The sequence below is a fragment of the Caulobacter sp. FWC2 genome, from assembly GCF_002742625.1.
Taxonomy (GTDB): Bacteria; Pseudomonadota; Alphaproteobacteria; order Caulobacterales; family Caulobacteraceae; genus Caulobacter.
Map to the genome: position 1 here is coordinate 4158723 of NZ_PEBF01000001.1, position 54116 is coordinate 4212838.

Genomic DNA, 54116 nt, shown 5'->3' on the forward strand with positions numbered 1-54116 from the left:
CTGGGATGTCCAGCGATCATAGTCTCCCGATGTCCCCGCAACGCGTCCGCGTCATCGACCTCGAGACCGCCGGTTCCGGCCCGCACGATGTCTGCGAGATCGGCTGGCAGGATGTCGTGCAGGATCCGGGCGGCCTCTGGCGGATCGACGACGAGGGACGCGGCGCGGCCTTGGTGAATCCCGGTCGGCCGATCACGCCCGAGACCATGGCCGTTCACCACATCATCGACGCCGACGTGGCGGGCGCGCCGTTCTGGAAGGACATCGCGCCTCAGGTCCTGCGCCCCGAAGGCGGCGTCCAGGCCCTGGCGGCGCATCGCGCGGCGTTCGAGCAGCGCTTTTGCACGCCGAAGTTCACCGGCGACGCGCTCTGGATCTGCACCTGGAAATGCGCCCTGCGCCTGTGGCCGCATCTGCAGGGCTTCTCCAACCAGATGCTGCGCTATCAGCGGAATCCCGAGGGCCTGGTCCGCGACCTGGGCCTGCCGGCCCACCGCGCCCTGCCCGACGCCTATGTCACCGCCCACCATCTGCGCGACATGCTGAACGCGGCCTCGCTGGAGCAGTTGCTGGCCTGGAGCGCCGAGCCGGGGCTGCTGGTCCGCGTGCCGGCCGGTCCCGATCGCGGTCGTCCCTGGGACAAGCTCAGTGGCGAGAGCCTGCGGACCCTGGCCCAGGACCGCGACGTCAATATCCGCTTCAGCGCCGAGACCGAGCTGCGGCGGCGGGGCGATATCGACGCGGCGCCCGAGACCGCCCTGCCCGCTCAGCCCAAGCTGCTCTAGGTCCCCATACGAAAAACCCCCGCCGGCGAACCGACGGGGGTGTTTTGCGTCAAGCTGACGAAGCGAGGCTTACGCGCCGCCCGGGAAGCGGAAGGGGACCTTCACCGAACCGGTCTTGGCGCCCATCGGCAGCTTCTCGGCGATGCACATGGCGGCCTTGTCGAAACCCTTGCCGGCGGCGCTGTTGTCGACGACCTTGCAGTCCGACAGCTTGCCGGCGTCGGCGGTGCATTCCAGCATCACCTGGGCGGCGTCGCGGGTGTTCGCGAACTGCTGGAGGCAACGGCCCATCTGGTCTTCGAAGCCGCCGGCGGCCGAAGCGGCCTGAGCGACGAAGAAGCTGCCGGCGATACCCGCGGCGATCGCGATCGAGAATTTCATGGTTTGCTGCCCCTTGCGGCGTTCAAATCTGATGTGACTGTTTTCGCAGGCAGACGCCAAAGAATGGCTAAGGTTCGCGGTTAATCATTTCCAAAAATGGTGAATGACCGCGGGCGGATGAAATTGGGGGAGGACCACACCGTGACGACCAAGCATCGCCTCTACGGAATGGCCTTCGCCAGCGTGTATCCAGCCTACGTCGCCAAGGCCGAGAGAAAGGGCCGCACGCGCGCCGAGGTCGACCAGATCATCCTCTGGCTCACCGGCTTCACGCCCGAGGCGTTCGAGGCCCAGATCGCCAGCAAGACGGATTTCGAGACCTTCTTCGCGCAGGCGCCCCGGCTGAACCCGGCGCGCGCCGAGATCAAGGGCACGGTGTGCGGCGTCCGCGTCGAGGACGTTGCCGAGCCGCTGATGCGCGAAATCCGCTACCTGGACAAGCTGGTCGACGAACTGGCCAAGGGCAAGGCGATGGAGAAGATCCTGCGCGGCTGAGGGACTATTCCGCCGCGATCTTGGAAGCCTCGAGCGCCTCGCCGACCGTCAGCAGCGAATCTTCCTGCATCGTCCGCTCAAGGTCACGGAGTTGCACGACATCGCCGCAGGCCTCGCAGGCCAGGACAGGATGGAAGGCGCAGCCACACGTCTTGTGGCGGAACATGTTCGGCGACTTGTCGCGGCCGTAGATGTGACGATCGCCCCACTCGGCCATGGTCAGCAGCACGGGCGACAGGGCCAGGCCCTTGTGGGTCAGCCAGTATTCGTGGCGCGGCGGACGCTCGGAATAGCGGCGGGTTTCCATGACGCCGTGGGCGACCAGGGTCTTCAGCCGCGCCGCCAGGACGTTACGGGCCACGCCCAGCCGTTCCTGCCACTGCTCGAAGCGTTTCACCCCGGCGAAGGCGTCGCGCAGGATCAGCAAAGTCCACGGGTCGCCCACCACTTCCAGCGTGGCGGCGACCGAGCATCGTTCGTTCGTATAGTCAGCAGTGCGGCCCATTTCGTGAAGTTGAGACGTTCCGCGAGGGAAAGCAAGAGAGCGTTGCGTTTGAATATGAACCATAGTAGGTTTTTTATCGCAATTGACTATCTCGGTTATTGCACGACTGGCGAGGCGCGGCGGTCTCGGTCGACAGCGCCTCGCCCCTTTCCCATCGCATCCTCGCAACCCACTTGCGCATGATGAGGCGATGAAGGCCTATCTCGCCTCAAATACGTCTTCAGGGAGCTAAACCATGTCCGCGTCCGATCCCGTCGTCATCGTCGCCTATGCCCGGACGCCCATGGGCGGCTTCCAGGGCGCCCTGGGCGGGGTGAAAGCCACCGAACTGGGCGCGACGGCGGTCAAGGCCGCGATTGAGCGGGCTGGCGTCGCGGGCGACAAGGTCGAGCAGATCTTCATGGGCTGCGTGCTGCCCGCCGGCCTTGGCCAAGCGCCCGCCCGCCAGGCGGCGCTGGGCGCGGGGCTTCCCCTTTCCGTGGAGGCGACCACCGTCAACAAGATGTGCGGCAGCGGCATGCAGGCCGCGATCATGGCCCACGACGCCCTCAAGGCCGGCTCGGTCGACGTCGTGGTGGCCGGCGGCATGGAGAGCATGACCGGCGCGCCCTACCTGATGTCCAAGCACCGCGGCGGGGCCCGCATCGGCCACGATCAGCTGTGGGACAGCATGTACCTGGACGGGCTGGAGGACGCCTACACCCCCGGCAAGCTGATGGGCGCCTTCGCCGAGGATACCGCCGCCCAGTACCAGTTCACCCGCGAGGCCATGGACGACTACGCGACCAAGGGCCTGATGAAGGCCAAGGCCGCCGTCGAGAGCGGGGCCTTCAAGGCCGAGATCACCCCGGTCACCGTCGTCACCCGCAAGGGGACCGAGGTGGTCGACACCGACGAGCAGCCGGTCAAGGCCGATCCGGCCAAGATCCCGACCCTGCGCCCGGCCTTCAGCCGCGACGGCGGCGTCACGGCGGCCAACAGCTCGTCGATCAGCGACGGCGCCGCCGCCCTGGTCATGACTCGCGAGAGCGTCGCCAAGGCGCTCGGCCTGCCGATCCTGGCCCGCGTGGTCAGCCACGCCGCCCACGCCCACGAGCCGTCCCTGTTCGCCACCGCCCCGGTCCCGGCCATGCGCAAGGCGCTGAAGAAGGCCGGCTGGAGCGTCGAGGATGTCGACCTGTTCGAGATCAACGAGGCCTTCGCCGTCGTGCCGATGGTCGCCCAGCAGGAGCTCGGCTTCGATCCGGACAAGCTGAACGTCAACGGCGGCGCCTGCGCCCTTGGCCACCCGATCGGCGCCTCGGGCGCGCGGATCCTGTGCACCCTGATCTCGGCGCTGCAGGCGCGCGGCAAGACCAAGGGCCTGGCGTCCTTGTGCATCGGCGGCGGCGAAGCCACGGCGATGGCGATCGAGCTGGTCTGAGTTCGGCAACGCCTCCCCCGCAACGCGGGAGAGGATCACGCGTTGGAAATGGCATGACCGACACCTTCCGCCATAACCCCGAACTCAGCCGCTACGAGCTGGAGGTCGACGGCCTGCTGGCCGTGGCCGACTATCAGCGCTCCGGCCACCGGCTGGTGATCCCGCACGTCGAGGCCGATCCGGCCCTGCGTGGAACCGGAGCCGCCGGACGGCTGATGACCAAGGTCGCCGAAACGGCGCGCGCCGAGGGCATGCGGATCACCCCGCTGTGCTCCTACGCGGCCGCCTGGCTGAAGCGGAACGATCCGGACCTGATCGCCTAGGGCTTGGGTGCAGGCGGCGGACTCTCGAAGCTGCCCGCCGGGCCTGGGAACACGACCGGGCTTTCCCAGCCGTCGGCGCTGACCGACGAGACCCCGAAGAAGAAGTCGTCGATCACCAGGTCCTTCAACGTTGTGGTCGTCGCCGCGTCCGGAACCCAGCGGCTGAAGCGCCAGGTCGGATCGGTCGTGCCGCGCCACCACACCCGGTGCCCGGCCGCGCTCGGCGTCGCAGCCCACGAGACCTTGGTGTCCGGGCTGACCGCGCCTGCGATCTTGACGTCCGTCGGCGGCGTCGGGGCCGAGGCCAGGCTGGCCATGGCGATCGTGTTCAGCCGCGTGACCTGAGCCAGATAGTTGAAGTCGACGCCCTCGATCACGTCGCCATAGGGCTTGCCGTTCTCGGTGCGCAGGTTCTGGTGCTGACGGTCGTAGTTCTCGACCGCCTCGGTGACGCGCACGGCCGGATAGCCGGCCTCCAGCACGGGCACCTGGTCCCCGCCCCGGCCGTAGCGGTCGGTGCGATAGACCATCATCACGTCGAAGTTCGTGAGATAGCGGTCGGCCAGGCCGTCCAGGAACCGGGCGAGGTTACGCGACGGGCTGTCGACCTCGCCCCCGTTGTAGCGGCGGCCATTGGCCTGCTCCGGCGTCTCGACGGCCTTGGTGCCTTCGGAGAAGACCCGGACGTGGGTGTTATCCATCAGCCCGCTCTGGCCACGGCTGTTGCCGACGATGTCGTTGTTGAGGTCGGCCTCGACCTTCCAGCCCTGAGCGCGCGCGTAGTCGGCCAGCACCTTACCGCCGTAGAGCCCCTGCTCCTCGCCCGACAGGACCGCGAAAACCAGGGTCGCCGGGAACCTGTGCTTGCTGAGCACCCGCGCCGCCTCGATCACCGCCGCTGTGCCCGAGCCGTCGTCATTGGCCCCCGGCGCGTCGCTGGTGAAATCCATGACGTCCGTGACGCGGCTGTCGATGTGGCCGGCGATGATGATCACCCGGTTCGGATCGCTGGTCCCCTTCTGGATGGCCAGGACGTCCTCCACCACGACGCCGTTGGGCGCGCGCTTGCCGGTGAAGGTCTGCGAGGGCGTCTCGATCGTCAGGCAGCCGCCGCAGTCCTTGGAGATCGCCTCGAAGCGGGCCTTGGTCCAGCGGCGAGCCGCCCCGATGCCGCGCTTGTCCGACTTGGTGTCCGACAGGGTGTGGCGGGTGCCGAAACCGACCAGCGCGCGGATCGTGCTCTCCAGCGCCTTGGGATCGACGTCGGCGGCGATGGTCCGCAGCAGGGGCTGGTCTGTGGTCGGCGCCGGCGTTTCCGCATGGGCGACGCCCGCGGCCATCAGGCTAGCGGCGAGGACGAGAGACAGGCGCATCGTAGCTCCGGAGGCAGCGCGAATTCGAGGCGCGCACGTTTCCGGCCAAGTTCGTCCGGCGCAAGCCCTTTTCAGCCCTTGGCCCGCCGCTCCGCCATGAAGGCCACGCGGTCCAGCACCTCGGGTCCGGCGGCGGGACCCGGCGTGTAGGCGAAGTTGGCCTCCGTGATCGGCTTGCCGCTGATCCGGTCGACCATGATCGGCTCGGCGGCCAGGCCCGTCTCGCGGTCGACCAACTGGCCGGCCACGCCCTCGACGGCGAAGTGGCGATTGCCGAAGGCCAGCATGGCCGTCAGCACCGACCCGAAGTCGCGGCCCAGGTCCGTCAGCCGATATTCGTAGCGCGGCGGCCGCTCACTGTAGGCGCGCTTCTCAAGAAGTTTGTTTTCGACAAGCCCGGCCAGCCGTTTCGTCAGAATGTTCGGCGCGACACCCAGGCTCTTCTCGAACTGGTCGAAGCGGGTCAGCCCCTGGGCCGCGTCGCGCAGGATTAGAAGGGTCCAATGGTCGCCCACCCGCTCCAGCGTGCGGCCGACCGGACATTGGGTGGCGGGGCGCTCAGATTTGCTCATGACAAAAGATTTGGGCGGTCACTTGCGAAAAGCAAGTTACCCCATAGCTAGAGGACAAGCCGGACCGCTGGGGCCTCGGCCAACGATTTGAGGAACCACACCATGAGCGACAACACCAGCAAAGGCTCGGCCCTGATCACCGGCGCCTCGACCGGCATCGGCGCGACCTATGCCGACCGCCTGGCCAAGCGTGGCTACGACCTGATCCTGGTCGCCCGCGACGAGGCTCGCCTGAACGCGGTGGCCGAGCGCCTGCGCAGCCAGACCGGCGTCAAGGTCGAGGTCATCAAGGCCGACCTGACCGAAAAGGCCGACCTGCTGAAGCTCGAGCAGCGCTTGGCCAGCGACACGTCGATCACGGCCCTGATCAACAACGCGGGCGTCGCGGGCGCCAACGACTTCGTGGCGACCGACCCCGACGCGTTCGAGAAGATGATCCAGCTGAACGTCACGGCCGTGACCCGCCTGGCGGCGGCGGCGGCCCGCAACTTCGTGCCGCGCAATACGGGCACGATCGTCAACCTGGCCTCGGTGGTGGGGCTGATCCCGGAACTGGGCATGCCGGTCTACGGCGCGACCAAGGCCTTCGTGACCTATCTGACGCAGGGCCTGCGCGTCCAGTTCGCCAACTCGGCCGTGCGCCTACAGGCGGTGCTGCCGGGCGCCACGCGCACCGAGATCTGGGAGCGCTCGGGCTCGGACATCGACGCGATGGATCCGGACACGATCATGGACGTCGACGACATGGTCGACGCCGCGCTGGCGGGCTTCGACCAGGGCGAGCTGGTGACGATCCCCTCGCTGCCCGACGCCGCCGACTGGAACGGCGCGCTGGCCGCCAAGGCCAAGCTCTATCCGAACCTGTCGCGTCGCGAGCCGGCGGCTCGCCTCAAGACGGCTTAAGATCGGAAAACTCGCCGGCGCGGCGCTCACTCCCGCGCCGGCGAGTCCGCCCTGAGGTCTTCCACTGGGTTGATGCCGCCCAGTGAGAGGCCTCCGGAACTCGAAAAACTAGCTGAGCACCATCACCACGACGCGGCGGTTCTGGGCCCGGCCCTCACGCGTTTCGTTGGGGGCGACCGGGGCGTCCTGGCCGTACGAGATCGTCGCCATGCGGTTCAGGGCGACGCCGTGCTGGCTGAGGAACTTGCGCACGGTTTCCGCGCGCTTCTCGCCGAGCTCGTCGTTGTATTCCTTGGATCCAGAATTGTCGGTGTGGCCCTGGATTTCCAGGTAGACGTTCTTGTTGTCGGCCTTCAGCTTCTCGGTGAATTCCGACAGGCGCTGCTCCGCTTCTGGCGAGAGGTTCGCGGCGTTGACCGGGAACTTGACGGAGTCGTCGCTGAGCACCAGGGCGTACTGGAACTTGCCCTCGGCCAGCTTGCCGGCGGCGATGGCGCGGTCCAGGGCGTCCTTGGAGGTCTTGTCCAGTTCGCCGATCTGGGTGTCGTGAGCGCTGACCCGCGTCTCGACCTGGCCGACCTGCTGGTTGACGAACTTCTTGGTCGCGCAGCCGCTGACCGACAGGCCGCCCATCACCAGGGCGGCGGCGACCATCATTGTCTTGGTGCTTGCTATCATTGTTTGGGTCTCGTCCGTAGAATGGGGCTGCGAGGCGTCCTGCAACGCTCGCAGCCTCAAATCGGACAGCAGAACTTGACCAAAGATGGGCGCGATTCCGGCGCTCCTAGGTCAAGCCAGCCCCTTGATACTCAAGCTTATTTCGCGGACTTCTATAACGCGCGCAAGCGCCGTGTCCGGAGTTTGGTTCCGCAGTTTTTTAGTTTTCAGAAAGACCACAAATCCACGCCTCGAAGGCTCGCAAGGCCGGAGTCGGCGCCTTGGATTTCAGCCAGGTCAGCCAATAGCGGCCCGCGCCCACCTGAGTCTCGAACGGCCGGATCAGCCGTCCTTCCTGCAGGTGACGCTCGAACATCATCGGCGGCGCCAGGGCCACGCCGGCGCCTTGCAAGGCCGCCTCGACCATGACCCAGGAGCTGTCGAACACCGGCCCTCGGATCGGCGGCGGCGACAGGCCCGCGGCGGCGAACCAGTCCGGCCAGTCGGCGGCGCGGTAGCTGCGCAGCAGGGTCTCGCCGAACAGATCGGTGGGGTCCGAAAGCCGCTCCGCCAGGGCGGGTGAACACAGCGGGCTCATCGGCGCTTCGAACAGCGGCGCGGCCTCGGTGCCGTGCCAGGCCCCGTCGCCGAAGCGCACCGCGCAGTCCAGCCCTTCGCCCGCCAAGTCGGTGCGGTTGTTGTTGGTGAAGATCCGCAGATCCACGAACGGATGCGCCTCGCGGAAGGCCGGCAGGCGCGGCAGCAGCCAGCCGACCGCGAACGTGCCCACGACCCCGACGCTGAGCACCTCCAGCACCCGGCCGCCCTCGAACCGCGCCAGCACGTCGCCCAGCTTGTCAAATGAGTCCCGCACGCTGGGCAGCAGGGCCAGGCCCTCGTCGGTCAGGGCCAGGCCGCGCGGCAGGCGGCGGAACAGCGCCGCGCCCAGCCGGGCCTCCAGGCCCTTAACCTGATGGCTGACGGCGGCCTGAGTCACGCACAGCTCGATCGCGGCGCGGGTGAACGACAGGTGGCGGGCCGAGGCCTCGAAGGCGCGCAGGGCGTTCAACGGCAGTTGGGCGCGGCTCATTCAGGATGACCCTAGCTGAACTAATGGCTCCGCCAAGGTATCGTCGTTTGCGGGCAACACCAGCCTTGGGCAGGTTTGGCGGGCAAGGAGACCCCCACAATGGTTAATCGCCGCGATTTTCTAACGGCCCTGGCGGCCGCGCCCGTTGTCATGCCCGCGTTTTCCCCAGGCCGCTCGAACGCTGCGGTCTTCGCCAGCCCGCCGCCTTCCGCCCTTAACTCACGTATTAACGAATTGGAGCAACGCAGCGGCGGCCGCCTGGGCGTGGCGGTGCTGGACACCCACGATGGCCGCCGGTTCGCCTGGCGCGGCGACGAACGCTTCCGCATGTGCAGCACCTTCAAGATGCCGCTGGCCGCCGCGATCCTGCGCCGCGTCGACCAGGGCCGCGAGCGCCTCGACCGCCGGGTGACCTATGGCCGCGAGGTCCTGATGGGCAATTCGCCGGTGGTCGAGAAGCACCTCGACCGGGGCATGACCATCGGCGAACTCTGCGCGGCGACCATCACCTACAGCGATAACGCCGCCGCCAACCTGCTGCTGGACGCGCTGGGCGCGCCCACGGATCTCACCCGCTTCCTGCGGGCGCTGGGCGACCAGACCACCCGCTGCGACCGCCGCGAGCCCGAGCTCAACACCGGCGCGCCCGACGATCCGCGCGACACCACCACCCCGACGGCCATCGCCGAGACCTGGAAGACCCTGCTGACCACCGACACCCTTTCGGCGGCCTCCCGCAAACAACTGACCGCCTGGGTCGTGGCCAATCGCACCGGCGGCAAGCGCCTGCGGGCCGGCCTGCCGCGCAGCTGGACCGTCGGCGACAAGACCGGCAACAACGGCCAGGATCAGACCAACGACATCGCGGTGATCTGGCCGCCGAAGCGCAAGCCGCTGTTCGTCGCGGCGTTTCATGACCAGGGCTCGGCGGATGACGACGTCCGTAGCGCGGTGCTGGCGGATGTGGCGCGGGCCGTCGTGAGCGCGGGGTTCGGCGTCTAGAACGTCTCGCCGACCAGTTTCTCGCTCAGCGCCCACAAGGCCTGGGCCCTGGCGGGGTCGAGGGCGTAGCCGCGAACGCCATTGCGAAGCTCCGAGGCGTCCTCGACCGGCTGGGCCAGGTGGCAATCCTCGCAGTACAGGCCGCCGACCGCGTCGATCGGGGCCACGACGCCGGCCCAGACGCTGGTCGCCGCGCCTTGAGGGATGGTCTTCAATTCGAAGGCGGCGAGGCCCTTGGCCTGGGCCTCGGCGTTCAGCTGATCGACCATGCCCTGGATAAAGGCCGGGTCCAGGTGGCGGGACAGCTCGGTGTGGATGCCGCCCGGATGCACGGCCACGGCGCGCACGCCGCGCGCCGTGTGGCGACGGTCGAACTCGACGGCGAACAGGATGTTGGCGGTCTTGGAGCGGCCATAGGCTCCGAATGGCGTGTACTCGGTCGTCTCGAAGTTCGGATCCTCGAGATTGACGTCCGAGAAGCGGTGCCCCGCCGAGGCCAGCGACACCACCCGCGACCCGGCCTTAAGCAGGCTGGCGATGCGGTTGATGAACGTGAAGTGGCCCAGATGGTTGGTCCCGAACTGGGTCTCGAAGCCGTCGGCGGTCTTGCCCTGCGGCGTGGCCATGACGCCGGCATTGGCGATGATCAGATCGAAGGCGCGACCCTCGGCCACCAGGGCGGCGGCGGCGGCGCGGACGCTAGCCAGGCTGGCCAGGTCCAGTTCGATCAATTGCAGCGAGCCGCCGCTCTGGGCTGCCGCTTCGCGGACGACGGCAGTCGCGCTCTCGGCCTTGGCCAGGTCGCGGGCCGCGCCGACCACATCGGCGCCGTGGGCCGCCAGGGCGCGGGCGGTCTCGACGCCCAGGCCGGCCGAGACGCCGGTGACCAGCACGCGCTTGCCCTTGAGGTCGACGCCGGAGAGGACGTCGTCGGTCGTGGATTTGGCGCCGAATGGGTTGCTCATGACTCTCTCGATCCCTTGCAGGGTTGTTGTCCGAGCCGATCCGGAGGATTAAATGGAGGAAGGCTCCGGATACATATTCGGAGGTAGCCTCCGTTTTTCAAGGTCGATGTCCGAAGATTCTGAAATCCCGGTGGCCAAGGCCGCCCGCAAGCCCCGCGCCGACAGCCTGCGCAACCGCGACCTGCTGCTCGCGGCGGCCAAGGCGGCCTTTGGTGAGACGGGGGCCGAGGCGCCTCTGGAGGATATCGCACGGCGAGCCGGCGTGGGCATCGGCACGCTCTACCGCCACTTCCCCACCCGCGAGGCGCTGGTGGCGGCGGTCTATTCCCGGGAGCTGGACCAACTGGCGAACGCGGCCGACGACCTGCTGGCGCGGCGGCCGGGAGGCGAGGCGCTGGAGGCATGGCTGGATCTGCTGATCGACTACATGGCCACCAAGCGCGTGGTGGCCCCGGCCCTGCGCGCCGATCCGGGCGAGGGCTCGCGGCTCTATGCCAGCGCCAGCGCGACCATCCTGCCGGCCCTGAAGCGCCTGACCGAAACCGCCCACGCCGCCGGCGACATCCGCGCGGACATCGGCTTCGAGGACATTCTGCGCATGATGAGCGGCCTCAGCCTCGGCTATGAGCAACCCGGCTGGGACATTGGCGCGCGACGCCTGCTCAGCGTGATGATGGCGGGACTGCGGGCGAGGTAAGTCTTCAAAGTCTCATCCCCCATTGCCGGTGTCGCAGCGGACGGATGCGGCGCTCCCTAAACTCAACCTTGGAACGTATTTTAAGATATATACTCTTTAAAATTGACCTGGGGTAAAACAGCCCTATAGGTTGCACCTCGCAATATGCGCTTTGCAGTTGCATTATTGGCAGCCGCCCGCTCAGGGCGAACAGGGGTGAAGAACATGTCTTCGAGCCAAGTCATCGAGAAAGCCGACGCCGTCACGCTGGACTCCCTGCAACAGAGCGCCCTGGCGCGCCACCAGGAGAAGATCCAGTCGATCAAGGCCTTCGCGGCCGCCAACCCGGAACATCCGTACACGCTGGCCAACAGAAGCGTGTTGGAACTGGCCGATACCGACAGCTCGTGGGACGCAGCCGGCATACTGAGCATGTCGGGCGCCCTGTGGTGGGCCCTAAACCTGACCCTCGACCTCGCGCCGCCGCACGTCGTCATCTTCAACGCGACGGGCGGCCCCGACTGGGACATCGCGCTCTTCACTTCCAGCGTGTTCGGCTATTTCCTGGTCGATCCCTCGACCCTGCACGGAACCTATGACTTCCGCATGCAGGCGGTCGCCGGCGTCGATGGCGAGGTCTCGATCGATCTCTATCAGACCAACGGCACGCAGATCGGCTCGTTCGCCGGCGTGGTGCTGGGCGTTTCTCTCAGCAAGCTCAGCGGCTCGGGCACGATCACCTATAAGTAGGCGTCGGCCGCGCTCCCGCGTTTCGGCGCGGGAGCGTTACGCCCCCTCCTCGTCCACATAGATCACCACCGGCTTGCCCCGCGATAGCGGCTCCCAGCCGGCCTCAATGGCCGAGGCGATGGCTTTCGCCACGGTGCGCTCAGGAACCTGAGACGGTTTCAGCGGCGGGGCGCTGAACTTGGGCTTGGGGCCGGGCGGGAACTCGATCAGCGCCTCGCGCTGGCCTTCCTTGTGACGGACGGCCAGCACCTTGCCGTGCCGCTCCGACGGGTCGTAGTTCCACTGCGGCAGGCGGTGCAGACGCCAGACATAGGGGTCTCCATCGACCTCGATGTCGAACTCGACGGTGAGCTTGGTGGTTTTGGCCATGCGGGGGAATACCCCGACACGCGCTCAAGAAAAAGGGCCGCCCTTTCGGAGCGGCCCTTCTTGGTCTTACTGCAGCGTCGCCTTGCCGAACGACAACTGCCCATCGGCGACCCCGACGGCGATGACGCCGCCGTCCTCGATCTCGCCGGCCAGCAGCTTGCGGGCGATCGGGTCGATCAGCTCCTTCTGGATCACGCGCTTCAAGGGTCGCGCGCCGTAGACCGGGTCGTAGCCCTTGTCGGCGATCCAGTTCAGGGCCTCGGCGTCGATGGCCAGGGCCATGCGACGGTCGGCCAGCAGCTTCTCCACCCGCTTCAGCTGGATCGTGACGATGTCGCCCATGTGCGCGCGCGACAGGCGCTTGAACAGGATGATCTCGTCGATCCGGTTGAGGAACTCGGGGCGGAAGTGGCCGCGCACCATGTTCATGACCATCGGCCGGACGGCTTCCACGTCTTCGCCCTCTTCCTGGTTGGCCAGGAATTCGGCGCCGAGGTTGCTGGTCATGATGATCAGCGTGTTGCGGAAGTCGACCGTGCGGCCCTGGCCGTCGGTCAGGCGACCATCGTCCAGCACCTGCAGCAGCACGTTGAAGACGTCCGGGTGGGCCTTCTCGATCTCGTCGAACAGCACCACCTGGTACGGACGCCGGCGGACCGCCTCCGTCAGCGCCCCGCCCTCGTCGTAGCCGACATAGCCGGGAGGCGCGCCGATCAGGCGGCTGACCGAGTGCTTTTCCATATATTCGGACATGTCCATCCGGGTGATGGCGTGCTCGTCGGCGAACAGGAACTCGGCCAGGCTCTTGGTCAGCTCGGTCTTGCCCACGCCCGTAGGGCCTAGGAACAGGAAGCTGCCGATCGGCTTGGTCGGGTCGTGCAGGCCGGCCCGCGCGCGGCGGACGGCGTCGGACACGGCGGCCAGCGCCTCGTCCTGGCCGACCACGCGACCGCGCAGCTCGTCCTCCATCTTCAGCAGCTTCTCGCGCTCGCCTTCCAGCATCTTCTCGACCGGGACGCCGGTCCAGCGGCTGACAACGGCGGCGATCTGCTCGGCGTCGACGACTTCCGGCGTCAGGGCCTGGGTGTCGCCCTGCTCGGCCTCGGCCAGGCGGCGCTCCAGGGCCGGGATCTCGCCATACTGGATCTGGCCGGCGCGGGCGAAGTCGCCGGCGCGCTGGGCGTTGGCGAGATCGGCGCGCAGACGGTCGAGGGCTTCACGCGCTTGCGCCGCGCCGCCGGCCTTGTCCTTCTCGGCCTTCCACTTGGCGGTCATCTCGTCGCTGCGGAACTGCAGGTCGTCGATCTCGACCTCAAGGTTCTCCAGGCGGTGCTTGGACGCGGCGTCGGTTTCCTTCGACAGGGCCTCGCGCTCGATCTTCAGCTGCACCAGGCGGCGGTCGATCTCGTCCAGCTCTTCCGGCTTGCTGTCGATCGCCATGCGCACGCGGCTGGAGGCCTCGTCCATCAGGTCGATCGCCTTGTCCGGCAGGAAGCGGTCGGCGATGTAGCGGTTGCTGAGCATGGCGGCGGCCACGATGGCGCTGTCGCTGATCCGCACCCCGTGGTGGACCTCGTACTTTTCCTTGAGGCCGCGCAGGATCGAGATGGTGTCCTCGACCGTGGGCTCGCCGACAAAGACCGGCTGGAAGCGACGGGCCAGGGCCGCGTCCTTCTCGACGTGCTTGCGGTACTCGTCCAGCGTGGTGGCGCCGACGCAGTGCAGTTCGCCGCGCGCCAGGGCGGGTTTCAGCAGGTTGGAGGCGTCCATCGCCCCGTCGCCCTTGCCGGCCCCGACCAGGGTGTGCATCTCGTCGATGAACAGGATGATCGAGCCTTCGGCCGCCGTGGTCTCGGCCAGCACGGCCTTCAGGCGCTCCTCGAACTCGCCGCGATATTTCGCGCCAGCGATCAGGCTGCCCATGTCCAGCGACAAGAGCTTCTTGTCCTTCAGGCTCTCGGGCACGTCGCCATTGACAATGCGCAGGGCCAGGCCCTCGACGATGGCGGTCTTGCCGACGCCGGGCTCGCCGATCAGAACGGGGTTGTTCTTGGTGCGGCGCGACAGGACCTGGATCGTGCGGCGGATTTCCTCGTCGCGGCCGATCACGGGGTCCAGCTTGCCGTCGCGGGCGGCCTGGGTCAGGTCGCGGGCGTAGCGCTTGAGGGCCTCATAGCCTTCCTCGGCGTTGGCGCTGTCGGCGGTGCGGCCCTTGCGAATGGCGTTGGCGGCGGTCTCCAGGGCCTGGGCCGAAACGCCGGCCTCCTTGAACAGCTTGGCCGCGTCCGCGCCTTCCTTGGCGATGGCGATCAGCAGGCGCTCGGTGGTGACGAAGGCGTCGCCGGCCGCCTTGGCGCCCTTCTCGGCCTCGGCGAAGACGCGGGCCGTGTCGGGCTTCATGTAGAGCTGGCCGCCGGCCCCGTCGACGCGCGGGGTCTTCGCCAGCAGGGTCTCGACGCCGCCGTCCAACTGGTCGGGGCGACCGCCGGCGCTCTGGATCAGGGCGCGGCTCAGGCCGTCCTTCTCCTCGAGCAGCACTTTCAGAATGTGTTCGGGCGCGAACTGCTGGTGGCCTCGCGCGAGGGCCAGGCTCTGGGCCGATTGGACGGCCTGCTTGGCGCGGTCCGAGTAGAGATCGATGTTCATGATGTCCCCTTCCTAGGCGGATCGGGGCGCGCTGCCTTGACTAAGCACAACGCGCTCCGATGGGGCATTTAGGTGTGGCCCATCAGCCACACAAGACCTACCACCCCTTGCTGGCGAGATAACGCTCCAGCTCGGCAATTCGTACGGCGTCCGACGGGTGGGTCGAGCTTAAATCGCCGCCAGACGCCTGGCCCGAGGCGGCGTCCTGGGCCTGCATGTTGCGCCACAGCACCACCGCCTCGCGCGGCTGGTAGCCGGCGCGCTGCATGAAATCGACGCCAAGGCGATCGGCCTCCAGCTCCTGCTTGCGCGAGAACGGCAGCAGCAGGCCGTACTTGGCCGCGTCGTTGCCGTGGTCCTTCAGCAGCTTGCCGAAGTCGGTGCCGCCGGCCGCCGCCCCGGCGAGGCCCAGCAGGATCTTCGAGGTGCGCTCCTGCGAGACCCGCTCGGCGGCGTGGTGGGCGACGACGTGGCCGGCCTCGTGGCCGATCACGGCGGCCAACTGGTCGTCGTTCTGGGCCATGGACAGCAGGCCGACCGTCACCCCGACATGGCCGCCCGGCAGAACGAAGGCGTTCGGGGCCTCATCCAGGAACACCGCATAGTCCCACGGACGGCCCGCCAGGCCGGCGGCGGCGATAACCCGCTGGCCCACGGCCTGGACGCGGGCGTTCTTGCGCGGCTCCTTGGAGATGTAGGTGGTGCGCAGCGTATCGGCCCAGGCCTTCTCGCCATCGGCGGCCAGGTTGTCGTCATTGACGATCAGCAGTTGGTCGCGGCCGAGATCGGCATTGTAGGCGCAGCCCGACACCGCGCAGGCGGCGGCCATCAGCAGCGGCAGGGTCAGGCGGCGAAGGGCGATCATGGGCGCGGCGAACCGTGTTTCGAACTCGACGCGAACCTTATCTCCGGCGAGCGGCAAGGGCGCAACCGGTCAAGCTTAGAACGACTTCGCGCAGCCCAGGCCAAGGGTGGCGTCGGTCGAGCCCATCAGGCCCGGCTTGATGCTTCCGACCGGCTTGCAGCCGTTCTCGGGCGGTCGCGTCAGATAGGGCCTGGCGTCGCGGGCGAAGCGGCCGGTCGGGTCCAGATTGGGCCGCGTCGCCCGCCCCTTGTCCATCGCTTGGGCCAACCGCTCCTGGCAGCGGGCCCGCTGGTCGGCGGAAAGCCGGTCCAGCGTCGCCAGCCGGCAGCCGCCCAGGCCCCGCAGGTCGGCCGCCGACGCCTCGGCGACAGCCGCGCCTTCAGAAGACGACGGCGAAGCGGGGCCGGCGGGAGCGGCGATCGGCGCGGCGGGCGCCGGCTCGGCCTTCACCGTCGCGCTCGGAGCCCTGGGCCCGCCTCGCGACGAGGGCCGGGGCCTCGCGGGCGGCGGGGCGCGGTCCAGGAAGACGGTCATGGCCGGCGGCTCCGGCGCGGCGACGGGCCCTCGCGCCAGGTCGAGCACGAACAGCGCAACCAGCAGCGCGTGAAACGCCACCGAGCCCAACACAACGCCCCACCGTCGTCGCCGCACGGCCGCCCCCTCTAAACCCCCGGTCGCGGGACTAGCGCGGTGGTCGATGGCGGAAGTCGGGCGGAAGCGTGGCCTTCAGCGGCTATCTCGGAGCTCGTTCAGCGCGCGCGGGGCGGCGGTCACGACGAAAAAGGGGCCGCTTTCGCGGCCCCTTTCGTCGGGATTCCGATGAACGGTAAGGCTTAGGCCTCTTCCGGCCCCGAGCTGGTCGGAGCGCCTTCGCCGGCTTCGAAGCTGCGCGGGGCGCGGCGGCGGCGGGGCTTCTTGACCTCTTCGCCGTCGGCGGCCGGAGCCTCGGCGGCCGGAGCGGCCGGTTCGGCGGCGGCGGTCGCGCGGGCCTTGCGGCCCAGGAAGGCCGGGGCCTCGCTGACGGCGCCGTCCTGGCCGCGCAGAACCGGCGAGCTTTCGCTGGCGGGCGCGCTGGAGGTCGGCAGCGGCGAGGCTTCCGGCTCGATCACGGCCAGCGGATCGCGGTCGCCGCGCGGCTGCCAGTCACGATCGCGGTTGCGGTCGCGGCCACGGCGGCGGCCTTCGCGGCTCTCGCCTTCCGCCTGCGGCTGGACGTCGCCCTCGGCGGCGACCGGACGGTCCTCGCGCGGACGGTCGTCCCGGGGACGGTCGTCACGGTCGCGGAAGCGGTCTTCCCGGGGACGGTCGTCACGAGGACGATCGTCGCGCGGGCGATCGTCACGGGGACGGTCATCGCGAGGGCGGTCGTCGCGGGGACGATCGTCACGAGGACGGTCATCGCGAGGACGGTCATCTCGGTTGCGGTCGCGATCGTCGCGGTCACGCCAGCGATCACGGCGGCCTTCGCCCTGGTTGTTGTCGCGCGGACGGTCGTCGCGGTTACGGTTGTTGTCGAAGTTGCGGTCGCGATCGCGGTTACGATCGCGGTTCTCGAAGCGGTCGCGGCGTTGTTCGCCGCCTTCACCGTTCTCGCCGCCTTCGCCCTGACCTTCCGGCTGAGCGGGGGTCTCGGCGACCTCCGGCTCTTCCGGCGGCTCGGCCTCGAAGTCGATCTCGTAGGCGGCGTACACGTCCTTGCCGACGATGTCGGACACCGGACGATTCGGCTGGATGGCGCGCAGGACGCGGAAATAGTGCTCGGCGTGCTGCAGATAGTTCTCGGCCAGCACCCGGTCGCCGGACGACGTCGCGTCGCGGGCCAGCTGCTGGTACTTTTCGTAGACGCTCTGGGCCGCGCCGCGAACCTTGACCCCTTCGGGCCCGTTCGAATCGAAAGCGCGGTTGGCGTTGTGCTGTTGAGGCTTGCCGCCGCTGCCACCGCGATTGTTGCGGCCGCGCTGGCGCTTCATGCCTTTGAAATCTCTCATGGTCTCTTCTGAACCTGTCCGGAGGTCAGTCTTGCGCTGGACGCGTCCGGCCTTGCTGGTCTCTGAGCGGGTTTAACCCTAGTGAGTTTCAGAGACACTGGTTTCCGTAGAGCCCCCGCCCTGCTCTTTGGGCGCGGCGACCGGCGGACCGGGCGCGCCTGCCAGGGGAGCCTCGCGGGCATCAAGGATGCCTGCTTTTCCCGTCACCTGGCGATCTGGAAGGAGACAAGACTCGTCTAACGGTTCACGCCCCGGTTTCCAAGGGATTTTTCACCCCGGTGACCACGCGGTCGTGCGTCGACAGGTCCTTGATCGTTCTGACCTCCTGGGCGCCGGCCGCGCGGAACAGCGCTTCGACGTCCTTGGCCTGGTCGTGGCCGATCTCGACGGCGAACATTCCGGCGGGCTTCAGCACCCGCAGGATCTCCGGCGCCAGCAGGCGATAGGCGTCCAGGCCGTCGGCCCCGCCGTCCAGGGCCAGGCGCGGCTCGTGGTCGCGAACCTCCGGCTCCAGGGTGTCGATCACCGCCGTCGGAATGTAGGGCGGGTTGGACACGACGAGGTCGAAACCCGCGTCGCCCAGGCCCGCCGTCCAGTCGCCGTGCATGAAAGCCGCGCGGGTGTTGAGGTCCAGGCTGGCGGCGTTGTCCTTGGCCACGGCCAGGGCGTCGGCGGAGGCGTCGATCCCCAGGCCCTTGGCCGCCGGCCGCTCGGCCAGCACCGCCAGCAGGATGGTGCCCGAGCCGACGCCCAGATCCAGCATCGAGAACGCCATGTTTTCCGGGAAGGCCTTCAGCACCTCGTCGACGATGACCTCGGTCTCGGGACGCGGGGTCAGGACGTTCTTGTTGACCTGCAGCAGGATCTTCCAGAAGCCCTTGCGGCCGATGATGTGGCTGACCGGCTCGCGGCGGGCGCGGCGGGACAGATACTCCTCCAGGGTCGCCTGCTGCTCGGGCGTCAGTTCCCGATAGGGATCGGTGACGATCTCGGTGCGGGAGACGCCCGCGGCCACCTCCAGCATCAGGCGCGCATCGATCGACGGCTGATCTATGCCTGCGTCCTTCAGACGATCCTTGGCGGCGGTCCAGGCTTTGACGAGAGTCAGGGTCATGAAGGGGATTTAGCGCTTTGGATGGGCGGAGGCGAGATTGAAAGCGGTACCAGTTTTTGGTATTTCTTACGGCGATCGGAGCTGACCATGACCAAGAACACGTCCATCGTGCTCAGTGAACATTTTCAGACCTTCATCGCCGATCAGGTGGAGGAAGGCCGGTACGGCTCCGCCAGCGAAGTTGTGAGGGCCGGCCTTCGGCTCCTTGAAAGCCATGAGGCCAAAATGGCCGCTCTACGAGCCGCTGTGAAGGCGGGCCTCAACAGCGGCAAGCCAGAGGCTTTCGATGTCGACAATTTCCTTGCCGAAGTGAACGCGGAATACGACGCCAAGTCGTGAAACGATATGAACTTACCCCACTCGCGCGCTTCGACATGCGTGAAATCTGGGCCTACACGGTCCAGCAATGGGGGCGACGCAGGGCCGACCGCTACATCCGCGATCTGACGGCCACGATCGATACAATTGCTCGCGATCCCTATCGCGGCGTCGCCACGGAATGGATCGAGGAGAACTGCCGCAAGCAGATCTTTCGGTCCCACGTCATCTTCTATGTGCCAACACATGAGGGCGTCGTCGTCGCCCGTATTCTCCATCAGCAAATGGATGCCTCAAGCCGTCTCGTCTAGCGCCACCTCATCCCCCTCGCCCACAGCGCCGCTCTGCGCGACGTTCACGTAGATCCCGCAGAACATGTGGCCGTAGTTGTCGAACAGGGCCTTCACCAGCTCGACATCCCGCTCGGCCGTCGTCGGATCCACGTGGGTGGCGGCGCAGCGGACGATGGGTTTCAGGACCTCGGCGGTGGCGCCGCCGACCGTCAGGGTCCGGCCGGTCCAGTCGTTCTCGGCCCAGGCCGGCCAGCCCTCGACATAGAGATTGGCCCGGAAGCGCAGCGGGTCCAAATCCCGGCCGATCCGTTGTCCGAGGTCGCGCACACTGGCCAGGTTGACGATCGAGACATAGCCCGAGCGGCTGTCCATGAACCGATGGGCGCCCGGCCCCTCGACCACCTTCAGCGGCCCCGTGATCTCGCCGGCCAGCAGGTTGCTCAGCCACGCTTCGAGCCCCGCGCGGCCCGCGTCGGTGCGCAGGTCGCCGGCGAAGTCGGGCTGTCCCTCGGCCTTGGCGGTAAAGACCCCGCTGGCCTCGTCATAGGCCGTGCGGGCCTTGGCGACGGCCGGGATCTTGGCCAGCACCGTGAACTTCATCTTCGAGATGTGGGCCGGCGCCTCGGGATCGAAGCCGCTGGGGCCGTCCTCGACCGCATAGAGCCGATCGCACGGGAAGCAAGCCCCGGCCTCCAGCGTGGCGGCGGTCAGGCGCTCGGGCATGAAGCCCTTGACGGGGTGGCGGTAGAGCGAGGCGATACGGGCGTCCATGGCGCGAAGGTCGTGGACGACGGGGCCGATGGCAAGGCTTCGCCGCCCATCACCGGGAACGCGACACGCCGCGCGGGGTTCTGCTGACCTGGAGGGCGTTGCATGGCCGGCGGATCACCGCGTCCGATCTTGAAGTGGTTGAAGTCGCGTCCGTACCACCTGGCGCCGTGGATCGTGCTGCTGGCGGCCGCGCCGCTGGTCCTGCCGCGCAAGACGCCGCCGCAGACATCCGGCGAAGAACCAATCGCCGATCCGCCCGGCCTGTCCGAGGACCGCGCCATGCCGCCGCACCAGTTCGACGCGGCAGAACCCTTGCGCGGCCGCGCGGCGCGTCATCCCGGCCATATCCCGCTGCTGGGCTGGCGCGACATCCTCTGGCGCACCTGGCTGGAGATCGGCGTCGACCGCCTGCCGGCCGTGGCCGGGGGCGTGACCTTCTACACCCTGCTAGCTCTGTTCCCGGCCATCGGCGCCTTCGTGTCGCTGTACGGCCTGTTCGCCGACGTGCGGACCGTCGAGGCGCAGCTGCGCGACATGGCCGGCGTCTTTCCCGCCAGCGTGGTGCAGATCGTCGGCGAGCAGATGCTACGCCTGGCCAGCCAGGGCCAGGCCAAGCTGGGCGTGGCCTTCGGCTTCTCCCTTCTGCTGTCGATCTGGAGCGCCAACGCCTCCATGCGCACGCTCTTCGACGGGCTGAACATCGCCTATGACGAGGAGGAGAAACGCCACCTCGTGCCGCGCACCCTGCAGAGCTACGTCTTCACCTTCTGCGCCCTGGCCTATGCAGCGGCAGCGTCGGGCGTGCTGATCGTAACGCCCCTTCTCTTGAAGGCCGCGCATCTGTCGGCGCTGGAGGCCATCTGGGCGCCGATCCGCTGGCTGATCGTGCTGGCCATCACCGCCGCAGCCTTCGCCGTGCTCTATCGTTTCGGCCCCAGCCGGGCCCGGGCCCGCTGGCGGTGGGTGTGGATCGGCGCGGGGGCAGCAGCGACGGGATGGCTGGCCGGCTCGCTGGGCTTCTCGCTCTACGTCAACACCATCGCCCACTATGACGCCACCTACGGCCCGCTGGGGGCGGTGATCGCCTTCATGGTCTGGGTGTGGTTCTCGATCATGGCCATCCTGGTCGGAGCCGAGCTGAACGCCGAGATCGAGCACCAGACCGCCGTCGACTCCACCACCGGCCCGGAACAGCCGATGGGCGCGCGCGGCGCGGCCATGGCCGACACGGTAGGCCTGGCCTTCCATCCCTGGGAGATGATCAAGCGCGAAGCCGGCATGGTCCGGCGCGTGACCGGCGGGGTGTGGAACAGGGTGCGGAGGCGCTAGGCTTCCCACTGACTTTCTCTCTCTTCCCCTTCTGGGGGAGGAGAGTGCTTTCCTTGCAGCGCCTCAGCCCTTAGAGACGCTGCCCATGTCGCTTCTCACGCCCTATCAGGACCACGAACTGGCCGACATCGCCGCCCTGGTGAACTCCGCCTATCGCGGCGAGCTGGCGACCCAGGGCTGGACCAGCGAGAGCTATCTGCTGGGCGGCCAGCGCACCGACGAGGCGTCCCTGCGCGCCGACCTGGCGGCCACGCCGGGCGCGACCCTTCTGACCCTGCGCGACGCGGAGGGCGACAAGCCCTACGCCTCGGTGTGGGTCCAGCCGTCCGAGGGCGACGCCTGGTATGTCGGCATGGTCACCGTATCGCCCCTGCGCCAGGCCGGCGGCATCGGCCGTACGATGCTGGAAGCCGCCGAAAACCACGCCAGAGCGCGCGGCGGCAAGACCATGGAAATGACCGTCATCTCCGTGCGAGACACGCTGATCGCCTGGTACGAACGCCGCGGCTACCGCCTGACCGGCAAGACCGAACCCTTCCCCTATGGGGACGAACGCTTCGGCGTTCCGCAGCGCGACGACCTGCATTTCGTGATCCTGGAAAAAGCGCTTTAGGCGCGCTCAACCGGCGCATTACCGAACCTTAAGTAGCCCTCGCCCCGCGCTCGGCCTCACATGCCGGCGTTCTTGGTTCAGGGGCTTTTCATGTCGTTCATTTCCCGCGTCGCCCTCGGCGCAGCGCTCGCGCTCGCCGTGACCGCTTCGGCGCAGGCCGCCATCACGCCTGTTCCCGTCGGCCAGCCGCTGGCGCGGTTCGACAAGCTCCAGCCGGCCACCCACCGCTATCTGCGCTACCGGCAGATGGGCGACACCATCACGCCGCTGGACGTCTGGACCCGCGAGATCCGCATCGAGCCCGACAAGGCCGGAGTCAAGCGCCTGCACATCGTCCAGCACTGGGACGGCTCGACGCCGGGCGTGGTGAAAAAGCTCGACAGCTGGTTCGAGCTTGGCACCTTCCGCCCGTTCGCCCACGAGCGCCGCGTCACCGGCAAGGACGGCCAGACCAAGATCGAAGGCTTCGACTTCAAGCCCGACCGGATCGTCGGGTTGAAGGACATGGAGGGCAATACGACGGCCGCCTACGACATGGCCTCGCCGCAGCCGGCCTTCAATTTCGAGACCGACATGGAGTTCCTGCAGGCCCTACCGCTGGCCAAGGGCTACGAGGCCTCGGTTGTCTTCCACCATCCAGGCGGCGAGGCCCCGGCGGCTTACGTGTTCAAGGTCACGGGCAGCGAAGTCCTGACCAGCTCGGCCGGCGGCAAGGTCGACTGCTGGGTGGTGACCACCGACTACAACCACCCCGAAATGAAGCCGACGACCTTCTGGCTGGCCAAGGACAGCCAGGTGGTCATCAAGAACGTCGCGATCGCGCCGGACGGGTCGACCTGGGTGAAGACGCTGTTGTGGTAGACGCCTAAATCACCGCCCGGGAGCGCTCCGAGACTTCGCTCGACAGCGCCCCGGCGACGATCTCCAGGCCTCGGCGAAGGGTCTCGCGGTCCGGCGCCGCGCCCAGGCAGACGCGAACGCCGCTCTCGGGACCGGCCTCGACCACCGGGGCCGACGGCGGCGTGATCTCGGCCCCGCCGCGCAGGGCTCGGCCGGCCAGGCGCTCGGCCTCAAGCTCGCTCATCGGCAGCCAGATGTGCGGGGCGGTCTCGGCATAGACCGGCTCCATGGCCGGCCCCAGCAGGTCGCGGGCCATGGCCATGCGGATACGGGCCTCGTCGCGAGTCTCGGCCAGGATAGCGTCGGCTCCGCCGTCCTCGATCCACTGGGTGGCGATCAGCCCGCCGAAGGTTGGCGGCGCATAGACCGACACCCGCACCGCATCCAGCACCCGCTCGAAGGTCTCGGCGGCCGGAACGACCAGGAAGCCGGCGCGGAGGCCGGGCGCCAGAGTCTTGGAGACGCCCGAGACATGGAAGGTCCGCTCCGGCGCCAGCATTGCGAACGGCGGCGGCGCGCCTTCGGCATAGGCGCCGTAGATGTCGTCCTCGACGATGGTCAGGTCGTGCTTGCGGGCTATGGCGACGATGGTGTCGCGGCGGGCGAGGCTCATGATCCGGCCCGTGGGGTTCTGCAAGGTCGGCAGCACGGCCAGCACCTTGGATCCGGTCGCGGCGATGGCCTTCTCCAGGGCGTCCGGGCGCAGGCCCTCGCTATCCATCGCCAAGCCCCGGACGCGCCAGCCGCTGTGCAGGGCCAGGGTCTTGAGGCCGTGATAGGCCAGATGCTCGGTCAACATCACGTCGCCGGGCCGCAGAACCGCGCCCAGCGCCAGGGCCAGGCCTTGCTGGGCGCCGGCGCAGCAGATCAGCCGGCGCCAGTCGACGCTTTCATAGCTGCTGGTCCGCGCCAGCCAGGCCGCGCCGGCTCGACGTTGGGTCTCATGGCCCGCCGGCGGGGCGTAGGTCAGGTGCTCCAGCAGGTCAGGACGCCGACGCAGACGGGCCAGGGCTTCGGGCAGGCGCGCGCCGGCCGGGGCCTGGGCGGCGATGTTCTGGGCCAGGTTGATCGGGCCATCGCGCTCATGGGGTCGGTGCTCGGCCGGGGCGTTGACGAAGCTGCCGCGCCCCACATGGGCGCTGACCAGCCCGGCCTTCTCGGCCTCGACATAGGCCCGCGTCACGGTCCCCAGGCCCACGCCCAGGCGATAGGCCAGCTCGCGCTGCGGCGGCAGGCGCTCTCCGGCGGCCAGCACGCCCGAGCCGATATCGGCGCGCAGCACCGCCACCAGCCGCTCGTAGAGCGGGGCGCCGCCGTCAGGAAGGGTTGGGGTCCAGGCCACGTGTGTCGTGCGTCTCGTTTATTGTCATGATGACAATATGCAATTTGACTCACGATACAATGGAAATCATCACCGTGACACCTCGGTCGGCGTACCGAGACGCCTTCCAAGGGAGACCGGAGATGACCCCCGAACTGCTGCTCGCCTACGTGCTGTTCTGCTTCGCCACGGCGGGGACGCCTGGGCCGAACAACATGATGCTGCTGGCGTCCGGGGCGAACCTCGGCTTCCGCCGAACGGTGCTGCATATCCTGGGGATCAGCTGCGGCCTGGGCTTCATGGTGCTGTGCATGGGCCTGGGCCTGGGCGGCGCGTTCCGGACCTATCCGGTGTTGCACGAAGTGCTGCGCTGGGTCGGGGCCGCGTACATGCTGTGGCTGGCCTGGAAGATCGGGACGTCCAGCAAGGTCAGCGACAAGGACCTGCGCAAGCCGATGACCTTCCTGCAGGCGGCGGCGTTCCAGTGGGTGAACCCGAAGGCCTGGGCCATGGCGCTCGGCGCTGTCACGACCTATGCGCCCGAGGGCAGCGGCTGGACCCTCGTGCCGCTTCTGGCCGGAACCTTCATGCTGATCGGCGCGCCGTGCAGCGCGGCTTGGGCGGGGTTCGGCCAGGGCCTGCGGCCGTTTCTGGATCGCCCAGCGGTGTTGCGGACGTTCAATATCGTGATGGCGGTGCTGCTGGTGGCGTCGCTGTATCCGCTGCTCGTGGACCACAAGGCCAAGCCGGTCAGCCTGGAGGCCCTGGCGGACGCCCCCGCGCCGCCGCCGATGCGGTCGCACGGGTGAGCTTCAAAAATCTTGTCATCCCGGAAGCCTCTCCGCTTCGCTGCGGCCGGGATGACAAGCTATTTGCGTGTGGAGAAGGGTTGCCTCAGGTTCGGGTAAATTCGAGGACCCCCCATGCGCCTGCTTCTCGCCCTTGCCCTCACCGCGCTACTCGCCACGAGCGCCGCCGCCCAGGATCTCAAGGTCACGGTCGCCGGTCGCGACACCGTCACCCTGAGCCCCAAGGACCTCGCCGCCCTGCCCCGCGCCAAGGCTACGATCACGGTCAAGGGCGCGGCCGTCACCTATGAGGGCGTCCGGCTCGACGCCGTGCTGGCCCAGGCCGGCGTGGTGCATGGCGAGCGCCTGATGGGGCGATACCTGAACCAGGTGATCATCGCCCGCGCCGCCGACGGCTTCTTCAGCGTGCTGTCCCTGGCCGAGACCGATCCGGTCTATCGCGCCAATCCGGTGGTGGTCGCAGACACCGTGGGCGGCCACAAGCTGGACGACCGCGAAGGCCCCTATCGCCTCGTGGTTGACGGCGACCTGCGTGCATCGCGCGCGCCGCGCCAGCTAGTGTCGATCGAGGTCAAGCCGGCGTTCTGAGACTCAGCACAGACCCCCACCTGACCTGCTCACGCAGGTCTGTCCGCCCCCAAGCGGGGCGGAGGGATAGCGCTCCCCCCCCTGTTGGGGGAGGGGGACCGACGAACGGCGGTGGAGGGGGCCGGCTCCGGCCCCCTGCCCTTTCCTAAGCCGCCTTCAGCCGTTCCGGCCCAATCCCCAGGAAGTCGCGCTTGCCCAGCGGTACGCCCTTGTGGCGCAGGATGTCGTAGGCGGTGACGACGTGGAACTGGAAGTTCGGGATCACGAACTCCAGCAGATAGTCCAGACCCGTGAACTGCAGCGTGAACGGGCCGGCCGGCACGGTGACCTCGCGCGTCTCGGCGCCGTCGAAGGCCGAGGCCGGGACGCTCTCGACATAGGCCAGGGTCCTGGCGATGCGGTCCTGCAGGTCGGCGAAGGTCTTCTCCTCGTCGGCCATGGGCGGCGCATCGAGGCCCGTTAGGCGAGCGACCGCGCCCTTGGCCGTGTCCGAGACCCGCTGGATCTGGCCGGACAGGGGCAGCATGTCCTCGAACAGCCGCGCCTCGACATAGGCGTCGGGGCTGGTTCCGGCGGCCTCGGCATGGGCCTTGGCCTTTTCGAGCAGCAGCAGCAGCGTCTTAAGGCCGCGCGTGAGCGACGTCACGGCGACGGTCTGGAGGGTGACGGACATGGGAAATTCCTCGCTGAGCCCGCCGGACGCACCCGTACAGGCTAGGCGGTGACTTAAGCCCGCTCCAGGATAGTTTTCAATCGATACTGATGACAATCGTTGTCAGCAGCTATGCGCTCGTCGTTAGTTTCACGCGGCCGCCGTCGGCGACCAGGGCGTCGATCGCGTCGGCCGGCACGGCGGCGCTGAACAGGAAGCCCTGGGCCTGGCCGCAGCCGATCTCCTTCAGCTGCTCGCGCTGGACATTGGTCTCAACGCCCTCGGCGATTACCGAGAGATGCAGGGCCTTGGCCAGGCGGACGATGGCGTGGACCACGGCGCCCGCTTCCTTGTCCTCGCCAAGCGGGGTGATGAAGCTGCGGTCGATCTTGATCTTGTCGATTGGATAGCGGCGCAGATAGCTAAGCGAGCTGTAGCCGGTGCCAAAGTCGTCCAGGGCCAGCGAGAAGCCCATCTCGCGCAGGCGCTCGATGGCGTCGTGGGTGGTTTCGTCGTCGCCCAGCAGTGCGCCCTCGGTGATCTCCAGCTCGATCCCCTGAGCCCGCGCGCCGGTCTCTTCCAGCAGGTCGGCGACCTGGCGGGGGAAGTCGGCCTGCTTCATCTGCAGGGCCGAGACGTTGACGGCGACCTTCAGGCCCTTCCAGCGCAGGCTGTCGGCGAAGGCGCGGCGCATGACCAGGCGCCCGAGCTCGTCGATCAGGCCACAGTCCTCGGCCAGGGGCACGAAGGCGGCGGGCGAGATCGCGCCCCGGGTCGGGTGCGTCCAGCGGGCCAGGGCCTCGACCCCGACAATCTTGCCGACCGCGTCGACCTGAGGCTGGTAGGCCAGCCAGACGCCGCCGTCCTGCATGGCCTGGCGCAGGTCGGTCTCCAGCCCGCGCCGCACGCGCAGGGCCGCGTCCATGTCGGCTTCAAAAAAGCAGTAGCGGCCTCGCCCCTCGTCCTTGGCGCGGTACAGCGCCACGTCGGCACGCCGCGCGGCCTCGACCGAGCCCACATGGGCCTCATCGGCGCCGATCAAGGCCACGCCGACCGAGCCGCTGACGAAAATGCCGCCGCAGGACAATTCCAGCGAGCCCGACAGAGCCTCGACCAGACGCTCGGCCAGGGCCACCGCGCCGCGCCCGTCGATCTGGGCGGCCACGACGCCGAACTCGTCGCCGCCCAGCCGGGCGACGGTCTCGTTCGTGCGGCAGACGGAGGTCAGCCGGCAGGCCACGGCGCGGATCAACTCGTCGCCCGCCGCGTGGCCGTAGGTGTCGTTGACGGCCTTGAAGCGGTCGAGGTCGATGGCCAGAACGGCCATCTGGCCGCCGTGCCGCGATAGGCCGTCGATCGCCTGGTGAAGCCGCTCCTCAAACAGGCTGCGGTTGGGCAGGCCGGTCAGGGCGTCGTGCAGGGCCATGTGCTTGGCGCGCGCTTCGCTGGCGACCAGGTTCTCGGCGGCTTGCCGGCCGCGCCGCGCCAGGACGACGAACAGGGCCGCCAGGGCGAACAGCACCAGCAGCAGCGGCGGCAGGGTCTTGCGCAGCAGCTGACCGCCCGGATGCGGCGGCGACCAGCCGAGCGTGGCGACGACCGCGCCGTCCGCGCCCCGCAACGGCACGTGGGCGAAGCCTTTTTCACGCTCGGCATCGGCTCGATGCAGATGGACCCCGGTCAACAGGAACTGGCTGGCGAAGCCGCTCAGGAAGGGCGCGTCCATCCTGGTCGCCGCCACCACGACGGGCGCCCGCGCGCCCTTGATCAGGGCGGTCCCGAAGTCGGGCTGAACCAGGGCGGCCGTGGTCATATAGATATCATCGCCTAGGCGCGTGGTCGCGCTGGCCGACACCGCCGTCGAAACAAGCTTGTCGTCAGCCTTGCGACCGGCGGGCCGGGGGGCATTGCGCTCCAGCCGCCGCAAGCGCGCGACCACAGGCGCGAAGGCCTCGACCCGCGCCTGGGCCTCGGCGGGAGCAAGGCTATTCTGGCCCGCCTGGGCCAGCAGGAGCTGGTCGGCGTCGTCCAGCACGACGATCTCGTCGAAGCCGGCCTGGTCGATCAGGAAGGTGGCGATATTGGCGCGGACCCAGGTCGGGTCGTAGCGGTTGTCGACATGGCGAACCGCCTCGTCCCACAGGGTCTGGGGAACCAGGCTGCGCTCCATGTCGACGACCTTGACCCGCAGGCCGCTCGCCACCAGCGCCTCGTCGTGGGTTAGCGCCCCCTTGTCGACCCGCTCGGCGATGATGAAGACCATGCACAGCAAAAGCGCCACAGCCGCCAATGTGATGGCCGCCATGGGCATGGCGATCTTCTTCTCCAGCCGCGTCATCAGCGACAGCCCCGCTTTACTTCAGTATTCGAAATCTAGTCCTGAGCGCATAAGGCTAAGCTTCAGATAACGAGTCGAACGACTGAGCTGGCGCGCGCGCGACCAAACGTCGCGCCGGCTCCATTCCCTTCGGCCTGGAAAGGCTCTAGACAGACCGACCCAATCCTCCAGCCGTGCGACGAACGCCCTTGCGACTGCCCCAGGCCCGCCTCGACCAAGTTCTCGATCGCTTCCGCGAAGTGGAGGCGCGCATGGGCGCGGCCACCGACGGGACCGAGATCGTCAAGCTTTCCAAGGAGCACGCCGAGCTGCGCCCCGTGGCCGAGGCCGTTGAGCGCCTGGCAAAGCTGTCGGCCGAGCGCGCCGAGCTGGACGTCATGGCCGCCGATCCCGAGATGGCCGACATGGTCAAGGACGAGATCCAGGCGCTGGACGACAAGCTGCCGGCCCTCGAACACGACCTGGCTCTGATGCTGGCGCCGAAGGACAAGGACGAGAACGCCTCGGCCATCCTGGAAGTGCGCGCCGGCACCGGCGGCGACGAAGCGGCCCTGTTCGCCGGCGACCTTTTCCGCATGTACCAGCGCTACGCCACGCTGCAGGGCTGGCGGGTCGAGGTCGACAGCATCTCGGAAGGCGAGATGGGCGGCTTCAAGGAAATCGTCGCCTCTATCACCGGCGACGGCGTGTTCGGTCGGCTGAAATTCGAGAGCGGCGTGCACCGGGTGCAGCGCGTGCCGGCCACCGAGGCGCAAGGCCGCATCCACACCTCGGCCGCCACCGTCGCGGTGCTGCCCGAGGCCGAGGACGTCGAGATCGACATCAAGGAAAGCGATCTGCGGATCGACACCTACCGCTCGTCCGGCGCGGGCGGCCAGCACGTCAACAAGACTGACTCGGCCGTGCGCATCACCCACTTGCCAACGGGCGTGGTGGTGACCAGCTCGGAAAAGAGCCAGCACCAGAACCGCGCCAAGGCGATGAAGAACCTGAAGGCGCGCCTCTACGACATGCAGCGTCAGGCGCTGGACAGCGCCCGCTCCGAGGCTCGCAAGAGCCAGGTCGGCAGCGGCGATCGGTCCGAGCGCATCCGCACCTACAACTTCCCGCAGGGCCGGGTGACCGACCACCGGATCAACCTGACCCTCTACAACCTGTCGCGGATCATCGAGGGCGACGCCCTGGACGACGTGATCAACCCGCTGATCGCCGAGGATCAGGCCGAGCGCCTGGCCAGCCTCGAAGAAAGCTTCGGCTGATGGCTTGGACCCGGACCTACGACGAGGACGAGCCCCAGCGGGTCAACAAGTGGCTGGCCCAGAGCGGCGTGTGCTCGCGCCGCGAGGCCGAAGCACTGATCTCCGAAGGGCTGGTGTCGATCGACGGTGAAGTGGTCGAGGACATGGGCCGCAAGATCCTGCCCGGCCAGACCCTGACCCTGGCCGACCGGGCCACGGCCAAGCTCGATTCCACCTTCACCTACATGATCCACAAGCCGGTGGGCGTGGTCTCGTCCCAACCGGATCCCGGCCAGGTTCCGGCCGCCCGCCTGCTGACCCGCCAGAACATCTGGGGCGGGGTACCGGCGCCGATCCCTCAGTCGGGCGACCTGCTGCCGCCGATCGGGCGCCTGGACAAGGACTCGCGCGGCCTGCTGCTGCTGTCCCAGGACGGCGTCGTGGCCAAGGCCGTGATCGGCCCGCAGTCGGACCTGGAAAAGGAATACCGCGTCGCCGTCATGGGCGAGCTGACCGAGGAGAAGCTGGAGCTGCTCCGCTTCGGCCTGGAGCTGGACGGCCGCGAACTGCGCCCGGCCGAGGTCGAGGTCATCTCCGACCAGCGCCTGCGCATCGTCCTGCGCGAAGGTCGCAACCGCCAGATCCGCCGCATGTGCGAACTGGTCGAACTGAAGGTCGTCGACCTGTTCCGCGTCAGGATCGGCCCCCTGACCCTGGGCGAGATGCCGGAGGGCCGCTGGCGCCCCTTGACCGGCGAAGAGCGCGCGGCGTTGATCGCGGGGTAGGCCGCGTCCGAAGGGCGGCGGGAGGGAAACCATGCGCACCCGAGACGCCCTCCTGGCCGAGGTCAATGCCGAGTTGCCGGACTTCGACTGGGCCGAGGGCGCGCGGCGGTATCTGGATGGGTTCTTCGCCCAGTATTCGCGCGAGCAGATCGAGGCCTTCGTGGCCACCAAGCCGCTGGCGGCGATCACGCCGGAAGATCCGGCCGGCAGCCTGGCCGAGGTGGTCAGCTACCTGAACCACTTCGCCAACACGATCCACCTGCTGGCGCTGCCGCGCGGCGCTCGCGTGCTGGACGTGGCCTGCGGGCCCGGCTGGGTGTCGCACTGGCTGACGCGACTGGGCTACGCGACGACCGGCGTCGACATCTCGACTCAATTCGTGGACCTGGCCCGCCAGCGTCTGGCCGACGATCCCTACCTGGCCTTGTCCGCCGAGCAGCTGGAGGCGATGTTCGCCACGGTCGATCTGGAACGCGAGGCGCTACCGCCTCAACTGGAGGGGACCTTCGACGCGGCGATCCTGGAATCGTGCCTGCACCACTTCGTCGACCCGATCGCGGCGCTGGAAAACATCCGGCGTGGTCTCAAGCCTGATGGCGTGGTGCTGATCATCGAGAGCGACAACCGCCAGGGTCCGATCCGCGATGACTACATGCGGGTGATGCTGGAGACCCAGACCCTGGAGCGGCCGTACTCGCGCGGCCAGCTGCTGGAGATCTTGGCCCATGCGGGCTTTCCCGCCGTCGAGTTCTTCGGCGCGGTCAACGGCTTCTTCGCCCAGAGCGGCCAAACAGGCTACGATCTCAGCGCGGCCCTGGCCCGCATCACCGCTGACGCCAATATCTGCCTGTGCGCCACGAATGAGGCGGCGCTGGCGCGGATCGTCCCGTCGCGGGCGGTCGCCCCGGCCGAACCGCCGCCGATCGACGCTGGCATGGCCCTGGCCACGCGGCTGCGCGACCGGACGCCCGCCTGGGCGCGGCCGCTGCTGCGTCCGTTCGGGCGGATGCTGCTGGCGCTGCGGCGCTAGGGCGTGGTGACCTTACTGTAGGGGATGAACGGACCCAGCATCACGAAGCTCGTCTCGCTGAAGCGAGCCGCGGTCATGGTGTCGTGGTGGCACAGCCGCGCCCCGACGGTGCGGCTGGTCAGGGTCGAATCCCACTCCAGCTCGGACGCGCCGGCGTCGGGCCGGTTCACATAGAGCGCGCCGCCCGGCATCCGGTAGAGGATGGCGGTGCGGTCGATGATCTCGACGGTCTCGGCGCTCCTCGGATCGATGCAGTCCAACGGCGCGGCGGCGACGCGGCCCGCGAGGGCCTCTGCCAGCTTGGCCTCGCCCTTCGGATGGGGCTTGGGCGCCGCCCAGGCCGATGGCGCTGCGATCAGCAGGGCGGCGGCCATCAGGCCGGACAACAAGGGTCGCATAGGAGCACTCCAACTGCGGGCGTGACCCAAAGCTGACCTCGCCGAATCCCTGACGTCAAGGTTGAAGCAGTGGGGCGCGCCTAGGCCCTGGCGGCCGGCTTGCGCCGCCGGGGCACGCGGACCACGGCCTCGCCGTCCATGATCAGGTCCTCGCCGACATAGCCGGCGCAGCGCAGGGTGACGCGGGCGCTCTCGGCGTCGATAGCCGCGACGGTGACGCGGGCGGTGACGACGTCGTCTATGCGCACCGGGCGGTGAAAGGCCAGGGTCTGGGACAGGTAGATCGCGCCGGCGCCGGGCAGGATGGTGCCGACCACCGCCGACCCGAACGACGCCGACAGCAGGCCGTGGGCGATCCGCCCGCGATAGGCGGTCCTGGCGGCGAAGGCCTCGTCCATGTGCACGGGATTGAAGTCGTCGGAAGCCTCGGCGAACAGGCCGATACGCGCTTCGGTGACGGGGACGTGCTTTTCGGCGGTCATCCCGACGGACAGTTCGTCCAGGATATAGCCGCCCGAGGGGTGAGGTCCGATCATCCCACGCCGTTAGCCGTCATGACGCGCCGTGGAAAGCGAAAACTCTTGCGTTCAGGGCTTTGGCTTGGCGTAGGGCACGAAGTCGCCGAGGTTCACGAAGCCCCGTTGGAAGCGCGACAGCGAGTCGACCAGGGTCACGACGTCGATGTTGCAGAGCTGCGCGGTGACCGTCTTGGTGACCAGGATGTCATCCCGACGAAGGTCTTCGGCGCCGCCGCGCGGACGGTTCACATAGAGGCGGCCGCCGGGGCCTTTGTAGACAATGGCCGTGCCGTCGATGATCTCGCTGCCCTCGGCGGCGCGCAGGTTGATGCAGTGGACCGGCTTGCCGGGCGCGCGGCCCTCCAGAAGCTTGGCGAGCTTGGCCTCGCCTTCCGGGTTGGGGCGGTCGGCGGCCACAGCCCCCGACGCCGCGAGAACGAGAACCGCCGACAGGCCCAGAACCATAGCGCGCATGGCGCTTACTCCCTATTCGGCCGCGAGAGTCTCCGCGGCGTTCGCGGCCTGGATCTCGGCCGCCTTCTTCTCAACGAGTTCGACGATGTGATCGATCATTCCGTCGTTGGATTGTTTGTGGTCGGGCTTGCCGGCCATGTAGACCATGCCCGACCCGGCCCCGCCGCCGGTGAAGCCGATGTCGGTCATCAGCGCCTCGCCTGGGCCGTTGACGACGCAGCCGATGATCGACAGCGACATGGGCGTCGAGATGTGGGCCAGCCGAGCCTCAAGCGCTTCCACGGTCTTGATGACGTCATAGCCCTGACGGGCGCACGACGGACAGGCGATGATGTTGACGCCCCGATGGCGCAGGCCCAGCGACTTGAGGATGTCGAAGCCGACCTTGATCTCCTCGACGGGATCGGCCGCCAGCGACACCCGGATGGTGTCGCCGATGCCGGCCCACAGCATCGAGCCGATGCCGATCGAGGACTTCACCGTGCCGGTTCGCAGGGCCCCGGCCTCGGTGACGCCCAGGTGCAGCGGGCAGTCGATGGCCTCGGCCAGCTGGTAGTAGGCGGCCACGGTCATGAACGGATCGGACGCCTTCACCGAGATCTTGAACTCGTGGAAGTCGTGGTCCTGCAGGATACGGGCGTGGTTCAGGGCGCTCTCGACCATCGCCTCGGGGCACGGCTCGCCGTACTTCTCCAGCAGCTCGCGCTCCAGCGAGCCGGCGTTGACGCCGATCCGCATCGAGCAGCCATGGTCGCGGGCGGCCTGGATCACGTCACGAACGCGGTCGGCGCTGCCGATATTGCCCGGATTGATCCGCAGGCAGGCCGCCCCGGCCTGGGCCGCCTCGATGCCGCGCTTGTAGTGGAAGTGGATGTCGGCCACGAGCGGGACCTTGGCCTCGCGGGCGATGGTCTTGAACGCGGCCGTGCTATCGGTGTCGGGACAGCTGACGCGGACGATGTCGGCCCCGGCTTCCTCCAGCTGACGGATCTGCTCCAGCGTGGCGGCGGCGTCGCTGGTCAGGGTGTTGGTCATCGACTGGACGGTGATCGGCGCGTCGCCGCCCACCTCGACATTGCCGACGCGGATCTTGCGCGATTGCCGGCGCGTGATCATGCGCCAGGGACGGACGTGGGTGTGATCTGCGGCCATGGGGCTAATTTAGAGGGTGTTGGGGCCGGATAGAAGGCCCCACCGATCCTGCCTCCGATTTCGCGGCTCCCGAACCCCGCGTACCCCTCCTCCGCTCTCCCCGGCGAAAGCCGGGGAGATCGGTTTTGGTTAAGGCCTCGGAAGCGCCACCGCATCCACCGGCGCGGGCGGCGCCGGCGGGATCAGCTTGGCCACCGGCGTCTGGTTCGAGGTCAGGCGGCTGGTCAGGCGGCCATTGTAGTAGACCTCAAAAAGGCTCGGCTCGACCACGTCGAGGATCAGGCCCGGCGTGCGCGGCGCGCGATAGGCGTCGCCGGCCGAGAGCCAGCGGGTCATGTGGATCGTGCCGTCCGCGCGGCGCACGGTCAGGGCCCCGGCCTTGCGGGCCTGGATCAGCACGCCCGAGCCCTCGGCCGGCGTCGCGCCCAGCACCTGGCCCTTGAGCTTGAACGGCGAGCCCACCACGAACTGGGTGGCCGGATCGATGACGCCGGCCTTGGCGTCGGACGCGGCGCGCGCCTTGGAGGCGGCGTTGGCGGCGTCGACCGAACCGCCGTTGGCGGCGGCGTCGTCGAGCCCTGGCGTCTTGTAGGGATCGGGCGTGGTCGACTCGACCGGAGCCGGCAGCGGCGAGCCCAGGGCGACCTGGCTGTTGGCGGCGTGGGACTGCACCTGGGTGGAGACGGCGGCCGGAGCGACCTGCGCCGGCGGCTCTTCCTTGGTGATGGCGCGCTGGGCGACGTTCCAGAGCAGGATGGCGCCGACCACCAGCAAGCCGCCGGCGAAGATCAGGGCCAGGCGCGGGTCGCGCTCGCGGCGCACGCCGACCGGGGCGCGCAGTTCCGCGCCCTCGTCGGGACAGTCGGCCTTGAAGCGCGCCACGGCCGCCTCGGCGTCCAGGCCCAGCAGGCCGGCATAGGCGCGGACATAACCGATGGTGAACGGGCGCGAGGGCAGGTCGTCGAGGCGCATGTCCTCGATAGCCTCGATATAGGTCTGGCGGATGCGGGTGGCGTCGGCGACGTCCTGGGTGGTCAGGCCACGGAACTGGCGCGCGGCTTTCAGGGCCAGCCCGATGTCGGCGGCTTCGTCCAGCGAAGGTTGCGCGACGGCGATCGGCGTATCGTCCGCATCAGCGTCCGTGACGAGATGCAAACGCCTCACGTTGCCCGTATCCAGCGGCATGTCGACTAAAAGCCCCCAACAACTCGCGCCGCGCGCGAAGCGCGGAGCCCCCCAATTCCGTATCACACGGAATTCTTAACAACTGTTTGTGGATATCAAACTAAGTAGCGGGATTCAATGTACTAAACGGTGACGCTTGGTTAACGGCCAAGCTTTCGTCACACCGCAACGTACAGCTTTCTCGCCAGAGTCTCGATTTCCCCCCGCAGCGATCCGCCGGAGCCCTTCAGCAAGGCCTCGACATTGCGCCGGGCGGCCTCGCGATCGCACGACAGGACCATCTGCTTGACGGGTCCGATGCCGGCCGGCGGCATGGAAAGGGCCTCGAAACCGAGGGCCACCAGGGTGAAGGCCTCCAGCGGACGGCCCGCCATCTCGCCGCAGACGGAGACTGGCGTGCCGGTGTCGGCGCAGGCCTGCTGGATGGTCTTCAAGGCGCGCAGAGCGGCCGGCGACAGCGGGTCGTAGCGGTCCGAGACCTTCGGATTGCCCCGGTCGGCGGCGAACAGGTACTGCATCAGGTCGTTGGTGCCGACCGAAACAAAGTCGGTCATCGGCAGTAGTGCGTCCAGATGCCACAGCAGCGACGGGGCCTCGATCATCGCTCCGACATCCAGGCGCGAGGGCGCGGGGCGGCCGCGCTTCAGCGCCCAGGCCACTTCCTGGTCGACGAACGAGCGCGCGGCGCGGAACTCGTCGACATTGGCCACGAGCGGGAACATGACCTTCAGCGGCCGGCCGGCGGCGGCCTTGATCAGGGCGCGGATCTGCATGCGCAGCAGGGCCGGACGATCGAGGCCCATGCGCACGGCGCGCCAGCCCAGCGCTGGATTGTCCTCGCGCTCCAGCTCCATGTACGGCAGCAGCTTGTCGCCGCCGAGATCGAGCGTCCGGAAGGTCACCGGCATGCCGTTAGCGGCCTCCAGCACCTTTTCGTAGAGCGCCGTCTGGGCCTCCAGACGCGGTAGCTCCTCGGCGACCATGAACTGGAACTCGGTGCGGAACAGGCCAATGCCCTCCGCCCCGGTCTCGGCCAGAATGTCGAGATCGACCGCCAGGCCGGCGTTCATCAGCAGGGTGATCTTGGCCCCGTCCTTGGTGATCGGCGGGGTGTCGCGCAGGCGGGCGAACTCGGCCTTGCGCTGGGCGCGGACCTCCATCCGGGCCCGCAGCGCCTTGACGACGTCCGGACGCGGGCGAAGCCAGGCCTCGGCGGTCTCGGCGTCGACCACGACGGGGTCGCCTTCGCTGAGCCTGTCGCGCAGGCCGGCCAGGCGGCCGACGCACGGGATGTCCAGCGCCCGGGCCACGATGCCCGCGTGGCTGGCGGCCGAGCCTTCCTCGAGCAGGATGCCCTTCAGCTTGGTGCGGTCGTATTCCAGCAGGTCGGCCGGCCCCAGGTTGCGGGCGATCAGGATGGCGTCGTCCGGCAGCTTGCGCACGGCGTGGACGTCGCCCGACAGGTGGCGCAGCAGCCGGTCGTTGAGGTCTTCCAGGTCGTGCAGCCGCTCGCGCAGATAGGGGTCGCGGGCCTGGCCCAGGCGGGCGCGGTGCTCGGAGCGCACGCGCTCGACGGCGGCCTCGGCGGTCAGGCCCGAGCGCACGGCCTCCTGCAGCGACCGGTTCCAGCCCCGGTCGTGGGCGAACAGGCGGTAGGTCTCCAGCACCTCGTACGACGCGCCGACCAGGCCGTGCTGGCCCTCCAGCATCTGGTCGATCTGGGTCTGCAGCGCCTCGATGGCGTAGGACAGCCGCGCTTCCTCGGCCAGGGCGTCGTCGGACAGCAGGGTCTCGGGCGCGACCGGCTGCTCGTGCAGCACCGCCACGCCGTAAGCCAGACCTTCGGCGAAGCGCGAACCCTTCAGCCGCTCGGGCTTGTGCGGCGCCAGCTCGACGTCCTTGAGCTCGTCGGCGCCCAGAAGCTCGCTGGAGCTGACCATCTCGGCCAGCACCATGGCGATGATCTGGAGGTCCTCGACCTCCTCCTCGTCATAGGTGCGCTCGGTGCGATTCTGGACGACCAGCACGCCGATCGCCCGGCCGCCGCGCAGCAGCGGCACGGCTAGGAAGGCGTGGTAGGGATCTTCGCCCGTTTCCGGACGGTATGAGAACTGCGGATGGCTGGCGGCGTCGGACAGGTTCAGCGGCCGGCCCAGGCGCATGGTCTCGCCGACCAGGCCTTCGCCCGGCTTCATCCGGGTGACGTGCACGGCTTCGCGCGACAGGCCCTCGGTGGCGAACAGTTCGAGATCGCCGGAAGCGCGGCGCAGATAGATGGAGCAGACCTCGGCGACCATCGAGATGGCGATGGTGCGCACCACCATGTCGAGCTTGGCCTGGGCGGGACCGCCGCCGGCCATGGCCTCGCGTATCTGCCGCAGCAGGCTGCGTGGTCCTCGAACGGCGATGCCGGATGCCGCCATGACGCCTTTACGCGCTCCCTCTCCCTGGAACCGGTGTAGCCCAGCTTGAAGCGCCAAGGGTTAAGGCCGGTCCAAGCCTTCCAGATGGGGGCTACAGCAGATTCCGCCAGCGCGATAGCCGGCGCGGACAACCGAACGGCGATTAGGTGCGACGGCACGAAAAAGCGCCGCCCCGATCAGGGGCGGCGCAGGTTAGCTCGCTCGAGGAGGGATCATGACACGAGCGGCCTAGAGGCGGGGCCTAGCGGCGATAGCCGTAGGCGTAACGGGCGTCGTAACGGTCGTTGCGGTAGACGCCGCGATCGTAGGCGTAGCGATTGTCGTGGCCGTAGCGGTTGTCGCTGTAGCGGGGCACGGTCCGGTACGCCTGGCTGTAGCGACGGTCGTACTTGTCCTTGGCGGTCGTCGCGCCCAGGGCCGCGCCGGCGACGGCGCCGATGGCGACCGCCTCGCCCTTGCCTTTACCCAGGGCCGCGCCGGCGACGCCGCCGATCAGGGCGCCAACGATGGCGCGATCGGTCTTCTCGCCCGCGAAGGCGGCGGTGGCGGGGGCGACCAGCGCGCCGGTGATGGCGACGGCGACGATGGTCTTGGTGAACTTGCCGATGGTCTTCATGGCAGGGCTCCTATTCCAGAAGCGTCGCCCCCTTTCCCGAAACTGAGACTGGGCGGCGCTGTTGATGTCCGTTGTAGGACCCCGCGCTTGAACCTGATCTGAACCGCGCTGTTCAGGTTCGCTTCATGTTGAGAAAAAGGTTCAGGCCGCCGCCAGGGCCGTTTTCGGCGGCCGATGCAGTCGCACCGACCACAGCACGCCGGCCAGCATCAGCACGATCGCGGCGGTCTCCAGCCCGCGCGGCCACCGCCCCTCGTGCAGGAACCCGTAGAGCAGCGCGAACAGCGTCTCGAACACGATCAGCTGGCCCGACAGGCTGAGCGGCAGCAGGCGGCTGGCGGCGTTCCACAGACCGTTGCCGATCACCGACGCGCCGATCGCCACCGCGAAACTGACCATCCAGAACCAGCCCCAGGCGGGGGGCGCGTGGACCTTGCCGCCCAAGGCGAAGGCGGGGATCACCAGCACCAGCGACAGCAGGCCGGTGGCTAGGCCCGTCAGCAGCGACCATTCGTGGCTGTTGAACTTCGGCGTCGCGGCCAGGCGGCGGGCGTTCCAGACGGCGTAGGCGGTCCACATGGCCAGAGCCAGGGTCGCGCCCAGCACGCCGACAACCTGCCGGCTGAGGCCGACGCCCTGGCCTTGCGTGAACACCGAAACATTGATGCAGACCCCGCCCGCCACGACCAGCGCCAGCGGCAAGGCCAGGCGGCGGAGCGGAACGCCCTGCCCCGGCTTTGCGCCAACCAGGGTCACCGTCACCGGCAAGAGCCCGATGATCAGCGAGGCCAGGGCGACGCCCGCGCTCTGCACCGCGACCGACAGGCCGACATAGTAGATCAGGTTGCCCAGCAGGCTCAGCGCGGCCAGATCGCGCCAGTCCTTGACAGTCATCTTGCCCGTCACGGTCCGCCAACTCGGCGCCAGCAGCACAGCCGAGGCCAGGCCGTAGGCGATGTAGCGCCCCGCCGTCATCTGCAGCGGCGTGAAGTCGGCCAGCAGCTTCGGCGCCAGAAACACCCCACCCCAGAACGCGCCGGCGATCAGGCCGAACAGCAGGCCGAGAAGGAGGTTGCGGGAGGGGGTCATAAGTTTGGCATAGCAGAGCTATGGCGGCTTAGCGCCTTCCCTTCCCTCCCTTGAGGGAAAGAAGCTTAGCCGTGCCCCGGCAGGCTCAGCGGCTCGTCTGCGTCGGCGACCAGCTTGCGGGCCTGCTCCAGCGCCGCGTCGATGTCGTTCTCGATGAACTCGACCTCGAGGTCGGTCAGCGGGTGCGGGGCGGCGACAACGTTGCGGAGATAGGCGCGCTTCTCGGCCTCGGTCATGGTCCACCAGCCGACGGTGTGACCTTCCTCGATGACCGCGTCGCCCATGGCCAGCAGGTCGTCGGTGTCGAAGATCGGCTGGCCGGGCTTTTCCGGGAACCACTGGCCGTCGTCCGGCAGGGCCTGGTCCAGCTGGTTCAGCAGCTTCGCCAGCCACGGGCTGATCAGCAGCGGCTTCTCATAGCCGTCACCGAACTTGGCGCGCAGCAACAGGTCGTAGAGCAGGTCCAGACCGGCGTCGCCGTGGAAGGTGACGGTCTTGGCGTCGGGATCGAACTTGAAGACGTCGGACATGGCGATTCTCAGCGGCTGCGGCGTCTTCTTAACGTCACAACACGACGTTTCGGCAACGGCGAATGTTGGCGAAGCCGCTAAAGCTGATCCAGTCCGTACACCGCGTGCAGCGCGCGCACGGCCAGTTCGGTATAGGCCGCGTCGATCAGGACCGAGATCTTGATCTCCGAGGTCGAGATGACCTGGATGTTGATGTTCTTTTCGGCCAGGGCCTGGAACATCGACTGGGCGACGCCGGCGTGGCTGCGCATGCCGACGCCGATCACCGAGACCTTGGCGACGTCCTCGTTGACCGCGACGTCCTCGAAGCCGATCTCGTCACGGGCGGCCTGGACGATTTCCACGGCGCGGGCGGCGTCACGCTTGCCGACCGTGAACTCCATGTTAGCGGTCGCGGCGCTGCGGGCGCGCGACTGCACGATCATGTCGACATTGACGTTGGCGTCGGCGAGACGGCCGAAGATCTGCGAGGACACGCCCGGGTGATCGGGCAGGCCCAGCAGGGTGATCTTGGCTTCGTCGCGGCTGTAGGCGACGCCCGAGACGATGCGCTTTTCCATGATTTCTTCCTCGTCGCAGACGATCGTACCTTGGCCCGGGGCTTCGCCCGGTTCGACGAAACTCGACAGCACCCGCACCGGGACGCGATGGGCCATGGCCATCTCGACCGAGCGGGTCTGCAGCACCTTGGCCCCCAGCGAGGCCATTTCAAGCATCTCTTCGTAGCTGATCTTGGCCAGGCGCTTGGCCTTGCTCTCGATCCGCGGGTCGGTCGTGTAGACGCCGTCCACGTCCGTATAGATGTCGCAAGCGCCCTTGACGGCGGCGGCGATGGCCACGGCGGAGGTGTCCGAGCCGCCCCGGCCCAGGGTGGTGATGCGCTGGTTCGAGGTCACGCCCTGGAAGCCGGCGATGACGGCGATCTCGCCGCTCGCGAAGCAGGCTTCCAGATTGGCGGGCGGAATGTCCTCGATACGGGCGCGGCCATGGGCCTCGTCCGTGATGATCGGCACCTGCCAGCCCAGGAACGAGCGGGCCTTGTGGCCCATGTTGCGCAGGGTCATGGCCAGCAGGCCGGCGGTCACCTGCTCGCCCGAGGCGACGATGGCGTCGTATTCGTCGTCCGACTCGGGAAGCCCTTGGGCGGCGCGGCCCGCGCCGTCGGTCCAGGCGACCAGTTCATTGGTCTTGCCCGACATGGCCGAGACGACCACCGCCACCTGCTTGCCCGTCGCCACCTCGGCCGCGACCAGACGCGCCACCCGACGGATGCGCTCCAGGTCGGCCACCGACGTGCCGCCGAACTTCATCACCAACCGAGACACGTGCCTGTCACCTCGAAAACCGGTCAATTCTTGCGCGGAAGGCGGCGCAACGCCCCCGCTCGCGCAAGCCGCCGCCTTCTAGCGACCTTGATGCGGCGCCGCAATGCCGCCGGCTGTTATTTTCGGGACGCCGAAACGTCCGGGACCGGCGGAACCGTGAACGCCACCACCTGGCGGGTGGCGCGGTTGACGCCCCACAGCGTGCGCCTGGCGTGAGGGTCCCCGCTTCGATCCCAGGCGATGGCCTGGACCTCGACCGGAATCGACAAGGTCGTCACCAGGTCCAGCGTCGCCCCGCCCTCGGTGGGAATCGCCAGGGCATACATTTCGGGCCGGTCGTGGCCGGTGACATAGAGCAGGCCGTCGTCACCGAACCCGCCGCCCGAGCAGCTATAGGGCGCCATGCGCTCCAGCACCGCCGCCGGCAGGGCCCAGGCCCCAACGCGCCGCCACTGGTCGTCGAACTTCACCAGGGTGGTCCAGCGATGGTCGCGCCCGGGCTCCCCACCCTTGGCGTCGTAGTTGGCGAACATCGCCCACCAGAAGCCGTCGTGGCGGTCGACCCATGTCAGCGAGCCGATCCCCGGCCCCAGCGGCACGGTCCGCTTGTGGGTCATCTTCACCGGATCGAACAGCTCGACGGCGCTGTTCTGGGGCACGCTGGGATAGTTCGAGCCCGCGCAGACCAGGTCCTTGCCGACGATCAGGCAGGCGTTCAGGTGCTTGAAACGCACCGGGTCGCCCGTCCACTCGGTCTGCTTGACGCCCGTGGCCTTGTCGTAGCGGGCGATCCTGCCGTTATCGATGGCGTAGAGGTGGGTCTTGTCGACCGCCACGCCCTGGTTGGCCTCGGGCGCGTCCAGGCGGCGCATTTCCACGGTTTTCAGGGCAGGCTCCTGGGCCACGGCGGGCGCAGCGAGGGCGGCCAGCATGGCGGCAAGGAACAAGGACTTCATCGGCTTTCCCTAGAACGACGGGGCGGACCCTAGCCCGCGCGCCTTCGTCGCTCTAGATTGGCTTCATGACGGATACCACCTCCACGCCCTCCTGGAGCATCGACCCCGCCGACGTGGCGCGGTTCTCGGCCATCGCCGCCGAGTGGTGGGATCCCAAGGGCAAGTTCGCGCCGCTGCACGTGTTCAACCCCTGCCGCCTGGCTTTCATCCGCGAAGAGGCCCTGGCGCGGTTTGACCGCGACGGAACGCTGCGCCAGCCGTTCGAGGGCCTCTCTCTGCTCGACATCGGCTGCGGCGGCGGCCTGCTGTCCGAGCCCATGGCGCGGCTGGGCTTCGCGGTCACCGCCATCGACGCCTCGGAGAAGAACATCAAGACGGCCGCGACCCACGCGTCCGAGCAGGGGCTTGAGATCGGCTACCGTCCGGCGACCGCCGAGCAGCTGCTGGCCGAGGGCGCGGGTCCGTTCGACGTCGTCCTGACCATGGAGGTCATCGAGCATGTCGCCGATCCGGGCGAGTTCCTGCGCACCTGCGCCAAGCTGCTCAAGCCTGGCGGCCTGATGATCGTCGCCACCCTGAACCGGACGCTGAAGGCCCTGGCCCTAGCCAAGATCGGCGCCGAATACGTGCTGCGTTGGGTGCCCCCGGGCACCCACGACTGGAAGCAGTTCCTCAAGCCCGAAGAGCTGCGCGCCTTCCTGGCCGGCGAACCGGTCGAGATGCAGGGGCCGTTCGGCGTGTCCTACAATCCGCTGACGGGACGGTGGCGTCGGTCGGCCGATTCCGACATCAACTACATGATGACCGTCACCAGAGGTTGAAACGAAGCTGAGCCGGGAACTTCGGCCCGAGGCGGGGCTTCTCTCCGCACAGGGACTTGAACTCGGATTGGCGACCCAACGATCGGGGGGTCGGCCGTCGATCCGTTCTAGAGGGAACGGAGACTTCTCATGACTTCCAAGACCATCGCCGCGCTGCTCGCGACGACCGTGGCGTTTGGCGCGATCGCGCCCGCTTTCGCCCAGGATTCCGCGTACCAGCGCAGCCTTCAGAACTACGACGCTCAGCGCTCCAACTACTACGACAAGGTCGCCGAGTATCAGGACCGCCAGGACGCCTATGAGCGCGACCGCGCCAACTACGTCCAGGCCCGCGAGGACTATGATCGTCGCTACGGCCGCGGCGCCTATGACCGTCGCTATCCGACCTATGCGACGCGCTACACCACGACCCAGTATCGTGAGAGCGCCGCCTACTATTCCGAGCAGGCCGCGTTCGAACGGGCCCGCGCCAACTATGAGCGCGCCCGCTACGACTATGACCGCCGCAATGGCGACGGCGCCTATGACCGCCGCCATCCCCGTGACGCCGACCGCTTCCGCACCAGCGGCGTGAGCTACGCCTCGGGCTCGAGCTACGATCCGGGCCGCCAGCAGTGGGAGCGTGATCGCGACCGCTACACCTCGGCCCGCGATAGCTATGATCGCCGCTACGGCAATGGCGCCTATGACCGCCGCAATCCGGGCGAGGGCTCGCGCTTCGCCGCGCCCTATGCCGGCGCCTACAGCATCGACACCAACGCCAACGTCGCGTCGCCGAACGACTGCCGTCAGGACGCCAAGCGGAACGCCACCGTTGGCGGCGTGATCGGCGCCCTGGCCGGCGGCGTGTTGGGCTCGAACGTCGCCGCCCGCAACGCTCGTCCGGAAGGCACCGTGCTGGGCGCCCTGGTCGGCGCCGGTGTCGGCGCGGCCGTGGGTAACGCCTCGGCCAAGTGCGACACGCGCGGCAACTACTACAGCTACGAGCAGACCCAGCCGTACCGCTACAGCGATGGCCGCACCGCCACCGCCAGCGAGCGCTGCCGTCTGGCCCCGGCGCCCACCGAATACAACGGCCGCGTCGAGACCCGTTACATCCGCGTCTGTCCCGACGCCGACGGTCGCTATCGCGTCGAGGGCTAGTCGTTCGAAGCCGTAAGACCCGAGCTGACGGTCGACTTGCCGACAAATTGGCAACCGACCGTCAGCTTGGGCGTTTACGCACCGAGGGATCTTACAAAAGCAATTAATCGGAGAGCCCGCCATGCGCGCCCGCCTGAAGACCATCGTCCTGGCCACCGTCGTCGGTTTCACCGTCAGCAGCGTGGCCATCACCGCCGCCGAAGCCCAGAACCGCCGTGAGCGCGTCCTGGTCTGCAACAAGTCCAAGGCCAAGAACGGCGCCATCATCGGCGGTCTCGGCGGCGCCCTGCTCGGCAACACCGTCGCCGGCCATGGCAACAAGACCGAAGGCGCCCTGCTGGGCGCTGGCGTCGGCGCCGTCGCCGGTCACGAGATCGGCAAGAACAAGAAGAAGTGCCACTACGAGTACCGCTACCGCTAAAAGCGCGCGGTCACGGACAGACAAAAGGGCGTCGGATCGAAAGGTCCGGCGCCCTTCGTGTTTGGGCCTTTAAGACGACCTTGAGACTTGGCGGCGACCCTTGGGGCGATGGCGCAGTCCGAGCTCCCAATGCCCTCCGGGCCCAAGACCGACCGCCGCGTGCTGCTGGCGGCGCTGCTAGCGATGTTCGCCCTGCTCAGCGTGATGGTGGCGCGCAACCTGACGCTCCAGCCCGCCGGCGTCGACTTCCTGTGCTTCTGGAACGGCGGGCGCGTGGCCCTGGCCGAACCCTCCCGCCTCTACGACTTCCAGTACCTATCTGAACGCCAGGGCCTGAGCGCGGCCGACGGGGTGCTGCGGCCCTACATCAACCCGCCCTCTGCCCTGCTGCTGTTCGCGCCGCTGTCGAAACTGCCTTTCATGGCCAGCTACTTGACGCTGATGGTGCTGAGCCTGGGGGTCATGGCGACGGCGGCGGCGCGTATCCGCGCGCCTTGGTGGCAGGTGCTGCTGCCGACGGTGGCGTTCGCCGTCTTCTGCGGCCAACTCAGCCCGCTGATCGCCGGCCTGGTCGTGCTGGGCCTGTCGTTCCGAGAGCGGCCCTCGATCGCGGGCCTGTTGTTTGCTATCGCCGCGTCGATCAAGCCGCAACTGCTGGTCCTGCTGCCGATCGCCCTGGCCGCCCAAGGCCAGTGGCGGACCATCCTGTTCACCGGCGGGTGGGGCCTGCTGATCTGCACGGCTTCGGCCGGCCTGTTCGGGCTTCAGGCCTGGATCGACTGGCTCGCCGCCCTGCCACGCTTCAACCGGATCGTGGCGGAGCAAGGCCTGCTGGACACCGCCATCACCCCCTATGCGAAGCTGACGGCCCTGGGCCTGAACGGCGCCTGGGCCTATCTGCTGGCGCCCGCTGTGCTGTGGGGCGTGTGGACGGCCTTCCGACGCGACGCTGTCTGGCCCGATCAGCTCATCGCGCTGCTGGGCGGAGCGCTGCTGATCTCGCCCTACGCCATGAACTACGAGCTGGCCCTGCTGGCCCCGGCGGTCGCGGCCTATGTCGCGCGGATAAAGGATCGCCGGTGGCTGGCCTACGCGGTCGCGGCGGCGGTCTATGGATTGAACATCTCGGCCGGCGCGCTGTCGCTGATCGCGGCCTTGATCCTGCCCGTGCTGGGCGGGGACCTTCAGTTCACGTCGGTCTTCTTCGGCGCGGGCGGCGGCAGGGGCGCGACGCGCACGCCGTCCTCGACCAGCGCCTTGACCTCGGTGGGCGACGCCTCGCCGTAGATGCCGCGCTCTTCCGACGTGCCCTCGTGGATGGCGCGGGCCTCCTTGGCGAAGGCGTCGCCGACATAGTCGAAGTTGTCCTCGACGTGCCGCCGGACCTCGCCCAGGGCCGTCATCATCATCTCGCGCGCCTTGGGGTCGATCGCGGGCGCCGAGCTCTGCGCCTTCGTCCCGGCCACGGCCGGGGCCATGATCTGCTTGGAGACGCCGCGCGAGCCGCAGATCGGACAGTCGACAAGGCCGCGCGCGGACTGGTCGTCATAGTCCGACGACGAACCGAACCAGCCCTCGAACTCATGGGCCGCGTCGCACTGAAGCGCGTACTTGATCATGGGCTATAGATGGCGAGCTTTACGGCCCGACGAAAGGCCTGGCGTTCTGGAGGACCGGGATCGCCGCCCGCGCCGACAGGGCGGCGGACAGTTCGAGGTCGGCCATCAGCACGCCGGGCTCGTCGTGGTCAAGCTTGGCGATCACCTCGCCCCAGGGCCCGACGACGATCGAGCGGCCCCAGGTGCCGCGACCGTCCTCATGGAAACCGCCTTGGGCGGCGGCGATGACGAACGAGCCGGTCTCGATGGCGCGCGCCCGCAGCAGCACGTCCCAGTGCGCCTCGCCCGTCGGACGGGTGAAGGCGGCCGGCGCGGTGATCACCGTCGCGCCCGCCAGCGCCAGGGCGCGGTGCAGCGCTGGGAAGCGCATGTCGTAGCAGATGGTCAGGCCGAACCTGGCGAGCGGCGTCTCGACGACCACGGCCTTGTCGCCGGGCGTGTAGGTCGCAGACTCCCGCGCCGTCTCTCCGGTGGGCAAGTCCACGTCGAACATGTGCAGCTTGTCGTAGGTGGCGACGATCGCGCCGGTCGGATCGATCACGACCTGGCGGTTGGCCGCCTTGCCATCTTCACGCCGGACCAGCGCCGAGCCGACGTCGATCCACGTCCCGGTCTCGGCCGCGATCTCGCGCAGACCGCTCACGACCGGATCGTCCTCCAGCGCTGTCAGGGTCGGGAGCAGCTTGCTCCGATCCTTCTGCAGCACGTTGGTGCATTCGGGGGTCAGCACGAACTGGGCGCCCTGCCCGATCGCCTCGCGAACCAGCGGCGCGACATGGGCCAGCGCCGCCGCGTGGGTCGCGGGCGTCCGGGTCTGGATCAGACCGACCTTCAGCGTCATGCGGCCAGCATCTGGTCCAGCTTGCCCTCGCGCTCGAGGGCCATCATGTCGTCGCAGCCGCCGATGTGCTGCTCGCCGATGAAGATCTGCGGGAAGGTGGTGCGGCCCGAACGGTCCATCATCTCCTGGCGCAGCTTGGGATCCATGCCGGCCTCGACCTCGGTGAAGTCGGCGCCCTTATCGGTCAGCAGAGCCAGAGCCCGGGCGCAGTAGCCGCAGAACGGACGGGTGTAGATGGTGATATGAGCCATGAAACGGTCGCTACCCTGGTGTTGTGCGTCCTCATATAGGACGCGCCTGCATTTCTGTAACGCGGGCGACGACGGAAAGCGTCACCGACGCGGCCCCGGCCGCCAGAAGCGCTCGCGCGCAGCCTTCCGCCGTGGCTCCGGTGGTCAACACGTCATCAATCAGAACGATCCGCCGGCCGACAACCCGGTGGCGCCGCGCCTCGGGGACGGCGAAAGCGGCCGCCACATTGCGCCGCCGGCCCGAGGCCGACTTGCCGCCCTGGCTGTCGGTGTCGCGCTTGCGGATCAGGACGTCGGGCAGATAGGCCAAGCCCGCCATCCGGGCCAGCGGCCGGGCGATCTCGGCGGCTTGGTTGTAGCGGCGGCTCAGCATCCGCGTACGGTGGACGGGCACGGGGACCACCGCCTCCCCCTCTGCCAGCAGGTCCACCGAGGCTCGCGACAGCCAGCGCGCGAACAGGCCGGCCAGGTCGGTGCGGTCGGCGTGCTTCAGCTTCAGGATCAGTTCGCGCGAGTGCTCGTCATAGACGCAGGCCGCGCGGCAGCGCTGGAACGCCTTGGGCTTGGCCTGGCAGCCTGGGCAGCGCTCAGCCTGCTCGTAAGCCATGGCCAAGCCGCAGCCATCGCACACCGGATCGTCCAGAAAGGTGAGTTTCGAAAAGGCGCTGGCGGTCAGCCCTCCACTGAGCGCGGCCTCTCCGTCCAGGCTCGATGGCGGCAAAAGCAGATCGAGCACGCTGCGCCCGAACCCAAACATGAGAGGTCCGGCTTTCCAGAACCGTTCGGAGTCGCCATGTTCCGCGCGCAATGACCGCCTCTCCCCTGCTCTTCGACCGCGCGCTGCATCGCGCCCGCCTCGACCGCGCCGCGCCGGGCTACGCCGCCGCCGACTTTCTCAAGGCCCGCGTGGCCCAGGACGTGGTCATGCGGCTGGAGACGATCCTGCGACGCTTTCCGGTCGCCGTCGACCTCGGCGCGAGAAACGGCCATTTTTTCAAAGCCTTGAGCGACAGCGACGCCCGCGCCAACATCGACACCCTGATCGAGGCGGATCTCTCGGAACGAATGTTAGGCGGCAGCGAAGCCCTGCGCCTGGTCGCCGACGAGGAGCGCCTGCCGTTCGGCGACGCGACCCTGGACCTGGTGGTCTCCACGCTCGCGCTGCACTGGACCAACGATCTGGTCGGCGCCCTGATCCAGATCCGCCGGGCGCTTAGGCCCGACGGCCTGTTCCTGGGCGCGATCTTCGGCGGGGCCACCCTGACCGAGCTGCGCCAATGCCTGCTGGCCGCCGAGGCCGAGCTGACCGACGGCGCGTCGATGCGGGTCTCGCCGTTCGCCGACGCCATCGACGCGGCCGGCCTGCTGCAGCGGGCCGGCTTTGCCTTGCCCGTCGCCGACGTCGACCGCGTCAAGGTCCGCTACGCCCATCCGATCAAGCTGCTGCAGGACCTGCGGGCTATGGGCGAGACCAGCGTGCTGCTGGACCGCTCGCGCAAGCCGCTCGGCCGCAAGGTGCTGTTGCGGGCCATGGAGCTCTATGTCGAAAGGTTCGCCGAGGCCGATGGCCGGGTGCCGGCGACGTTTGAGATCGTCTCGGTGACGGGCTGGGCGCCGCATGACAGCCAGCAGAAGCCGCTGCGGCCGGGCTCGGCCAAGATGCGCCTGGCCGATGCGCTGGGCGCCAAGGAAGAGTCGGCGGGCGAGAAGCCTGCGCCCTAGGTGCCGATGGCCTCGGAGGCCTTGCCCAGCGCCTTGTTGGTGGCGGCGCTGAACGCCGTCATGCCGCCCACGAGGATCAGGGCGATCAGTCCGATGATGAGGCCGTATTCGATCGCGGTCGCGCCGGACTCATCGGTCCAGAAACGCTTCACAACAGATCGCGCAGCCATGCCACGAGGGGCTCGTCCGCCGGCGGCATCGGGTAGTCCGCAAGCTTGTCTGGTTTCACCCATGCCAGGCCCTCATGCTCCTTGCGCGTCACTTGGCCTTCCCAGCGGCGCAGCAGGTAGAGTGGCATCATGAGGTGAAAAGAGTCGTAACCGTGGGATGCGAAAACGAACGGCGCGAGGCAGGCCTGGGCGACCTTGATGCCCAGCTCCTCGTCCAGCTCGCGGATCAGGCATTCCTCGGGGGTCTCGCCCGGTTCGACCTTGCCGCCCGGGAACTCCCAAAGGCCGGCCAACGACTTGCCCTGAGGCCGCTGACAGATCAGCACGCGTCCGTCGACATCGATCAGGGCGGCGGCGGCGACGAGGACGATCGGCTTGGTCATGGGCCGGGTTTGGCGCGGCCTTCCGACGCTGGCAAGGGGCGCAACCTCCGCCTTCCTTGACTTTTGCACTGCAACAAGCGATATGCACCTCGCGCCCCATTGGCGCTATCGGTGCTCCAGCCGCGTGACGGTCCGTTTCCGGACCAGCCTGTCGAGCGCCCTGAAGAGATTCTCATTAGATCGCCCGTGCACGCGGGGCGCTCCCCCGACGACCAGCCGAGGGGCCAGCCGTGCGAGGACGCATGAGCTGTTTTTCGGCGCACGAAAGACAAAACACACGTGACTCAATTTTCTGACCTTGGCCTGGCCAAGCCGCTGCTGAAGGCCCTTGCCGAGAAGGGCTACAAGGAGCCGACGCCGATCCAGGCCCAGGCCATCCCGGTGGTGCTGCAAGGCAAGGACCTGCTGGGCATCGCCCAGACCGGCACCGGCAAGACCGCCGCCTTCGCCCTGCCTATCCTGCAACGCCTGGCCGAGAACCGCATGCCGGCCCCGCGCCGCGGCTTCCGCTGCCTGGTGCTGTCGCCGACCCGCGAACTGGCCACCCAGATCGCCGACAACTTCAAGGCCTACGCCGTCCACATGGGCCTGTCGGTCCACACCATCTATGGCGGCGTGAAGTACGGCCCGCAGATGAAGGCCCTGGCGGGCGGCATCGACGTGCTGGTCGCCACCCCCGGCCGCCTGATGGACCACATGGCCGAGAAGTCGGCCAGCGTCTCGGGCGTCGAGATCTTCGTGCTCGACGAAGCCGACCAGATGCTGGACCTGGGCTTCGTGGTGCCGATCCGCAAGATCGCCGCCCAGATGTCCAAGAACCGCCAGAACCTGTTCTTCTCGGCCACCATGCCGACTGAGATCGGCAAGCTGGCCGCCGAACTGCTGAAGGATCCGGTGCAGGTCTCGGTCGCCCCGCAAGCCACCACCGTGGAACGCATCGACCAGCGCGTCCTGTTCATCGAGGCGCAACGCAAGCGTCCGCTGCTGGCCGAGATCCTGGCCGAGCCGGGCGTCGATCGTACGATCGTCTTCACCCGCACCAAGCGCGGCGCCGACCGCGTGGCCAAGTATCTGAACGCCGCCGGCATCGAGGCCGCCTCGATCCACGGCGACAAGACCCAGGGCCAGCGCGAGCGCGCCCTGGCCGCCTTCAAGGCCGGCGAGATGCGGGCCCTGGTGGCGACCGACATCGCCGCGCGCGGCATCGACGTCAACGACGTCAGCCACGTCATCAACTACGAGTTGCCCAATGTGCCGGAGGCCTATGTCCACCGGATCGGCCGCACCGCCCGCAAGGGCAAGGACGGCATCGCCATCAGCTTCTGCGCCGATGACGAACGCAGCCTGCTGAAGGACATCCAGAAGGCCACCCGCCAGGTGATCCCGACCTTCGACCGTCGCAACGACAAGGCCCTGGCCGCCGCCGCGGCCGTCGCCGACAAGCTGGCGCCGCCGGAGAAGTACGTCGATCCGCGCAAGGCCGATCCGCGCAACGACGTCCCGTCGGAACTGCGCCGTCAACGCCCCCGGGGCCGCAACGGTGGCGGCGGTGGCGGTGGCGGCGGCGGTGGACGCTCCGCCGGCGGACAATCGGCTCAGGGCAAGGGCCCGCAGCGTCAGGGTCAAGGCCGCGGTCAGGGCCAAGACCAGAAGGCCGGGGCTCCCCGAAACGAGTTCCGCGGCCCCAAGCCCGCAGCCGCTGCGCCCGAAAAGCGCTGGTCCCCGATCGATTAATCCTCATTTCGAACAAGCAGTTGCGCCCGGAGAGCCTTTCGCGTTCTCCGGGCGCTTCCGTATGAGCGCCCGCCAAAGCGGCGCTTGAATCCACGCCCTCTATAGGTTCACCTTGTCCAGGGCCGGTCGTAAGACCGGATGGGGGAACCGCGAATGGGCGAGGGCAAACCGCGCGCCGCGCCTGTGCTGACCAGACTCGCCGGCGGTGTGATGGCCGAGCGGGTGCGCGCCTTCGACTGGTCCCAGACCTCCATCGGTCCCCGCGACGCCTGGTCGCCCAGCCTGCGCATGGCCGTGGACATGATCCTGGCCACCAACTTTCCGATGGCCCTGCGCTGGGGACCGGACCTCGTTCTGATCTATAACGACGCCTACGCCCCTGCCCTGCGCGAGCGGCATCCCGAGACGCTGGGCGCGCGGCTGGACCAGACCTCGCCCGACTTCCAGGCCTCGATCCGCGCCTTCCACGAGGACATCCTGGCCGGAACCAGCGGCGGCTTCGCCTTCGAGAAGCTGCCCCTGAAGGTGACGCGCGGCGGGGTCCAGGAGATCAGCTACTTCACCATCAGCTACAGCCCCGTCCCCGATGCGACCGCGCCGAACGGCGTCGGCGGGGTTCTGGTCACGGCGGTGGAGGTCTCGCAGTCCTTGGCCGCCGAGCAGACCCTGCGCACCACCCAGGAGCGCTACGAGATGGCGCGCGACGTCGCCGGGGTGGTCGGGGCCTGGGAGTGGGACATCCAGGCCAATAAGGTCTATGCCGACGCCCGCTACGCCGAGCTGCACAACGTATCGCCCGAATTCGCCGAGGCCGGCCTGCCGGTGCAGAGCTACACACCGGCCGTCCATCCCGACGACTGGCCCGCCGTTCGCGACACCGCCGTGAAGGCGGCCAACGAGGGAGGCGACTTCTCGTACGAATACCGCCTGGTGCAGGCGGACGGCTCGATCCGCTGGGTCTATACGCGCGGCCGGGCCTATCTGGGCGACGACGGCCAGCCGTCTCGTAACACCGGCGTCATCGTCGACATCACCGAGCGCAAGTCGGTCGAGGCCGAGCTCGCCGCCGCGCGCATGGATCTGGATCTCGCCGCCCAGGCCGCCGGCATGGGTCGCTGGGATCACAAGCCCCATATCGGCCAGCGCTTCTGGGACCCCCGCGCCCGCTCGATCTTCGGCCTGTCGCCTGACGAGGCGCCCTCGCAGGAGACCTTCGAGCGGCTGCTGCATCCGGACGATCGGCAAAGGGTCCGCGCGGCCGTGGCGGCCGCCACGGATCCGTCCGGCAGCGGCGCGATCAACCTCGAATATCGCATCCACCGCAACGACGACGGCGCCCTGCGCTGGGTGGAGATCTCCGGCCGCGCCTTCTTCGAGAGCGGCCAATGCGTGCGCTTCGTCGGCGTCGTTTCGGACGTCACCGAGCGCCGCGAAGCGGTAGACCGCGAGCGGCGTCAGGAAGAGACCCTGCGCCAGGCCGTCGACGCCGCCGACGTCGGCACCTGGGACCTCGACCTGGACACCGGCGTGCTCACCTTTTCCGACCGCTGCTACCAGATGTTCGGCCTCACGCTGGACCAGCCGGTGGATCGCGAGACCGTCTACGGGCTGATCCATCCGGCCGACTCCGATCGCGTGCGCGACACGACCAGGCGGGCCGTGGATCCTGACCTCCGCGCCGACTACGCCGTCGAGTATCGCGTCATCGGCCGCGACGACCATGTCGAACGGTGGCTGGGCGCGAAGGGCAAGGTGTTCTTCGGCGACGACGACAAGCCGCACCGTATCGTCGGCGCCCTGGTCAACATCACCGAGCGCAAGCGCGCCGAGCTGCACCTACGCCTGCTGGTCAACGAGTTGAACCACCGGGTGAAGAACAGCCTGGCCACCATCCAGGCCATCGCCGCCCAGAGCTTCAATGGCGCCCATGCGCTGGACCAGGCGCGGGAGGCGTTCTCTAACCGCATCGTCGCCCTCTCCGAGGCCCACGACCTGCTGACCCGCGAGAACTGGGAAGGCGCCGAGTTGCACGACGTCACGGCCCGCCTGGCCGCCCTGCACGGGGGGGCCGACCGTTTCGAACTGAGCGGGCCGTCGGTCCGCCTGTCGCCCAAGACCGCCCTGTCGCTGTCGATGGCGCTACACGAGCTGGCCACCAACGCCATGAAGTACGGGGCGCTGTCGACGCCGGAGGGCCAGGTCCGCGTCGCCTGGGACCTGGCGCCCGAGCAGGGGCCGGCGCGACTGGACCTGACCTGGGTCGAACGCGGCGGTCCGCCGGTCAGCGTCCCCACCCGTCGCGGCTTCGGCTCGCGCCTGATCCAGCGCGGCCTGGCGGCGGAGCTGTCCGGCTCGGCGGCGATCGATTTCCACCCCGACGGCGTGGTCTGCCGGATCAGGGCCTTGCTGGAGGCGTGAACTAGCGCCCCCTCCGTCACGACGCGTATCCGCATCGCGCCACCTCCCCCGTTTCACGGG

Annotated in this window: 59 protein-coding genes and 2 pseudogenes (1 of these 61 only partly in view); 26 read left to right on the forward strand and 35 right to left on the reverse strand. The window is 68.4% G+C overall.

Annotated features, from left to right (window positions below):
• Positions 1-29 precede the first annotated feature (29 nt).
• On the forward strand, positions 30-785 hold the full coding sequence (locus tag CSW62_RS19695; protein WP_143324430.1) for an exonuclease domain-containing protein: 756 nt from the start codon (positions 30-32) through the stop codon (positions 783-785).
• A gap of 69 nt (positions 786-854) precedes the next feature.
• Here CSW62_RS19695 and CSW62_RS19700 read toward each other — a convergent pair whose 3' ends face one another.
• Positions 855-1166 carry a hypothetical protein gene (locus tag CSW62_RS19700; RefSeq protein ID WP_099580748.1) on the reverse strand — a complete coding sequence of 104 codons (312 nt, stop codon included), beginning with the start codon at positions 1164-1166 and terminating at the stop codon, positions 855-857.
• Between the two features lie 168 nt (positions 1167-1334).
• On the opposite strand from CSW62_RS19700, the gene CSW62_RS19705 reads away from it, so the two are divergent.
• Positions 1335-1661, forward strand: coding sequence for a DUF2200 domain-containing protein (locus tag CSW62_RS19705; RefSeq protein WP_233206803.1), 327 nt, complete (start codon positions 1335-1337; stop codon positions 1659-1661).
• A 4-nt stretch (positions 1662-1665) separates the two neighbouring features.
• On the opposite strand, the gene CSW62_RS19710 is transcribed toward CSW62_RS19705, so the two are convergent.
• Positions 1666-2166 carry a helix-turn-helix domain-containing protein gene (locus tag CSW62_RS19710; RefSeq protein WP_099580752.1) on the reverse strand — a complete coding sequence of 167 codons (501 nt, stop codon included), beginning with the start codon at positions 2164-2166 and terminating at the stop codon, positions 1666-1668.
• 235 nt (positions 2167-2401) lie between these two features.
• Between CSW62_RS19710 and CSW62_RS19715 the strand changes: the two genes are divergently transcribed.
• A complete protein-coding gene (locus tag CSW62_RS19715; RefSeq protein WP_099580754.1) occupies positions 2402-3589 on the forward strand; it encodes an acetyl-CoA C-acyltransferase in 1188 nt (395 codons plus the stop codon).
• 53 nt (positions 3590-3642) lie between these two features.
• Entirely contained in the window at positions 3643-3912 is a 270-nt protein-coding gene (locus CSW62_RS19720) for a GNAT family N-acetyltransferase (protein ID WP_013080474.1), read from the forward strand.
• Here the strand turns inward: CSW62_RS19720 and CSW62_RS19725 are convergent.
• The gene (locus CSW62_RS19725; protein ID WP_099580756.1) at positions 3909-5285 is read right to left on the reverse strand and encodes a M20/M25/M40 family metallo-hydrolase; all 1377 of its coding nucleotides are present in this window, start codon (positions 5283-5285) and stop codon (positions 3909-3911) included. The two genes, CSW62_RS19720 and CSW62_RS19725, sit on opposite strands and share 4 nt — an antisense overlap.
• A 71-nt stretch (positions 5286-5356) precedes the next feature.
• The gene (locus CSW62_RS19730) at positions 5357-5857 is read right to left on the reverse strand and encodes a helix-turn-helix domain-containing protein (protein WP_099580758.1); all 501 of its coding nucleotides are present in this window, start codon (positions 5855-5857) and stop codon (positions 5357-5359) included.
• Between the two features lie 102 nt (positions 5858-5959).
• On the opposite strand from CSW62_RS19730, the gene CSW62_RS19735 reads away from it, so the two are divergent.
• The gene (locus CSW62_RS19735; RefSeq protein WP_099580760.1) at positions 5960-6760 is read left to right on the forward strand and encodes an SDR family oxidoreductase; all 801 of its coding nucleotides are present in this window, start codon (positions 5960-5962) and stop codon (positions 6758-6760) included.
• 108 nt (positions 6761-6868) lie between these two features.
• Here the strand turns inward: CSW62_RS19735 and CSW62_RS19740 are convergent, their stop codons facing one another.
• Both CSW62_RS19740 and CSW62_RS19745 read right to left on the reverse strand, forming a co-directional pair.
• The gene (locus CSW62_RS19740) at positions 6869-7438 is read right to left on the reverse strand and encodes an OmpA family protein (RefSeq protein WP_099580762.1); all 570 of its coding nucleotides are present in this window, start codon (positions 7436-7438) and stop codon (positions 6869-6871) included.
• A 199-nt stretch (positions 7439-7637) separates the two neighbouring features.
• Complete coding sequence (locus CSW62_RS19745) at positions 7638-8507, reverse strand: LysR family transcriptional regulator (RefSeq protein WP_099580764.1); 870 nt, start codon at positions 8505-8507, stop codon at positions 7638-7640.
• Positions 8508-8606: 99 nt separating this feature from the next.
• Here CSW62_RS19745 and bla point away from each other — a divergent pair, with 99 nt between their 5' ends.
• Positions 8607-9509: a class A beta-lactamase gene (gene bla / locus CSW62_RS19750; RefSeq protein ID WP_099580766.1), complete on the forward strand. Its 903-nt coding sequence runs from the start codon at positions 8607-8609 to the stop codon at positions 9507-9509.
• Here the strand turns inward: bla and CSW62_RS19755 are convergent.
• Positions 9506-10474 (reverse strand): SDR family NAD(P)-dependent oxidoreductase, encoded by a 969-nt coding sequence (locus tag CSW62_RS19755; protein ID WP_099580768.1) that lies wholly within the window; start codon positions 10472-10474, stop codon positions 9506-9508. The genes bla and CSW62_RS19755 overlap by 4 nt on opposite strands.
• A gap of 106 nt (positions 10475-10580) precedes the next feature.
• Between CSW62_RS19755 and CSW62_RS19760 the strand changes: the two genes are divergently transcribed.
• Positions 10581-11171 carry a TetR/AcrR family transcriptional regulator gene (locus CSW62_RS19760; protein ID WP_099580770.1) on the forward strand — a complete coding sequence of 197 codons (591 nt, stop codon included), beginning with the start codon at positions 10581-10583 and terminating at the stop codon, positions 11169-11171.
• Positions 11172-11375: 204 nt separating this feature from the next.
• Positions 11376-11900, forward strand: coding sequence for a hypothetical protein (locus tag CSW62_RS19765; RefSeq protein WP_099580772.1), 525 nt, complete (start codon positions 11376-11378; stop codon positions 11898-11900).
• A gap of 36 nt (positions 11901-11936) precedes the next feature.
• Here the strand turns inward: CSW62_RS19765 and CSW62_RS19770 are convergent, their stop codons facing one another.
• The 7 genes and pseudogenes from CSW62_RS19770 to prmC all read right to left on the reverse strand — a co-directional run bounded on the left by CSW62_RS19770 (position 11937) and on the right by prmC (position 18882).
• Complete coding sequence (locus CSW62_RS19770) at positions 11937-12269, reverse strand: hypothetical protein (protein WP_099580774.1); 333 nt, start codon at positions 12267-12269, stop codon at positions 11937-11939.
• Between the two features lie 66 nt (positions 12270-12335).
• Positions 12336-14915, reverse strand: coding sequence for an ATP-dependent chaperone ClpB (gene clpB / locus CSW62_RS19775; RefSeq protein ID WP_099580776.1), 2580 nt, complete (start codon positions 14913-14915; stop codon positions 12336-12338).
• A gap of 97 nt (positions 14916-15012) precedes the next feature.
• Positions 15013-15777, reverse strand: a complete 765-nt coding sequence (locus tag CSW62_RS19780; RefSeq protein WP_099582380.1) for a M48 family metallopeptidase — start codon at positions 15775-15777, stop codon at positions 15013-15015.
• A 78-nt stretch (positions 15778-15855) separates the two neighbouring features.
• Positions 15856-16431, reverse strand: coding sequence for a hypothetical protein (locus CSW62_RS26460; protein WP_158235472.1), 576 nt, complete (start codon positions 16429-16431; stop codon positions 15856-15858).
• Between the two features lie 182 nt (positions 16432-16613).
• A complete protein-coding gene (locus tag CSW62_RS19795) occupies positions 16614-17768 on the reverse strand; it encodes a DUF4167 domain-containing protein (protein ID WP_099580780.1) in 1155 nt (384 codons plus the stop codon).
• Positions 17765-17975 (reverse strand): annotated as a pseudogene (locus tag CSW62_RS19800) (hypothetical protein). The gene CSW62_RS19795 and the pseudogene CSW62_RS19800 overlap by 4 nt, the downstream one beginning before the upstream one ends.
• A 37-nt stretch (positions 17976-18012) precedes the next feature.
• The gene (prmC, locus tag CSW62_RS19805; RefSeq protein ID WP_099580782.1) at positions 18013-18882 is read right to left on the reverse strand and encodes a peptide chain release factor N(5)-glutamine methyltransferase; all 870 of its coding nucleotides are present in this window, start codon (positions 18880-18882) and stop codon (positions 18013-18015) included.
• Positions 18883-18969: 87 nt separating this feature from the next.
• Between prmC and CSW62_RS19810 the strand changes: the two genes are divergently transcribed.
• Positions 18970-19221 (forward strand): type II toxin-antitoxin system ParD family antitoxin, encoded by a 252-nt coding sequence (locus tag CSW62_RS19810; RefSeq protein ID WP_099582381.1) that lies wholly within the window; start codon positions 18970-18972, stop codon positions 19219-19221.
• The gene (locus CSW62_RS19815) at positions 19218-19511 is read left to right on the forward strand and encodes a type II toxin-antitoxin system RelE/ParE family toxin (protein ID WP_099580784.1); all 294 of its coding nucleotides are present in this window, start codon (positions 19218-19220) and stop codon (positions 19509-19511) included. Before CSW62_RS19810 ends, CSW62_RS19815 begins: the two co-directional genes overlap by 4 nt.
• Here CSW62_RS19815 and CSW62_RS19820 read toward each other — a convergent pair.
• Complete coding sequence (locus CSW62_RS19820) at positions 19494-20264, reverse strand: MOSC domain-containing protein (RefSeq protein ID WP_099580786.1); 771 nt, start codon at positions 20262-20264, stop codon at positions 19494-19496. The genes CSW62_RS19815 and CSW62_RS19820 overlap by 18 nt on opposite strands.
• A 102-nt stretch (positions 20265-20366) precedes the next feature.
• Here CSW62_RS19820 and CSW62_RS19825 point away from each other — a divergent pair, with 102 nt between their 5' ends.
• From CSW62_RS19825 to CSW62_RS19835, 3 genes are all read left to right on the forward strand, one after another.
• Positions 20367-21593 (forward strand): YihY/virulence factor BrkB family protein, encoded by a 1227-nt coding sequence (locus tag CSW62_RS19825; protein ID WP_099580788.1) that lies wholly within the window; start codon positions 20367-20369, stop codon positions 21591-21593.
• 85 nt (positions 21594-21678) lie between these two features.
• Positions 21679-22206, forward strand: a complete 528-nt coding sequence (locus CSW62_RS19830) for a GNAT family N-acetyltransferase (RefSeq protein WP_099580790.1) — start codon at positions 21679-21681, stop codon at positions 22204-22206.
• Positions 22207-22296: 90 nt separating this feature from the next.
• Positions 22297-23067, forward strand: a complete 771-nt coding sequence (locus CSW62_RS19835; RefSeq protein WP_099582382.1) for a hypothetical protein — start codon at positions 22297-22299, stop codon at positions 23065-23067.
• 4 nt (positions 23068-23071) lie between these two features.
• Here CSW62_RS19835 and CSW62_RS19840 read toward each other — a convergent pair whose 3' ends face one another.
• The gene (locus tag CSW62_RS19840) at positions 23072-24448 is read right to left on the reverse strand and encodes a PLP-dependent aminotransferase family protein (protein WP_099580792.1); all 1377 of its coding nucleotides are present in this window, start codon (positions 24446-24448) and stop codon (positions 23072-23074) included.
• A gap of 122 nt (positions 24449-24570) precedes the next feature.
• On the opposite strand from CSW62_RS19840, the gene CSW62_RS19845 reads away from it, so the two are divergent.
• Both CSW62_RS19845 and CSW62_RS19850 read left to right on the forward strand, forming a co-directional pair.
• Positions 24571-25236 (forward strand): LysE family translocator, encoded by a 666-nt coding sequence (locus tag CSW62_RS19845; protein WP_099580794.1) that lies wholly within the window; start codon positions 24571-24573, stop codon positions 25234-25236.
• Positions 25237-25350: 114 nt separating this feature from the next.
• The gene (locus CSW62_RS19850) at positions 25351-25824 is read left to right on the forward strand and encodes a molybdopterin-dependent oxidoreductase (RefSeq protein WP_099580797.1); all 474 of its coding nucleotides are present in this window, start codon (positions 25351-25353) and stop codon (positions 25822-25824) included.
• A gap of 145 nt (positions 25825-25969) precedes the next feature.
• Here CSW62_RS19850 and CSW62_RS19855 read toward each other — a convergent pair whose 3' ends face one another.
• Both CSW62_RS19855 and CSW62_RS19860 read right to left on the reverse strand, forming a co-directional pair.
• A complete protein-coding gene (locus CSW62_RS19855; protein ID WP_099580799.1) occupies positions 25970-26497 on the reverse strand; it encodes a DUF1993 family protein in 528 nt (175 codons plus the stop codon).
• 109 nt (positions 26498-26606) lie between these two features.
• Positions 26607-28814: a bifunctional diguanylate cyclase/phosphodiesterase gene (locus tag CSW62_RS19860; RefSeq protein ID WP_099580801.1), complete on the reverse strand. Its 2208-nt coding sequence runs from the start codon at positions 28812-28814 to the stop codon at positions 26607-26609.
• A gap of 188 nt (positions 28815-29002) precedes the next feature.
• Between CSW62_RS19860 and prfA the strand changes: the two genes are divergently transcribed.
• From prfA to CSW62_RS19875, 3 genes are read left to right on the forward strand one after another with little or no spacing between them, the layout of a single operon-like run.
• Positions 29003-30073, forward strand: a complete 1071-nt coding sequence (gene prfA / locus CSW62_RS19865) for a peptide chain release factor 1 (protein ID WP_099580803.1) — start codon at positions 29003-29005, stop codon at positions 30071-30073.
• Positions 30073-30837, forward strand: a complete 765-nt coding sequence (locus CSW62_RS19870; protein WP_099580805.1) for a pseudouridine synthase — start codon at positions 30073-30075, stop codon at positions 30835-30837. Before prfA ends, CSW62_RS19870 begins: the two co-directional genes overlap by 1 nt.
• Before the next feature lie 31 nt (positions 30838-30868).
• Positions 30869-31867, forward strand: a complete 999-nt coding sequence (locus tag CSW62_RS19875) for a bifunctional 2-polyprenyl-6-hydroxyphenol methylase/3-demethylubiquinol 3-O-methyltransferase UbiG (protein WP_099580807.1) — start codon at positions 30869-30871, stop codon at positions 31865-31867.
• On the opposite strand, the gene CSW62_RS19880 is transcribed toward CSW62_RS19875, so the two are convergent.
• The 11 genes from CSW62_RS19880 to CSW62_RS19930 form a co-directional block, all read right to left on the reverse strand.
• The gene (locus CSW62_RS19880) at positions 31864-32265 is read right to left on the reverse strand and encodes a hypothetical protein (protein WP_099580809.1); all 402 of its coding nucleotides are present in this window, start codon (positions 32263-32265) and stop codon (positions 31864-31866) included. The genes CSW62_RS19875 and CSW62_RS19880 overlap by 4 nt on opposite strands.
• A gap of 80 nt (positions 32266-32345) precedes the next feature.
• Entirely contained in the window at positions 32346-32801 is a 456-nt protein-coding gene (locus CSW62_RS19885; protein WP_099580811.1) for a MaoC family dehydratase, read from the reverse strand.
• Positions 32802-32852: 51 nt separating this feature from the next.
• Complete coding sequence (locus CSW62_RS19890) at positions 32853-33257, reverse strand: hypothetical protein (RefSeq protein ID WP_099580813.1); 405 nt, start codon at positions 33255-33257, stop codon at positions 32853-32855.
• 12 nt (positions 33258-33269) lie between these two features.
• On the reverse strand, positions 33270-34409 hold the full coding sequence (gene ispG, locus CSW62_RS19895; protein ID WP_099580815.1) for a flavodoxin-dependent (E)-4-hydroxy-3-methylbut-2-enyl-diphosphate synthase: 1140 nt from the start codon (positions 34407-34409) through the stop codon (positions 33270-33272).
• Between the two features lie 129 nt (positions 34410-34538).
• The gene (locus CSW62_RS19900) at positions 34539-35594 is read right to left on the reverse strand and encodes a RodZ family helix-turn-helix domain-containing protein (protein WP_099580817.1); all 1056 of its coding nucleotides are present in this window, start codon (positions 35592-35594) and stop codon (positions 34539-34541) included.
• Positions 35595-35752: 158 nt separating this feature from the next.
• Positions 35753-38017 (reverse strand): phosphoenolpyruvate--protein phosphotransferase, encoded by a 2265-nt coding sequence (gene ptsP, locus CSW62_RS19905; RefSeq protein ID WP_099580819.1) that lies wholly within the window; start codon positions 38015-38017, stop codon positions 35753-35755.
• Between the two features lie 241 nt (positions 38018-38258).
• Entirely contained in the window at positions 38259-38633 is a 375-nt protein-coding gene (locus tag CSW62_RS19910) for a hypothetical protein (RefSeq protein ID WP_099580821.1), read from the reverse strand.
• A 141-nt stretch (positions 38634-38774) separates the two neighbouring features.
• Entirely contained in the window at positions 38775-39722 is a 948-nt protein-coding gene (locus CSW62_RS19915) for a DMT family transporter (RefSeq protein ID WP_099580823.1), read from the reverse strand.
• A 65-nt stretch (positions 39723-39787) separates the two neighbouring features.
• Positions 39788-40252: a hypothetical protein gene (locus tag CSW62_RS19920; RefSeq protein WP_099580825.1), complete on the reverse strand. Its 465-nt coding sequence runs from the start codon at positions 40250-40252 to the stop codon at positions 39788-39790.
• Positions 40253-40329: 77 nt separating this feature from the next.
• Positions 40330-41577, reverse strand: a complete 1248-nt coding sequence (locus CSW62_RS19925; RefSeq protein ID WP_099580827.1) for an aspartate kinase — start codon at positions 41575-41577, stop codon at positions 40330-40332.
• Positions 41578-41693: 116 nt separating this feature from the next.
• Positions 41694-42533: a hypothetical protein gene (locus tag CSW62_RS19930; RefSeq protein WP_099580829.1), complete on the reverse strand. Its 840-nt coding sequence runs from the start codon at positions 42531-42533 to the stop codon at positions 41694-41696.
• Positions 42534-42598: 65 nt separating this feature from the next.
• On the opposite strand from CSW62_RS19930, the gene ubiG reads away from it, so the two are divergent.
• The 4 genes from ubiG (at position 42599) to CSW62_RS19950 (ending at position 46205) form a co-directional block, all read left to right on the forward strand.
• Complete coding sequence (ubiG, locus tag CSW62_RS19935) at positions 42599-43354, forward strand: bifunctional 2-polyprenyl-6-hydroxyphenol methylase/3-demethylubiquinol 3-O-methyltransferase UbiG (RefSeq protein WP_099580831.1); 756 nt, start codon at positions 42599-42601, stop codon at positions 43352-43354.
• Between the two features lie 129 nt (positions 43355-43483).
• Entirely contained in the window at positions 43484-44497 is a 1014-nt protein-coding gene (locus tag CSW62_RS19940; protein ID WP_099580833.1) for a glycine zipper 2TM domain-containing protein, read from the forward strand.
• 121 nt (positions 44498-44618) lie between these two features.
• A complete protein-coding gene (locus CSW62_RS19945) occupies positions 44619-44918 on the forward strand; it encodes a glycine zipper 2TM domain-containing protein (protein ID WP_099580835.1) in 300 nt (99 codons plus the stop codon).
• A gap of 129 nt (positions 44919-45047) precedes the next feature.
• Positions 45048-46205: a glycosyltransferase family 87 protein gene (locus CSW62_RS19950; protein WP_158235473.1), complete on the forward strand. Its 1158-nt coding sequence runs from the start codon at positions 45048-45050 to the stop codon at positions 46203-46205.
• Here CSW62_RS19950 and CSW62_RS19955 read toward each other — a convergent pair.
• The 4 genes from CSW62_RS19955 to CSW62_RS19970 are packed head-to-tail and all read right to left on the reverse strand — an operon-like array spanning position 46103 to position 48437.
• Entirely contained in the window at positions 46103-46537 is a 435-nt protein-coding gene (locus CSW62_RS19955) for a DUF1178 family protein (RefSeq protein WP_099580839.1), read from the reverse strand. The two genes, CSW62_RS19950 and CSW62_RS19955, sit on opposite strands and share 103 nt — an antisense overlap.
• Positions 46538-46556: 19 nt before the next feature.
• A complete protein-coding gene (locus tag CSW62_RS19960) occupies positions 46557-47378 on the reverse strand; it encodes a carbon-nitrogen hydrolase family protein (protein ID WP_099580840.1) in 822 nt (273 codons plus the stop codon).
• Positions 47375-47629, reverse strand: a complete 255-nt coding sequence (gene grxC / locus CSW62_RS19965; protein ID WP_099580842.1) for a glutaredoxin 3 — start codon at positions 47627-47629, stop codon at positions 47375-47377. The genes CSW62_RS19960 and grxC overlap by 4 nt, the downstream gene beginning before the upstream one ends.
• 31 nt (positions 47630-47660) lie before the next feature.
• Positions 47661-48437 (reverse strand): ComF family protein, encoded by a 777-nt coding sequence (locus CSW62_RS19970; RefSeq protein ID WP_099580844.1) that lies wholly within the window; start codon positions 48435-48437, stop codon positions 47661-47663.
• On the opposite strand from CSW62_RS19970, the gene CSW62_RS19975 reads away from it, so the two are divergent.
• A complete protein-coding gene (locus CSW62_RS19975; RefSeq protein WP_099580846.1) occupies positions 48437-49351 on the forward strand; it encodes a methyltransferase domain-containing protein in 915 nt (304 codons plus the stop codon). The genes CSW62_RS19970 and CSW62_RS19975 overlap by 1 nt on opposite strands.
• Here CSW62_RS19975 and CSW62_RS19980 read toward each other — a convergent pair.
• Both CSW62_RS19980 and mutT read right to left on the reverse strand, forming a co-directional pair.
• Positions 49348-49503: a Flp family type IVb pilin gene (locus tag CSW62_RS19980; RefSeq protein WP_369827505.1), complete on the reverse strand. Its 156-nt coding sequence runs from the start codon at positions 49501-49503 to the stop codon at positions 49348-49350. The two genes, CSW62_RS19975 and CSW62_RS19980, sit on opposite strands and share 4 nt — an antisense overlap.
• Entirely contained in the window at positions 49500-49904 is a 405-nt protein-coding gene (gene mutT / locus CSW62_RS19985; protein ID WP_099580850.1) for an 8-oxo-dGTP diphosphatase MutT, read from the reverse strand. Before mutT ends, CSW62_RS19980 begins: the two co-directional genes overlap by 4 nt.
• 279 nt (positions 49905-50183) lie before the next feature.
• Here mutT and CSW62_RS19990 point away from each other — a divergent pair, with 279 nt between their 5' ends.
• The 3 genes and pseudogenes from CSW62_RS19990 to CSW62_RS26220 form a co-directional block, all read left to right on the forward strand.
• Positions 50184-51638 (forward strand): DEAD/DEAH box helicase, encoded by a 1455-nt coding sequence (locus CSW62_RS19990; RefSeq protein ID WP_099580851.1) that lies wholly within the window; start codon positions 50184-50186, stop codon positions 51636-51638.
• Positions 51639-51791: 153 nt separating this feature from the next.
• On the forward strand, positions 51792-54056 hold the full coding sequence (locus CSW62_RS19995; protein ID WP_099580853.1) for a PAS domain-containing protein: 2265 nt from the start codon (positions 51792-51794) through the stop codon (positions 54054-54056).
• A gap of 5 nt (positions 54057-54061) precedes the next feature.
• Positions 54062-54116, forward strand: a pseudogene (locus CSW62_RS26220) (hypothetical protein) (its annotated part continues 65 nt past the right edge of the window); the annotation flags it as partial.

Coding starts and splice junctions, on each gene's coding strand:
- CSW62_RS19695 (WP_143324430.1), top strand. CDS start 30: ATGTCCCCGCAACGCGTCCGCGTCATCGACCTCGAGACCGCCGGTTCC.
- CSW62_RS19700 (WP_099580748.1), bottom strand. CDS start 1,166: ATGAAATTCTCGATCGCGATCGCCGCGGGTATCGCCGGCAGCTTCTTC.
- CSW62_RS19705 (WP_233206803.1), top strand. CDS start 1,335: ATGGCCTTCGCCAGCGTGTATCCAGCCTACGTCGCCAAGGCCGAGAGA.
- CSW62_RS19710 (WP_099580752.1), bottom strand. CDS start 2,166: ATGGGCCGCACTGCTGACTATACGAACGAACGATGCTCGGTCGCCGCC.
- CSW62_RS19715 (WP_099580754.1), top strand. CDS start 2,402: ATGTCCGCGTCCGATCCCGTCGTCATCGTCGCCTATGCCCGGACGCCC.
- CSW62_RS19720 (WP_013080474.1), top strand. CDS start 3,643: ATGACCGACACCTTCCGCCATAACCCCGAACTCAGCCGCTACGAGCTG.
- CSW62_RS19725 (WP_099580756.1), bottom strand. CDS start 5,285: ATGCGCCTGTCTCTCGTCCTCGCCGCTAGCCTGATGGCCGCGGGCGTC.
- CSW62_RS19730 (WP_099580758.1), bottom strand. CDS start 5,857: ATGAGCAAATCTGAGCGCCCCGCCACCCAATGTCCGGTCGGCCGCACG.
- CSW62_RS19735 (WP_099580760.1), top strand. CDS start 5,960: ATGAGCGACAACACCAGCAAAGGCTCGGCCCTGATCACCGGCGCCTCG.
- CSW62_RS19740 (WP_099580762.1), bottom strand. CDS start 7,438: ATGATAGCAAGCACCAAGACAATGATGGTCGCCGCCGCCCTGGTGATG.
- CSW62_RS19745 (WP_099580764.1), bottom strand. CDS start 8,507: ATGAGCCGCGCCCAACTGCCGTTGAACGCCCTGCGCGCCTTCGAGGCC.
- bla (WP_099580766.1), top strand. CDS start 8,607: ATGGTTAATCGCCGCGATTTTCTAACGGCCCTGGCGGCCGCGCCCGTT.
- CSW62_RS19755 (WP_099580768.1), bottom strand. CDS start 10,474: ATGAGCAACCCATTCGGCGCCAAATCCACGACCGACGACGTCCTCTCC.
- CSW62_RS19760 (WP_099580770.1), top strand. CDS start 10,581: ATGTCCGAAGATTCTGAAATCCCGGTGGCCAAGGCCGCCCGCAAGCCC.
- CSW62_RS19765 (WP_099580772.1), top strand. CDS start 11,376: ATGTCTTCGAGCCAAGTCATCGAGAAAGCCGACGCCGTCACGCTGGAC.
- CSW62_RS19770 (WP_099580774.1), bottom strand. CDS start 12,269: ATGGCCAAAACCACCAAGCTCACCGTCGAGTTCGACATCGAGGTCGAT.
- clpB (WP_099580776.1), bottom strand. CDS start 14,915: ATGAACATCGATCTCTACTCGGACCGCGCCAAGCAGGCCGTCCAATCG.
- CSW62_RS19795 (WP_099580780.1), bottom strand. CDS start 17,768: ATGAGAGATTTCAAAGGCATGAAGCGCCAGCGCGGCCGCAACAATCGC.
- prmC (WP_099580782.1), bottom strand. CDS start 18,882: ATGACCCTGACTCTCGTCAAAGCCTGGACCGCCGCCAAGGATCGTCTG.
- CSW62_RS19810 (WP_099582381.1), top strand. CDS start 18,970: ATGACCAAGAACACGTCCATCGTGCTCAGTGAACATTTTCAGACCTTC.
- CSW62_RS19820 (WP_099580786.1), bottom strand. CDS start 20,264: ATGGACGCCCGTATCGCCTCGCTCTACCGCCACCCCGTCAAGGGCTTC.
- CSW62_RS19825 (WP_099580788.1), top strand. CDS start 20,367: ATGGCCGGCGGATCACCGCGTCCGATCTTGAAGTGGTTGAAGTCGCGT.
- CSW62_RS19830 (WP_099580790.1), top strand. CDS start 21,679: ATGTCGCTTCTCACGCCCTATCAGGACCACGAACTGGCCGACATCGCC.
- CSW62_RS19835 (WP_099582382.1), top strand. CDS start 22,297: ATGTCGTTCATTTCCCGCGTCGCCCTCGGCGCAGCGCTCGCGCTCGCC.
- CSW62_RS19845 (WP_099580794.1), top strand. CDS start 24,571: ATGACCCCCGAACTGCTGCTCGCCTACGTGCTGTTCTGCTTCGCCACG.
- CSW62_RS19850 (WP_099580797.1), top strand. CDS start 25,351: ATGCGCCTGCTTCTCGCCCTTGCCCTCACCGCGCTACTCGCCACGAGC.
- CSW62_RS19855 (WP_099580799.1), bottom strand. CDS start 26,497: ATGTCCGTCACCCTCCAGACCGTCGCCGTGACGTCGCTCACGCGCGGC.
- CSW62_RS19860 (WP_099580801.1), bottom strand. CDS start 28,814: ATGACGCGGCTGGAGAAGAAGATCGCCATGCCCATGGCGGCCATCACA.
- CSW62_RS19870 (WP_099580805.1), top strand. CDS start 30,073: ATGGCTTGGACCCGGACCTACGACGAGGACGAGCCCCAGCGGGTCAAC.
- CSW62_RS19875 (WP_099580807.1), top strand. CDS start 30,869: ATGCGCACCCGAGACGCCCTCCTGGCCGAGGTCAATGCCGAGTTGCCG.
- CSW62_RS19880 (WP_099580809.1), bottom strand. CDS start 32,265: ATGCGACCCTTGTTGTCCGGCCTGATGGCCGCCGCCCTGCTGATCGCA.
- CSW62_RS19885 (WP_099580811.1), bottom strand. CDS start 32,801: ATGATCGGACCTCACCCCTCGGGCGGCTATATCCTGGACGAACTGTCC.
- CSW62_RS19890 (WP_099580813.1), bottom strand. CDS start 33,257: ATGCGCGCTATGGTTCTGGGCCTGTCGGCGGTTCTCGTTCTCGCGGCG.
- ispG (WP_099580815.1), bottom strand. CDS start 34,409: ATGGCCGCAGATCACACCCACGTCCGTCCCTGGCGCATGATCACGCGC.
- CSW62_RS19900 (WP_099580817.1), bottom strand. CDS start 35,594: ATGCCGCTGGATACGGGCAACGTGAGGCGTTTGCATCTCGTCACGGAC.
- ptsP (WP_099580819.1), bottom strand. CDS start 38,017: ATGGCGGCATCCGGCATCGCCGTTCGAGGACCACGCAGCCTGCTGCGG.
- CSW62_RS19910 (WP_099580821.1), bottom strand. CDS start 38,633: ATGAAGACCATCGGCAAGTTCACCAAGACCATCGTCGCCGTCGCCATC.
- CSW62_RS19915 (WP_099580823.1), bottom strand. CDS start 39,722: ATGACCCCCTCCCGCAACCTCCTTCTCGGCCTGCTGTTCGGCCTGATC.
- CSW62_RS19920 (WP_099580825.1), bottom strand. CDS start 40,252: ATGTCCGACGTCTTCAAGTTCGATCCCGACGCCAAGACCGTCACCTTC.
- CSW62_RS19930 (WP_099580829.1), bottom strand. CDS start 42,533: ATGAAGTCCTTGTTCCTTGCCGCCATGCTGGCCGCCCTCGCTGCGCCC.
- ubiG (WP_099580831.1), top strand. CDS start 42,599: ATGACGGATACCACCTCCACGCCCTCCTGGAGCATCGACCCCGCCGAC.
- CSW62_RS19940 (WP_099580833.1), top strand. CDS start 43,484: ATGACTTCCAAGACCATCGCCGCGCTGCTCGCGACGACCGTGGCGTTT.
- CSW62_RS19945 (WP_099580835.1), top strand. CDS start 44,619: ATGCGCGCCCGCCTGAAGACCATCGTCCTGGCCACCGTCGTCGGTTTC.
- CSW62_RS19950 (WP_158235473.1), top strand. CDS start 45,048: ATGCCCTCCGGGCCCAAGACCGACCGCCGCGTGCTGCTGGCGGCGCTG.
- CSW62_RS19955 (WP_099580839.1), bottom strand. CDS start 46,537: ATGATCAAGTACGCGCTTCAGTGCGACGCGGCCCATGAGTTCGAGGGC.
- CSW62_RS19960 (WP_099580840.1), bottom strand. CDS start 47,378: ATGACGCTGAAGGTCGGTCTGATCCAGACCCGGACGCCCGCGACCCAC.
- grxC (WP_099580842.1), bottom strand. CDS start 47,629: ATGGCTCATATCACCATCTACACCCGTCCGTTCTGCGGCTACTGCGCC.
- CSW62_RS19975 (WP_099580846.1), top strand. CDS start 48,437: ATGACCGCCTCTCCCCTGCTCTTCGACCGCGCGCTGCATCGCGCCCGC.
- mutT (WP_099580850.1), bottom strand. CDS start 49,904: ATGACCAAGCCGATCGTCCTCGTCGCCGCCGCCGCCCTGATCGATGTC.
- CSW62_RS19995 (WP_099580853.1), top strand. CDS start 51,792: ATGGGCGAGGGCAAACCGCGCGCCGCGCCTGTGCTGACCAGACTCGCC.